Source organism: Streptomyces sp. NEAU-W12 (assembly GCF_026242095.1).
In the GTDB taxonomy this organism is placed as follows: Bacteria; Actinomycetota; Actinomycetes; order Streptomycetales; family Streptomycetaceae; genus Streptomyces.
Map to the genome: position 1 here is coordinate 1 of NZ_JAPJDM010000037.1, position 47,661 is coordinate 47,661.

The 47,661-nt window shown below is 69.4% G+C and carries 41 protein-coding genes, 1 pseudogene and 2 CRISPR repeat arrays; of the genes and pseudogenes, 24 read left to right on the forward strand and 18 right to left on the reverse strand.

Going from position 1 to position 47,661, the window contains the following annotated elements:
* Nucleotides 1-378: 378 nt before the first annotated feature.
* The 4 genes from ORI94_RS32390 to ORI94_RS32405 all read right to left on the reverse strand — a co-directional run bounded on the left by ORI94_RS32390 (nt 379) and on the right by ORI94_RS32405 (nt 2,865).
* The gene (locus ORI94_RS32390) at nt 379-1,026 is read right to left on the reverse strand and encodes a hypothetical protein (protein WP_266082257.1); all 648 of its coding nucleotides are present in this window, start codon (nt 1,024-1,026) and stop codon (nt 379-381) included.
* A 2-nt stretch (nt 1,027-1,028) separates the two neighbouring features.
* Nucleotides 1,029-2,111, reverse strand: a complete 1,083-nt coding sequence (locus ORI94_RS32395) for a hypothetical protein (protein ID WP_266082259.1) — start codon at nt 2,109-2,111, stop codon at nt 1,029-1,031.
* Nucleotides 2,112-2,236: 125 nt separating this feature from the next.
* Nucleotides 2,237-2,614, reverse strand: a complete 378-nt coding sequence (locus ORI94_RS32400) for a toxin Doc (protein ID WP_266082261.1) — start codon at nt 2,612-2,614, stop codon at nt 2,237-2,239.
* A gap of 2 nt (nt 2,615-2,616) precedes the next feature.
* Entirely contained in the window at nt 2,617-2,865 is a 249-nt protein-coding gene (locus ORI94_RS32405; RefSeq protein WP_266082263.1) for an antitoxin MazE7, read from the reverse strand.
* Nucleotides 2,866-4,497: 1,632 nt separating this feature from the next.
* Between ORI94_RS32405 and ORI94_RS32410 the strand changes: the two genes are divergently transcribed.
* Together ORI94_RS32410 and ORI94_RS32415 are read left to right on the forward strand one after the other, a co-directional pair.
* A complete protein-coding gene (locus ORI94_RS32410) occupies nt 4,498-4,650 on the forward strand; it encodes a hypothetical protein (protein WP_266082265.1) in 153 nt (50 codons plus the stop codon).
* 13 nt (nt 4,651-4,663) lie between these two features.
* Nucleotides 4,664-5,623 carry a hypothetical protein gene (locus ORI94_RS32415; protein WP_266082267.1) on the forward strand — a complete coding sequence of 320 codons (960 nt, stop codon included), beginning with the start codon at nt 4,664-4,666 and terminating at the stop codon, nt 5,621-5,623.
* 350 nt (nt 5,624-5,973) lie between these two features.
* Here ORI94_RS32415 and ORI94_RS32420 read toward each other — a convergent pair whose 3' ends face one another.
* Together ORI94_RS32420 and ORI94_RS32425 are read right to left on the reverse strand one after the other, a co-directional pair.
* Nucleotides 5,974-7,020 carry a hypothetical protein gene (locus ORI94_RS32420; protein ID WP_266082269.1) on the reverse strand — a complete coding sequence of 349 codons (1,047 nt, stop codon included), beginning with the start codon at nt 7,018-7,020 and terminating at the stop codon, nt 5,974-5,976.
* Nucleotides 7,017-7,187 carry a hypothetical protein gene (locus tag ORI94_RS32425; protein WP_266082271.1) on the reverse strand — a complete coding sequence of 57 codons (171 nt, stop codon included), beginning with the start codon at nt 7,185-7,187 and terminating at the stop codon, nt 7,017-7,019. The genes ORI94_RS32420 and ORI94_RS32425 overlap by 4 nt, the downstream gene beginning before the upstream one ends.
* 789 nt (nt 7,188-7,976) lie before the next feature.
* Between ORI94_RS32425 and ORI94_RS32430 the strand changes: the two genes are divergently transcribed.
* The 5 genes from ORI94_RS32430 (at nt 7,977) to ORI94_RS32450 (ending at nt 15,470) form a co-directional block, all read left to right on the forward strand.
* Nucleotides 7,977-10,115: a hypothetical protein gene (locus tag ORI94_RS32430; protein WP_266082272.1), complete on the forward strand. Its 2,139-nt coding sequence runs from the start codon at nt 7,977-7,979 to the stop codon at nt 10,113-10,115.
* Nucleotides 10,112-10,597, forward strand: a complete 486-nt coding sequence (locus tag ORI94_RS32435; protein WP_266082274.1) for a hypothetical protein — start codon at nt 10,112-10,114, stop codon at nt 10,595-10,597. The genes ORI94_RS32430 and ORI94_RS32435 overlap by 4 nt, the downstream gene beginning before the upstream one ends.
* Nucleotides 10,598-10,819: 222 nt before the next feature.
* Nucleotides 10,820-13,378, forward strand: a complete 2,559-nt coding sequence (locus tag ORI94_RS32440) for a DEAD/DEAH box helicase family protein (protein ID WP_266082276.1) — start codon at nt 10,820-10,822, stop codon at nt 13,376-13,378.
* Nucleotides 13,379-13,593: 215 nt separating this feature from the next.
* Nucleotides 13,594-14,730: a hypothetical protein gene (locus tag ORI94_RS32445; protein WP_266082278.1), complete on the forward strand. Its 1,137-nt coding sequence runs from the start codon at nt 13,594-13,596 to the stop codon at nt 14,728-14,730.
* A 437-nt stretch (nt 14,731-15,167) separates the two neighbouring features.
* Nucleotides 15,168-15,470: a hypothetical protein gene (locus ORI94_RS32450; protein ID WP_266082280.1), complete on the forward strand. Its 303-nt coding sequence runs from the start codon at nt 15,168-15,170 to the stop codon at nt 15,468-15,470.
* A 34-nt stretch (nt 15,471-15,504) separates the two neighbouring features.
* On the opposite strand, the gene ORI94_RS32455 is transcribed toward ORI94_RS32450, so the two are convergent.
* Both ORI94_RS32455 and ORI94_RS32460 read right to left on the reverse strand, forming a co-directional pair.
* Nucleotides 15,505-15,666, reverse strand: a complete 162-nt coding sequence (locus ORI94_RS32455; RefSeq protein WP_266082282.1) for a hypothetical protein — start codon at nt 15,664-15,666, stop codon at nt 15,505-15,507.
* Between the two features lie 89 nt (nt 15,667-15,755).
* Nucleotides 15,756-16,787 carry a hypothetical protein gene (locus ORI94_RS32460; RefSeq protein ID WP_266082284.1) on the reverse strand — a complete coding sequence of 344 codons (1,032 nt, stop codon included), beginning with the start codon at nt 16,785-16,787 and terminating at the stop codon, nt 15,756-15,758.
* Nucleotides 16,788-17,163: 376 nt separating this feature from the next.
* On the opposite strand from ORI94_RS32460, the gene ORI94_RS32465 reads away from it, so the two are divergent.
* Nucleotides 17,164-17,814, forward strand: coding sequence for a DUF3223 domain-containing protein (locus tag ORI94_RS32465; protein ID WP_266082286.1), 651 nt, complete (start codon nt 17,164-17,166; stop codon nt 17,812-17,814).
* Nucleotides 17,815-17,915: 101 nt separating this feature from the next.
* On the opposite strand, the gene ORI94_RS32470 is transcribed toward ORI94_RS32465, so the two are convergent.
* The 3 genes from ORI94_RS32470 to ORI94_RS32480 form a co-directional block, all read right to left on the reverse strand.
* Nucleotides 17,916-18,527, reverse strand: coding sequence for a hypothetical protein (locus tag ORI94_RS32470; protein ID WP_266082288.1), 612 nt, complete (start codon nt 18,525-18,527; stop codon nt 17,916-17,918).
* Nucleotides 18,524-19,762 (reverse strand): three-Cys-motif partner protein TcmP, encoded by a 1,239-nt coding sequence (gene tcmP, locus ORI94_RS32475; protein WP_266082289.1) that lies wholly within the window; start codon nt 19,760-19,762, stop codon nt 18,524-18,526. The genes ORI94_RS32470 and tcmP overlap by 4 nt, the downstream gene beginning before the upstream one ends.
* Nucleotides 19,763-20,028: 266 nt before the next feature.
* Entirely contained in the window at nt 20,029-20,787 is a 759-nt protein-coding gene (locus ORI94_RS32480; RefSeq protein ID WP_266082290.1) for a DUF5131 family protein, read from the reverse strand.
* A 339-nt stretch (nt 20,788-21,126) separates the two neighbouring features.
* Here ORI94_RS32480 and ORI94_RS32485 point away from each other — a divergent pair, with 339 nt between their 5' ends.
* Nucleotides 21,127-22,860, forward strand: a complete 1,734-nt coding sequence (locus ORI94_RS32485) for a hypothetical protein (RefSeq protein ID WP_266082291.1) — start codon at nt 21,127-21,129, stop codon at nt 22,858-22,860.
* Here ORI94_RS32485 and ORI94_RS32490 read toward each other — a convergent pair.
* The gene (locus tag ORI94_RS32490) at nt 22,844-23,464 is read right to left on the reverse strand and encodes a hypothetical protein (protein ID WP_266082292.1); all 621 of its coding nucleotides are present in this window, start codon (nt 23,462-23,464) and stop codon (nt 22,844-22,846) included. The genes ORI94_RS32485 and ORI94_RS32490 overlap by 17 nt on opposite strands.
* A 303-nt stretch (nt 23,465-23,767) precedes the next feature.
* Nucleotides 23,768-24,664 carry a hypothetical protein gene (locus ORI94_RS32495; protein ID WP_266082293.1) on the reverse strand — a complete coding sequence of 299 codons (897 nt, stop codon included), beginning with the start codon at nt 24,662-24,664 and terminating at the stop codon, nt 23,768-23,770.
* A 414-nt stretch (nt 24,665-25,078) separates the two neighbouring features.
* Here ORI94_RS32495 and ORI94_RS32500 point away from each other — a divergent pair, with 414 nt between their 5' ends.
* Together ORI94_RS32500 and ORI94_RS32505 are read left to right on the forward strand one after the other, a co-directional pair.
* A complete protein-coding gene (locus tag ORI94_RS32500) occupies nt 25,079-25,354 on the forward strand; it encodes a hypothetical protein (protein WP_266082294.1) in 276 nt (91 codons plus the stop codon).
* Nucleotides 25,354-25,752 (forward strand): hypothetical protein, encoded by a 399-nt coding sequence (locus ORI94_RS32505; protein WP_266082295.1) that lies wholly within the window; start codon nt 25,354-25,356, stop codon nt 25,750-25,752. Before ORI94_RS32500 ends, ORI94_RS32505 begins: the two co-directional genes overlap by 1 nt.
* A 454-nt stretch (nt 25,753-26,206) precedes the next feature.
* On the opposite strand, the gene ORI94_RS32510 is transcribed toward ORI94_RS32505, so the two are convergent.
* Both ORI94_RS32510 and ORI94_RS32515 read right to left on the reverse strand, forming a co-directional pair.
* On the reverse strand, nt 26,207-27,649 hold the full coding sequence (locus tag ORI94_RS32510; protein WP_266082296.1) for a hypothetical protein: 1,443 nt from the start codon (nt 27,647-27,649) through the stop codon (nt 26,207-26,209).
* Between the two features lie 121 nt (nt 27,650-27,770).
* A complete protein-coding gene (locus ORI94_RS32515; RefSeq protein WP_266082297.1) occupies nt 27,771-28,523 on the reverse strand; it encodes a hypothetical protein in 753 nt (250 codons plus the stop codon).
* Nucleotides 28,524-28,773: 250 nt separating this feature from the next.
* On the opposite strand from ORI94_RS32515, the gene ORI94_RS32520 reads away from it, so the two are divergent.
* Both ORI94_RS32520 and ORI94_RS32525 read left to right on the forward strand, forming a co-directional pair.
* Nucleotides 28,774-29,055, forward strand: coding sequence for a hypothetical protein (locus ORI94_RS32520; RefSeq protein ID WP_266082298.1), 282 nt, complete (start codon nt 28,774-28,776; stop codon nt 29,053-29,055).
* A 279-nt stretch (nt 29,056-29,334) separates the two neighbouring features.
* Nucleotides 29,335-30,129, forward strand: a pseudogene (locus ORI94_RS32525) (IS5 family transposase).
* Here ORI94_RS32525 and ORI94_RS32530 read toward each other — a convergent pair.
* Nucleotides 30,077-30,628: a hypothetical protein gene (locus tag ORI94_RS32530; protein ID WP_266082299.1), complete on the reverse strand. Its 552-nt coding sequence runs from the start codon at nt 30,626-30,628 to the stop codon at nt 30,077-30,079. The pseudogene ORI94_RS32525 and the gene ORI94_RS32530 overlap by 53 nt on opposite strands.
* Before the next feature lie 329 nt (nt 30,629-30,957).
* On the opposite strand from ORI94_RS32530, the gene ORI94_RS32535 reads away from it, so the two are divergent.
* The 9 genes from ORI94_RS32535 (at nt 30,958) to cas2e (ending at nt 42,453) form a co-directional block, all read left to right on the forward strand.
* Nucleotides 30,958-31,242 (forward strand): hypothetical protein, encoded by a 285-nt coding sequence (locus ORI94_RS32535; protein ID WP_266082300.1) that lies wholly within the window; start codon nt 30,958-30,960, stop codon nt 31,240-31,242.
* A gap of 72 nt (nt 31,243-31,314) precedes the next feature.
* A CRISPR array of direct repeats spans nt 31,315-32,869; the repeat unit is 29 nt; unit sequence CGGAACACCCCCACGTCGGCGGGGAGGAC.
* A 191-nt stretch (nt 32,870-33,060) separates the two neighbouring features.
* Nucleotides 33,061-35,901 (forward strand): CRISPR-associated helicase Cas3', encoded by a 2,841-nt coding sequence (cas3, locus tag ORI94_RS32540; protein ID WP_266082301.1) that lies wholly within the window; start codon nt 33,061-33,063, stop codon nt 35,899-35,901.
* 357 nt (nt 35,902-36,258) lie between these two features.
* The gene (gene casA / locus ORI94_RS32545) at nt 36,259-37,854 is read left to right on the forward strand and encodes a type I-E CRISPR-associated protein Cse1/CasA (RefSeq protein WP_266082303.1); all 1,596 of its coding nucleotides are present in this window, start codon (nt 36,259-36,261) and stop codon (nt 37,852-37,854) included.
* A 74-nt stretch (nt 37,855-37,928) separates the two neighbouring features.
* Nucleotides 37,929-38,561: a type I-E CRISPR-associated protein Cse2/CasB gene (gene casB / locus ORI94_RS32550; RefSeq protein ID WP_266082305.1), complete on the forward strand. Its 633-nt coding sequence runs from the start codon at nt 37,929-37,931 to the stop codon at nt 38,559-38,561.
* Nucleotides 38,558-39,685, forward strand: coding sequence for a type I-E CRISPR-associated protein Cas7/Cse4/CasC (gene cas7e / locus ORI94_RS32555; RefSeq protein ID WP_266082307.1), 1,128 nt, complete (start codon nt 38,558-38,560; stop codon nt 39,683-39,685). The genes casB and cas7e overlap by 4 nt, the downstream gene beginning before the upstream one ends.
* Nucleotides 39,682-40,476 (forward strand): type I-E CRISPR-associated protein Cas5/CasD, encoded by a 795-nt coding sequence (cas5e, locus tag ORI94_RS32560; RefSeq protein ID WP_266082309.1) that lies wholly within the window; start codon nt 39,682-39,684, stop codon nt 40,474-40,476. The genes cas7e and cas5e overlap by 4 nt, the downstream gene beginning before the upstream one ends.
* The gene (cas6e, locus tag ORI94_RS32565) at nt 40,473-41,126 is read left to right on the forward strand and encodes a type I-E CRISPR-associated protein Cas6/Cse3/CasE (protein ID WP_266082312.1); all 654 of its coding nucleotides are present in this window, start codon (nt 40,473-40,475) and stop codon (nt 41,124-41,126) included. Before cas5e ends, cas6e begins: the two co-directional genes overlap by 4 nt.
* A 56-nt stretch (nt 41,127-41,182) precedes the next feature.
* Complete coding sequence (cas1e, locus tag ORI94_RS32570; RefSeq protein ID WP_266082322.1) at nt 41,183-42,136, forward strand: type I-E CRISPR-associated endonuclease Cas1e; 954 nt, start codon at nt 41,183-41,185, stop codon at nt 42,134-42,136.
* Nucleotides 42,136-42,453, forward strand: coding sequence for a type I-E CRISPR-associated endoribonuclease Cas2e (cas2e, locus tag ORI94_RS32575; RefSeq protein WP_266082314.1), 318 nt, complete (start codon nt 42,136-42,138; stop codon nt 42,451-42,453). The genes cas1e and cas2e overlap by 1 nt, the downstream gene beginning before the upstream one ends.
* Nucleotides 42,454-42,470: 17 nt before the next feature.
* Nucleotides 42,471-43,415: direct repeats of the CRISPR family, unit length 29 nt; unit sequence GTCCTCCCCGCCGACGCGGGGGTGTTCCG.
* A 96-nt stretch (nt 43,416-43,511) separates the two neighbouring features.
* Here cas2e and ORI94_RS32580 read toward each other — a convergent pair.
* Nucleotides 43,512-44,171, reverse strand: a complete 660-nt coding sequence (locus ORI94_RS32580; RefSeq protein ID WP_266082316.1) for an IS6 family transposase — start codon at nt 44,169-44,171, stop codon at nt 43,512-43,514.
* Nucleotides 44,172-44,476: 305 nt separating this feature from the next.
* On the opposite strand from ORI94_RS32580, the gene ORI94_RS32585 reads away from it, so the two are divergent.
* Both ORI94_RS32585 and ORI94_RS32590 read left to right on the forward strand, forming a co-directional pair.
* On the forward strand, nt 44,477-45,517 hold the full coding sequence (locus ORI94_RS32585; RefSeq protein WP_266082318.1) for a vWA domain-containing protein: 1,041 nt from the start codon (nt 44,477-44,479) through the stop codon (nt 45,515-45,517).
* A 274-nt stretch (nt 45,518-45,791) separates the two neighbouring features.
* Entirely contained in the window at nt 45,792-46,463 is a 672-nt protein-coding gene (locus tag ORI94_RS32590) for an HNH endonuclease family protein (protein WP_266082320.1), read from the forward strand.
* 97 nt (nt 46,464-46,560) lie between these two features.
* Here the strand turns inward: ORI94_RS32590 and ORI94_RS32595 are convergent, their stop codons facing one another.
* Nucleotides 46,561-47,481: an IS3 family transposase gene (locus tag ORI94_RS32595; RefSeq protein ID WP_323056110.1), complete on the reverse strand. Its 921-nt coding sequence runs from the start codon at nt 47,479-47,481 to the stop codon at nt 46,561-46,563.
* Nucleotides 47,482-47,661 lie beyond the last annotated feature (180 nt).

Sequence of the window (47,661 nt, forward strand, 5' to 3'; positions counted from 1 at the left end):
ACCGGCCCGGCTGTGCCGGGCCGGTGACGCTCCGTCCGCTGCGCTCCCGGAGCTGCGGGGACTGCGGCCCCGCAATGGTGGCTTACGCTGCGCTCCAGCCACCAGGGCCGCTACGCGGCCAACAGGCCGGCCCCGCTGCGCGGTGCGGCCAACGGGCCTTCGGCCCGAGCAGCGAGGAGAGGGGGCGGTCGGGGCGGATGACCCTGCATCAGGAGATATGCGCCATGTATCTTTGGCAAAACTGTTCCACCTCTTCTGCTTCAAAGTGAGTATTAGATAGAGACTGGAAGCCGATCCCACAACCTCTGGAAAGGGTGTTTCCTTCGAGAGAATTTTCTGGGAATCCGGACATAGGCGTGGTGCCTCTCCGGGTGGAGGCTACGGGGTGGGGCGGGTTCCGGGAATGGCGTAGACGCGCCATCGTGCCCAGTCTCGTCGGGTGTGTGCGGCCAGTTCATTGGCGGCCAGAGCGGTGGCCTTCGCCGTTGTAAGGCGCTGTGCCCACGGGCCGGTCCGGGGGCCGGTGAGGAGAGCTTCCAGCAGCGGGCCGGCGAGCACGTGGTGGTCGAAGGGGACCTGGTGGTGTGAGGCGAGCAGCGCCAGCGGGGGCAGGTGTGCGGGGCGCAGGGCGGCGAGGGTTCGGCGTATGGCGGGGGCGGCGCCCCAACAGGTGTCGAGGATGAGGGCTTTGGCGGTGAGCGGGCTGCTGAGGGTTGTGAGGTCGGTGTCGAGGAAGCCCTCGGGTTGGGGTCCGGGGTAGGAGTGGGCGCAGAGGTAGAGGACGTCTGCGTCGGCTCCGAGTGCCAGGTCTGCGGCTCCGGGAGGCACGGTCAGGACTGGCTGGGTCATGGGTGGCAGGGGTGTCACGCGGGGCAGGTAGGTCAGGCGGGCGGCGACCCGGTGTGCGTCCGCTTGGCAGCGCGGGGAGCGGGCGGGCGCGGCCACCAGGACCCGCAGGTTGCGCACGATGCGGATGCGCGGGCGGTCAGAATGTCCGGGGCCAGGCACTGCGGTGACCTGGGGCATCGTCAGGTCCTTTCGCGCAGCCGGGTCATGCAGGCGGGACAGATGTCGAAGTCGTTCGTATCCGGGTCGATCAGGGAGCCGCAGCCGTTGTTGCACCAGATGAGGGTGTCGAAGACAGCAGCGCAGCCCAGGCAGAGATAAAACGACCAGTCGCGTTCAACATCGATGATGGTCGGGGTGTCACATCTGGGACACCAGTGGGTAAGTGCTTCTTCGTTGTCTCGGGGGTCCAGTGCCGCTCGGCGCACCATATCGGCGTAAATGTAGTCGGCGGTGGCCGATTCGGCGTCGGTCCACGTGCGGTAGCAGAACCGGCAAGCAACAGGGGTCCCGGCAACTAGCGCTGGCATACCGCAGTCCGGGCAGTCGACCGTTACGTTCGCGTACGGCTCCAGTGCTTCCTTGATCCCGTTCATCCGGGTGTGGATCAGCTGGGTGATCGTGCCCAGTCGATGCCGGATGTCCTCCATGGTCGTCTCCACCTGGGCTTGTTCGGCCGCGTTCAGGTGTGGCAGGAGGTGTTCGTGCAGGAAAGCGAGCAGGAAATTCAGCACGGTGGCGGCCTGGGCCTCCACCGCGGGCGCGGACTGTGTCAGCCCGTAGTGCTGCAGGGCATTGCGGGTCTGCCCCAGCTTCGCGACGGCGGCAAGATGTTCGCTGTTCAGGTCCAGTCCCAGCACCTCACGCAGCCGCTTGAGGGTTTCGTCGATTCCGCAGCTGACGAAGTTCCCGCTGGCGAACCGCTCGCTCATCGGGGTCTTCCTGCTTTTGCGGAGTTCAGCGGACAGGTCCTGGAGGACCAGTGTCCAGTGTGCCTGCTGGAGGCGAGCCTTGAGCAAGACCTCAGTGCCGGCCTGGAGGTGTAGCACGGCGTACTTCAGGTCACGCGGCGTTGCATCGTCGGACAGGTGCTCCACCACGCTGACGAGGTAGTCCAGTCCGTTGAAGACGGGCGGGAAGTCGACCTGTGGCTCCGAACGGGATACAGGCGCCCCGGGGCGCTGTCCGGGCACCTCGACGCCGGGCGAGGAGAGCTGGTTGCCCTTGATTGCTCGGTCTGTGTTCTGCGGGATCTCCCCCGTCATTCTGCTCCCCTGTGTTTCCGGACCGTCCTGGTGAAGTTGTTGCATACGCCGGGCTTTGCGTGGCCTTCTCACTCAAGACCTGTTGCGCTGCGCGGTCAGTCCTTTCGTCGAAGGGGACTGACCGGTCAGACGGGGCGTAATGAGCGGAGCCGGTCGGCGATGTCGTACACCGTCAGGCGCAGTGCGCGGATGTCGGTGATCAGGTCGCGCCAGGGTTCGTAGGAGGCGTCCACGCTCTCGCCGGAGGCTCGGATGTAGGCCACGGCGACGCCGTAGGCGAAGTACTCGTTGCGGGCGGGCAGCGGCCGCAGCAGGACGAGTTGTTCCAGCAGTGCGGCCGCGCGCCAGTGGGCGTCGGGCTGGCCGACCTCGAGGTGCGGGGTGTTCACGCGGTGTCGGGCCACGGCGGCGACGAGGCCGGAGTAGTCCCGTACGGCCAGCTCCTTGCCGAGCAGTTCTTCCTGCCGGTCAAGGAGCCAGCGGACGTCGATGTGCAGGTCCAAGGTCAGGCCGCCCGGTGCATACGGCCGGCGCTTTGGGGGAGGCCGCCGAAGTCGCGGTCGAAGGCCTCGGCGATCCCGGGCTGGGAGACGGCCTGCCGGAAGGCGGCGGTGGCTTGGCCCAGCTTCAGCTGGTTCTCCTCCTGGACGGCGAGGTCCGCCACCAGCGCGCGCACGCTCGTGCCCCGGGCAGCGGCGATGGCGGCCAGCCGGTCTCGTGTCTCGGTATCGATCTTCACGGTCGTGTCTGCCATACCTCTAAGTATGCCATCGTGAATACCTTCATGAATACCTCGCGGGCCGATGCGAACGGGCACAGGCCCGCCCCTGCCGTCCGGCTCCAATATGCGCCCTGAGGCTGTGCACGGCCTCGGTGACACTGATCGCGCCACCGAGGCTCAGAGCGCTGTTGAGCTCCCCTCCCGCGTCAGGCGAGAGGTCACTCCAGCCAGGAGCCCAGCCTGATCGACCAGTAGACGGCACGCGCCCCTTCGGCGATTGCCCTCAGGACGGTGCCCGCCGCCTCCCACTTACCCCGCTGCATACCGATGCCTCCTTTGCATTCCCGCCCCCCGGACCGGGGGCCCCACGGCCCGTACTTGGAGCGGGAGTTGGCATGAAGAGCATCTGACTGCACAACTGACGGTACACGAGAAACAGCCGCTTGACTACTCTGCGTTACAATCGCAGGTTTCTGCGATTTTTTCGCAGGCTTCTGGGCCACCCAATCGATCGACCTGTCCAGGCCGTTGGCGACGGGAGCGACGACTGCGTGATCCGGGCGGTGCGGTGCGGGCCGCACGCGCAGACCGGTGCCGGGGGTGCCGGTTTCAAGGTCTTGTGTGTGAAGGTGTACGACCGCGGCCACTGCACCCGCTGGAATCTTTCGTGCGCTCCGGCAGCGGGCTTCCTTCCTCTCCCCTGAGGGGGCGCTTGAGGCCTGGCGCGGGGTGTACGGCACTACCCCCGCCCTCGTTCGCTGAGCGGCTGCGGACCGCTGCGGGCGGGTGGTCGTCAGTGCTGTCCGTCGTAGCGGGCCTGCCCGGGTGAGTGTTGCGGACGGTGAGCAGCGTCAGGCGTGGGACGGGAATGTCGGTGGGCTGTACCTTCGCGCGTGGGGCGGGGAGTTGCCTGCCCGGGTGGAGCGGCGTCGGCTGGTCTGTACGCATCGTTGCAGGGGGGTGCAGGTGTGCCTGGGGTGGCGGTGAGACGTGGAAGGGGCCGCCCGTGACGGTGGGCGGCCCCTTCGCGAGCGCCGGGCACGCATCACCGTGCCGGGCGGAGGGTTCCCTGTTCGCGTCGGTTTGCGGCCAGTAGCGGTTCAGGGGGCTCGGGGCCGAGGCTGCGGCGGGGCCCCCAAGGACTTGGGGGCCCCGCCGCGGCGTCGGCGTCCGAGTTGGAGGGCAGCATCTTTCCTGACGGGGCGGTGCGGCAAGTCCGGCTGAAACACCAGCGGACCGGTCGGCGGGGGTTGGTGTACGGAAGGGGCCGGTCACGGGCGCCTGGGCGGGCTGCAGGGAGATCCGCTGTCCGGAACACCCACGGACCAAGAAACCGGCATAAAAGACTTTCGTGCTTCTTCGGGTGAGCGGGAGTGCTCCTGGGCGTGCCATCCTCTTCGGCACCGGAGGACGGCAGCCATCAACTGCCGTCCGCAGGTCCGGTTTTGCGGCCAGTAGCACGTTCAGCGCGGGCTGCCGGATCCCGTATGCGGGGGCGGCGGTCGCGCACCCCACCCGGAGGTTCCCGTCATCGTGTCCCCGTACCATCCCCGAGTCGTTCCCCCGTCTAGTCCGGACCGTCCCGCCGGCCGGTCGGCGGGCGCCGCACAGGTGTGCGGGATCATCGTCTTCCCCGTCGTGGGGGCCGCCCTGTGCGTGCACGGCATGCCTGTGAGCGACGTGCTCGGCCTTCTCACGGGCTGCGGTGTGATCGGCGCCGTCACCACCGCGGTCGCCGGAGGCGGCAGGGCCCTGCTGTCTGCGGTAGCCGGCGCCGCGGTCCGCGCGGCCGCTGACACCGAGCACGGCGCCCGGTAGAAAGGGGCATGGCGTGAACCCGACCCCCGGCCGGGGCAGCACCCCGGCTCCCGGCCGCAACCACCTGCGCCTCGCCGGCCACCTGGTGGGCCTCAAGGAGCGCAGCGGCTGCAGTTACGCCCGGCTGGCGTCCAACTCCCGCACCACGGGCGGTACTGACGGCACCGGCTCCGTCTCGGCGACCACGCTCAAGCGCGTGGTGGACCTCACCAAGGGTGTGCCGGTCGAGCGGGCCGTCACCGCGTACGTCCGCGCCTGCGGGGTCGGCGGAGAGGAGGAGGCCCTCAGACTCTGGCGGGCCGCGCGTGCCGAGAGCCGCGGCCGTCTCGCCGGTCTGCGGGCGCCGCACGTGGACGGCATCCGTACCCGGGCCGACTTGGCCGCGGCCCTGGCCGCCGCCTACGAACGCGCCGGCGCCCCTGCCCTGCGTGTCCTCCAGGCGCGCGCCGCCGACGCGGGGATTGCCGGGCACGTGCTTCTGCCGCTGTCCACGGTCTGGCGTGCCGCCGGGCGCAGAGGTCTGCCCTCCACCTGGAAACAGTGCGCGGCGTTCCTGCGCGGCTGCGGTGTCCCCGCCCGGCACATGGGTCGCTGGGAGGAGGCGTGGGAGCGCGCTGCTGCCGGCCGCACGGCGGTGCGGGGCCGTTCTCTGTCCCGTCCAGCACGTGGGGCCCTGGTTCGCCGCGGCCGGACGCCTTCCCCCGTCATCAACTGGACGCCCGAGCTGGAGCAGTCGTTGATGACGCTCGCGAAGGCGTTGGCCATCTGCGCCGAGGACGTGAAGCCCAAGACGGACAGCATGGCGAGGACGGCCATGATGCTTGGGAAGACCGTGGGCTCCCTGCAACTGGAAAGATCGGGCATGGCCGCGGTCAATGCGCTGTCGGCCCTGCTGCGCTCGCTGGAGGCCACCGCCCGTCTCAACGGCATCGGTCCATCTTCCCTGGACAACGGGCGGCTTCCCCCGGTGTAAAGGCGTCGGGTCTTGGCCCCGGGGGCGGGGTGACGGGTCCCGTGCCGCCGGCCGGCGTGCCGTGCAGGGCGCCGCGAGCCGGGTACCTGGAACGCCGGACAGCGGCGCCGCCTGCCGCGCTCCCGGTCCTGGTCCTGGTCATCGCCAGCCGTGGCCCCGGCCACGCCGTCCCGGCCCTGCACGGGCTTCCCGCGTGGATGTCGCCTGTACGTGACACTTCTGTCAGCCCAGCACGACATTTTTGTCAGCTCAGCACGACATTTCTCGGTGTTGTGTCCCCCTTGAGGGGACACAACACGCCCCTGCAGCCGCGTCCATGATTCTCCTGGGTACCGCCGGCGCACGGCGGCCTACCTCACACGGTTGTCCGGTGCCGACGTGGTGGGCGCGGCCATCAGGCGGTCCATGCGGTCCTGGTAGCGGTGGAGGTCTTCGGCCCAGCCGGGGACGAGGAGGTACTGCACGGTGCTCAGGGTGATCGCGGCCTCCCCCAGCCGGCCGGCGGGAGCGAGGCCTCCGGCGCGCACCCACTGGTCCCACATCACGTCATCCGTCAGCACGGTCAGCATCCCAGCGTCGGCCCGTTCCAGGAGCAGTTTCATCAGCGTGGAGGAGGCCTTGGTGCATGCGCGGACCGCCTCGCACAGCAGGTGCGCGTCTACTTGCTCGAGGGCGTGGACCAGGTCGGGCAGTCCGTGAGCCAGAGGGGAGATGGCGTGCAGGTCGGCTCCGGTGTGGTCGGCAGCGAGGTGGGCCGCGGTGATGCGGTCGAGCTGTTCGGGCGGGCCGGTCCACACGCTGCGCCAGGCCTCGGTGAGTTCTTCGGAGCTGACGTCGGCCGTGCCGCCGGTCAGCAGCCGGGCGCCGATGCGGATCAGGGCGGCGTCGAAGGGGTTAGACACCGTGCGGGGTTCGGGCAGGGCGATGCCCGCGGTGCCGGCGTGGGTGCGCAGGAGGCCGTCCAGGTCCCGTCCGATGGCGCGCCGCCCCTGCAGCAGCCGCTCGGCGAGGTCCTGGCGGGCTTCGAAGGCGGCGTCGCTGTCGCCCTGCGGGATCTGGGCGAGGGTGATGCCCGCCCGGTGAAGGGGCAGTTGGATGGTCCGGATCAGGGCCTGGCGCAGTAGTGCGGCGGTCGGTTCGGTGGCGTCGATCGCCCAGAACGTCCAGCCGATCCAGCTGATGCCGCGGCCTGGCCTGGAGAGGGCGGCGAGCCATGCGGCCCGGTGGACGATGTCGGGGCGCAGTGCGCTGGTTGCGGGCTCGGTCCACTGGTCGGTGGGGGCCAGCCAGCGCTTGGCGCGCCAGCGTTCGAGCTGGTGGGGGGTGACGGAGAGTCCGCAGCAGCTGACCTCGGCGGCCAGGGCGAGTTCCGTGGCGGTGGGTGGAGTGCGGGTCACAGATGCCTCCCACGGTCCGGGCCGGCGGCGGCGTAGACGGCGGTCGCTGTGGTGATGGCGCTGGTCCACTGCTGGCTCCGGGCAGCAAGCACGGCGGCGGCGGTCACCAGCAGCCACAGCAGGACCCGGCGGGCGGCATCCGGCCCGGGCTGTCGCGTTCTGTTCACGGTCGGGCTCCTTTCCTGCCGGCCCCCGGGTGGGGGCGGCGCTTCTATCTGGTCACACCGGTCGACCCTGGACGGGAAGAACCTCGCGGGGCGTCCGTGGGTGTCGGCCGGGGGCTGCGGCCGGAGTTCGCAGCGCTGCGATAGCGGATCCTCGCGCTGGAGGAGCCGGTCGCGCAGCGGCTGGTCGACAACCTCACGGTGGTGTCGGGAGCTCGGAGTGTGGGACGCGTGGGCGGAAGCCGAACAGTGTGAGCGCGCCCGGCCTCCGGATGTGCCCCGTGGCTGCCGCCGGGAGCGGGGCGCTTGCCGAACTCACGTTGGGCCTGCCCTGTCTAATGATCGGCACCGCGTGGCCTAGACCATGAACGGCGTTGGAGTCGTGCTTGCCGAATTGACCTGGCATTTTCGGTGGTTGTGAGGTGCATTTTTGAAGTGCGCGTAGTTCAGGGGGAGATGGGCGTACGCTTGGGTGGAGCCGGCGGAGTTCGTTGTCGTCGGCTGCGCACCGCTCTGGCTACATGGAACTGCATGCCGCAGGGTTCGAACTGTGGTACGAAGAGCGGCTGGCACCCGTCGTCGACGGGAGTTCGGTCCCCTGGGGATCCGACTGACCAGCAGCTCGCCTAGGACCGTGGAACGCCGGTCGGCACGGGACATCGCGGAGACATGAGCCGCTGGTGGAGCGTGACGGCGCTCGCCGCCCCCTGTGGTGGCGCGCAGTGGAGGTAGTGGCTCACGCCCTGCCCGCGGGTATTTCCTGCTGCGCGCGATGCCCAGGAAGGGCAGATCGTGACTTCTTCGTTCGACGATTTCGACGGCCCGGACGGGCAGGAGCCCGACGAGGGCCTGCCTCCCCTGCTGCGCCGCCCCGAGCCGGTCGCGGACCCGCTGCCGGTGCCCCAGCTCCGCGGCACCCGTAAGGAGCTGCTCGCGAACTCCGAGGTCTCCCTGGACGAGGCCGCGGCGAACGCCGTGACCTCGGGTGCGGTGGACCCGAAGCGGCTGCAGGCGCTCGTGGCCCGTGAGCCGATCAACCTGCTGACGGCCAAGCCGGTCGTCGGCGGGATGCTGTACGTGACCCCGCCGCACTACCGCTACCTCGACCTCGATGTCTTGCCGGACTTCATCAACCAGCGGTGGGCGGACCAGCTGCACACGGCCATGGACGTGGCGCCGTCCACGTCGGTGGTGCCGGCGTACGAGACCGTGGTCGATCCGGAGACCGGCAAGCCGCTCGCGGTCTTCACGGTACCCATGCGGGACCGTAAGGCGCTGGCCAAGGCGGTGGACGAGAGCATGCGGAAGACGTTCAGGGCCCAGAAGGGCAAGAACGTCTACACGTCGAGTGTGCTGCAGCAGGGCGTGAAGGAGCCGCTGACGCTGTTTGTGATGCGGGTGGTGTTCGACGACGGCACCGAGGACACGTTCCTGGTCGCGGGCGACGGCAACAGCCGGATGGTGAGCATGTGGCTGGCGCGCACCGGCGGCGACATCGATGCGGCGATCTCGGCCTGCATCGCCTCCGTCATCGGTTCCACCGAGCGGTCCGGTGGGCGCAGCCGTGCGGAGCAGGCGGCCGCGCGGCGGCGGGTGAAGGACCTGACGGAGCGGACTCGTAAGAACCTGGCGGCGCCCACGCTGACCGAGGCGACCCGTCGCGATGGCCACACGCTGGCCTTCCCCGCCATCGTCGTGGTCGGTGCGCAGGCGGACGGGGGTGGGCCGTTGGCGGACCTGGTGGCGGCGCGGGACGACCTGCTGGCCACCCTGCACGTCCGTGTCACCCCCTGGACGGACGGGGCGCAGAACACGCAGGGCATGCAGCGGGTCTACCGGCACGCCCTGCGCGAGGGCCTGATCACCCCGGAGGTGTACCGGGTGCTGTCGGGCACGGTGGGTACGCAGGCCATGCACGAGCTGCTCGGGGTGCCGGCGCACCGGCTGTGGTCGGCTGCGGTCCACCAGCACGCGGTGCTTGCCGGAGCGCAGGCGGACGCCATGAACCTGCTGATCAAGCAGGAGTTCGGGATGCGCAGGGCCTTCCGTCAGCAGATCAGCGAGCGGTTGGCGCCCATGGCGCTGTCGGCCTACCGCAGCAAGGAGGGCATCGAGCAGCCGCTGCGGGCCTTCGGCAACGGCGGCACGATCACCGACCGGGTGTGGAAGCAGCCGTGGGAGCTGACCGAGGGCGACGACGCCTTCGGGGTTCTCGACGACATCCTCAAGCGTGCCCTGGCCGGCGGGGAGGATGCCGTCGCGGAGCTGACCGTGCTGGGCGGAACGGCGGCGATCCTCGACGGGTACATCACGCGGGACCGCGGCTCGAAGGAGGGCACTGACCGCGACAGCTACAAGGCGCCCTTCCGGGCGACGCCGGTCAAGCTCTTGACGCTGCTGTCGAAAACCTTCGGCGGGCTGCGGATGCTGCACTCCATCGCCGTCGCCCATGTCGCCGCCGATCCGGCCGTGCTGCCGAAGCTGTTCCACACCCAGGAGCGCGAGGTCGAGGGTGTGGTGGTCCGCGACGGCGAGCCCATGCGGGACAAGTCCGGTGTGCAGGAGATCCTCGACTACGAGTGGGACCTCGTCTACGCCGCCGACCCGGCCCACGCCCTGGCCACCGTCGCCAAGAACCGCGCGGAGGCCAAGGCCAAGACCGGCGGCACGTCGGAGGTGGCGGAGGCCGAGGACGCGAAGCAGCGCCGGCTTCTCGAGCAGGGCGTCAGGGGCGCGGACAAGGCCGGGCGGGCTCTGGCCCGCATGAGCCGGAAGCGCGGCAACCAGGTCTTCGGCGCCTTCGAGGCCGTCGAGGCGCTGCGGGTGCAGCTGGGCCAGCTCGAGGGGATCCTCGCGAAGTTCGGGCCGGCCGATCCCTCGATCTTCGTGGTCGACGAGGACCTCGACGGGGACGAGGAGGATGCCGAGTGAGCACGGCTCTGACTGTGCCGGCGGCGATCTGCCAGGCGCTGCGGCCGGTCCTGCGGCTGCTGGGCCCGGTGCTCGACGTCCCCGCGGACGCAGAGGGCCGCGGGGGCTCGCCGGTGGTGGTGTGCCGGGCCAGTCCGGCCGTGGTGCGCCGCCGGGTGGCGGCGAGCTGCGCGGTGTACGTCGCGTGGGACAACCGCCGTGGGTGCCGGTACGTGGGCAGCGTGTGCCGCCAGGGCCCGGGCGCGGTCGGCGACCGGCTGGCCGAGCACTACGCCCACGGCACGGCCGGCGCGTCCCGGCGGACGTCCTGGTGCCTGTTGACCGTGCTCCCGCTGTCGGAGGGGACCGGCCTGGAGGCGGTCCGCGTCGCCGAGGGGTGGACGGCCCGGCTGCTGAATCCGGCGGACGGCTCGGCCCACCCGCGGGTGGATCTCACGCAGACGCCCGCGACGTTGATCTCCTTGCCCGTCCGGGTGCGGTAGGAGACAACCGCTGTCCTGCGGTGCCGGCTTGAAGGGTCAGGCGCCGTCAGTGAACGGGTTTCTCCCGGCCCGCTGCTTCCAGGCGGGCTGGGAGGCATCCCGTCGGTGGGCGTGGGTTCGGGATCCGCCGCAGGACCGTGCCGGGGCCTTGAGGACGTCGCTGCGGCGAGGGCCGTCGCCGGGCGGGCGACGGCCCTGAAAAGACGAGGAAGTGCAGGCGGCGTGACGCCGCCGGAACAGGTGAGGGAGGACGGCGTAGTGGCGCTGGATTGGGATCGGATCGGTACGGGGGACAGTGAGGCGCTGCTGCGGCCCCGGGATATCTACGCGGGGCTGGCGAGCCGGCCGTGGCCGTATCTGCGGCATGAGCAGGGCGAGGTGCTGGACAAGTGGTTCGAGCGGCGCGGTGACCGGGATGTGGTGATCAAGCAGAACACCGGCGGGGGTAAGACGGCCGTCGGCCTGCTGATCGCGCAGAGCACCCTGAACGAGGGCATCGGCAAGGCGGTCTACCTGACCCCGGACAACTACCTCGTCAAGCAGGTCCGCGAGGAGGCCGACCGGCTCGGTGTGGCCACCACGGACGATCCGTACGACCCGGCGTTCCGGGCGACTCAGGCCGTGCTGGTGACGAACTACCAGAAACTGCTCAACGGCAAGTCTGCCTTCGGTGTCGTCGGGGACGGCAGGGAGCCGATCGATCTGGGCATCGTCGTCGTCGACGACGCGCACGCCGCGCTGGCGCGGACCGAGGACCAGTTCCGGCTGCGGGTACCCGCAGCCCATGAGGCGTACGGGAAGCTGCTGGAGCTGTTCGCGCAGGATCTGCGGCACCAGTCGGTGAACGCCTGGGCGGAACTGCAGGACAAGGACCCCACCGCGCTGGCGCCGATCCCGTTCTGGGCGTGGGTCGACAAGCGCGAGGAGGTGCTGAAGATCCTTCGCCCGCACCGGGAGGAGACCGCCTTCAAGTTCGTGTGGCCGCTGCTCGCCGAGGTGCTGCACCTGTGCGCCGCGACGGCGACGTCGTCGGCGATCGAGATCAGGCCCTCGTGCCCGCCCATCGACCGCATCCCGTCGTTCGTGCGCGCCCGCCGCCGGGTCTACCTGACCGCGACGCTCGCCGACGACAGCGCCCTGGTCACCGACTTCGGTGCCGACCCGGCTCTCGTCGCCAAGCCCGTCACGCCGGGCAGCGCCGCCGACCTCGGGGAGCGGATGATCCTGGCCCCGGTGGCACTCAACCCGGACCTGGACGAGGAGGCCGTGCGCGTGCTGGCCCGCCAGTTCGCCGACGGGGACCAAGACGGCGACGGCATCGCCGAGACCGAACCGGTCAACGTCGTCGTCCTGGTGCCCAGCGACCGGGCCGCGGCGGCGTGGGAGCGCTACGCCGACCGCACCTGGCGGGTCGGCGATCTCGAGACGGGCGTGAAGGAACTCCAGGCCGGCCACGTGGGCCTGGTGGTGCTGGTCAACAAGTACGACGGCGTCAATCTCCCTGCCGGTGCCTGCCGTCTGCTGATCCTCGACGGGGTCCCGCGGCCCCTGGACGGGGTGGAGCGGCGCGAGGCTGTGGCCCTGGCCGACAGCACCGTCCGGCTGGCGAGGGAGGTCCAGCGGATCGAGCAGGGCATGGGCCGCGGCGTGCGCGACGGCGAGGACTACTGCGCGGTCCTGCTGCTGGGCGCCAAGCTCGCCACGGCCATCCACGAGGCCCGTCACCTGGCCCTGTTCTCTCCCGCGACGCAGGCGCAGCTGAAGCTGAGCCGGGACATCGCCGGGCAGATCAGGGGCGAAGGGCTGGACGCGGTGAGGCAGGCGCTGCGGGCCTGCCTGGGAAGGGTGCCGCAGTGGACGCAGCGCAGCCGGCGGGCGCTGGCGGAGGTGCGCTACGCCGAGCAGGGGACGGTGCGGGGCGAGGCCGTCGCGCTGCGGGAGGCGTTCAACCTCGCGGCCACCGGCCGCACTCCGGCCGCGGCCGAGCGGGTGCAGAAGGCGGTGAACGACCTCGGCGGGAGCGACAGGCCACTGCGGGGCTGGCTGCGGGAGCAGAAGGCCGCCTACCTGCACCTGACCGACCGCGCGGCCGCCGAGCGTGCCCTGGCCGGGGCTCTGGACGACAACCCGTTCGTGCTGCGGCCCGTCAACGGCGGCGCCCCCGTCCAGCTCAAGGCGGCCGCGGTGCAGTCACGCGCCGCCGCCGAGTTCCTGGCCGGCCGGTACCGCGACGGCGTCAGCCTCAGGCTCGGCGTGCAGGCGCTGTTCGAGGACGTCGTATGGGGCGAGGAGGAGCGCTCCGACGACGCCGAGCGGGCCTGGCAGCAGCTCGGACTGCACCTCGGATTCGCCAGCACGCGGCCGGAGAAGCTGTACGGCACGGGCCCGGACAACCTGTGGGCGCTCTCGGCCGCGCGGCAGGCGGTCACCGAGCTGAAAACGGGCTGCACCACCACGACGATCGCGAAGAAGGACATGGACCAGCTCGGCGGCAGCGTCCGCTGGCTCAACGACCACAACCCTGAGGTGGAAGCTGTGCCGGTCATGCTCCACCCCAGCCGGGCCGCCGACGCCAAGGCCATCGCGGTGCCGGGCATGCGCGTCATCACGCCCGGGCTGTTCGGGAAGCTGAAGGAGGCCGTGACGGCCTACGCGGCCGCGCTCGCCTCCAGTCCGGACCGGTGGGCGGACGAGCAGGCCGTCGGGGAACAGCTCACGCACCACAAGCTCACCGGCGACCGGCTCTTCACCACCTACGCCGAACCGGTAGACACTGCCTGAGCTGCTGCCGGGACCACGCTGCGGCGGCGGTCGGCTCCTGGGCCGGCTGCTGCCGGACCCTCCCAGCGCGCTCCGTCGCCGCGCGGGAGCCCGTATCCCGTCGCCCGCGGGCCCCTTCCGGCGGGGGTCCGGGAGACGGGGTGTGTCAGCGGCATCTGGTGAACTGAGTGCGGCGGAGCCAAGGATGCTCTTGGCCGGGCCAAAGGGGTGGGGTCGTGGACAGCGAGATGTTTTTCAGCCGCGGGGACGGCTGGGGTGAACCGTGGGTGCTCGATGTCGAGACGGTCGAGTCGCTGCGGTTCGGCCCTCCGGCCGGCCGAACAAATCTGGAGGTCGCCATCGCGCTGACCCGGCTGCTGTACAACGACTTCGTCGCTCATGGGACCAACGGCCAGGGCCGGCACCTGGACGACGAAAACGTACCCGTCGTCATGAAAGCTCACCGCGCAGTCCTCGAACGCCTCGCCCTGGAGCCGCCCGACTGGCCGTTCCGGACGTTCGACGGGCCGCGCGGCTTCGGAACCTACTGGCGCGCCAACGGCATGAGTGGCAGCTGGCAGGCGAGACGGGACTGCATCGAGCAGATCCTCGGTCCCACGCGGGACGCTCTGGAGGACCTGCAGGAGCTGGAGTACGAACGGCGTTTCACCAAGGGGCCGTCGGGCAGCTTCAAGAACCTGATCTTCGCCGCCGACGGGGTGAAGCCCGAGATCGTGCTGCGGGATGCGGTGAACAACGAGGTCGAGATCGTCCGTCACGCCGACACGTGCCTGGTGTTCACCGACCCACTGCCCCTTCACGGACTCACCTGGCGGCAGATGGTCGCCTGGTGGCAGAAGAATCACCAGCCGGACACCGACGGGAGGACTGCCGCCAACGGCCTGTACCGGCGTCTGTACCGGTCATTGGACTCCGTACCGGAGCAGTTGGTGATGCGTACCTACTGCGCCCGTTACGCCGAGGAAGGCGGCTTCGACCTGCCCGCGCTGATCCCCCAGGTCTACCTCCACTACGACCCCTACACGCGCAAGAGCGGCAAGCAGTCCGGCGCGCTGTACCGGCAGCGGATGGACTTCCTGCTCCTGGCCCCGGACCGCTCCCGCATCGTCATCGAGGTCGACGGGGTACAGCACTACAGCCGGCCCAACCCGCCCGACGAGCAGGGGCGCATCACGCATACCGCGGTGCCGCGGCTGTATGCGGAGATGGTCGCCGAGGACCGTCGGCTCAGGCTCGCCGGATACGAGATCTACCGCTTCGGCGGCTGGGAACTGAAGGAACCGGGCGGCAGGCGGCTCTTGGAGGACTTCTTCACCAGCCTCCTTGCACGGCATCAGAAGCCGACGCTGTGAAGTGATGGCCTCACCCAGCCGAGCGGGTGGCAGCGCTACATGGATGGTTTCCCGACTCCTGTGCACAAGGGACGGCGAATGCCGATCAGGCAGTCGTTCGCGCGGGGCGTGCAGCACTGTCCGTGGGAGTGGGTCTTGTGGTGTTGTGCATGCTGAGCAGGGTTCATGAACCGGCTCGTTGATGAGCGGCCTGGTCGGCCAGCCTGAAACGTAGGGGTGTAGAAGTGCAATTTCTCCAGCGAATAGCGAACGTCAGAATAACCCGGGAGCCTGTAATGAAGCGCGTTATAGCCGCAATAGCCGTCGCAGCTAGCCTGCTTGCAGCGAGCGGCTGCTCAGGATCGTCCGAGACTGCTGAGCCTCAGTCGACTACGGTCTCTCAGGAGGCAGAGGCACCAGTTCGAGACGACGAGCCGGCGCAAGACGACACGTCGGACGTGAGCGATGGGCTGGGCCAGTACGAAACTGAAGTCGATGCTGATGTAAACATCGTGGACGTCATGCGCTCCGACTCGGACCCGGCTTACGCAATGGCAGTCGTCAAGGTCAAGAACCGAGGGGAAGGGTGTCCTGTCGGTGCCGTGACGGTCCTTTTTTACGACGCGCAGGGAACCTTCTACTCAGAAGGGGTTAACCATTTCATGGAGCTCGGCAAGGGAGATACCGTCACTGTCAATGTGGAAGCCATCAGTGAGGGGAAAGCAAAAAGAGCAGAAGTGGTCGAGGTGAGCTGCCAGTAGGCCAGTTCAGGTCAACGCGGTAGTCGGCAGGCGTCTACGCCAGGAAGGCGGGGATGGCGGCCTCGGTCGCCTGGTTGCCGTCGAAGAGCGCGGCAACCAGGCGGACATCGTTCTCGGGGATCGCTCCCGCATCCGGGCCGTCGTCACGCCGCGGGACCCGGTCGCTCCCGCATCCGGCTCTGGTAGGCGTGAGCATCGGCGCACAGTTCGCGTAGATAGTGCAACAGGGCTGTCGGGTCGGGATTCACCAGCGCGATTCGGGCGAGCGTGCTGACGGCCGTCGTGTCATCCAGGGAGGTCACCCATGCCTTGATCGTTTCTTTGTCGGCGCCTACTGGCGGCATGGAGGATTTCGGGAAGATTACGGCGAGCGATTGTGGCCTGCATGCTCAGGGCGCCCCGTTCTGCTGCAGGCGCGGTGCCTGCCGACTGAAGGGCTTGCCGGAGATCGCTGTGTCCGATCGTGATGTCGAGCTGGGGCGGGATCGCGGTGCTCTGGCGGGATCCGGTGATGAGGACCGGGATGGCCGTGGTCCGAACCCACTCTTCGAGGTAGCCCAGTTCCTTCACCGCGATGTTCCAGACCCCAGTGTGCGGGCGCTGCAGGCAGACGGGCGGGACGATCGAGAGCGCAATGCTGGTATCGCGGGGGCCGCTGGCCAGGATGTCTCCGGGCTGGAGAGGGAGGGCGTGTCCGGGCTGCGGGTTGTGCTCCAGAGGGAGTGCGACGGTGAGATCGGGGTGGGGGCGGTCGGGATAGACGGCGCCGAGGCGGGTCGCAGCGACGGCCGGGGTGCGGTGCTTGGCCAGGTTGGTGTGCTCGGCCAGCAGCCGGAGCGGGTGGTCCTCGACGTCGCGGCGCTGGAAGGGCTGCAGTGCTCGGATGCGCTCGGCGAGCACAGTACCGGCGGCTAGTGGGGCCAGTCGGCTCCGTCGCCCGTGGGCGAGCCAGGTATCGAAGCGGGCCGGCTCGGTGCACGCCGGCATCTCGATACATCGTGCTTCCTGGTCAGTCAGTGGGCGCTGCAGAAGGTGCTCGACTTCGGCGTACAGGGTATGTTCCAGGGCGGCGCGGAGCTGAGTGAGGGCATCCGCGACCAGGCGGGGCAGTACCTCGGGTATCGGTGCGACAGCGGTCACCTTGAGGTGAAACCGATCGCCGTGCACGACCTCCGTGAGGGCCAACGGGCCCTGGTCGGTGTAGTCGTGGACGATTCGCGTGATGTGCGCGATCAGCTGGTCCACATGGGCCAGGGTGGGCGCCACATGCAGTTGGTGGTCCGGTAGCCAGTCGCAGTGGGCGGCGGAAGTGCTCATGCCCGGGAGCGTAGCCAGAGCGCGTACCTGCTGGTTTTGGACCTGGTGTCCTCCGTCTCCTGTGAGATGCCCGGCAGCGTGTGCCGGTGTGGGCGGGCCTGCCTGGGCCCGGGTGGGCGCTGGCGAGGGTCGCTGCTGGCCGGCCTACGGGCGCGCGACTCCGCGGGTGGACGGCCGCGCGGTGAGCGTCGCGTCCGGGCGCGTGGTCAGGCCCGGGTGGGTGGAGTTCGTTCAGCTCACCGCACTGCTCTGTTCGAATGTGGCGGCCCCTTCCGTCTCTTCCTGTGCCGGGCAGCCTCTCGGGACAGTTCGTAGAGACCGAATAGACCAGACTGCGGGCGGGCAGCACTGCCGTACACAGAAGAGGAGAGGGTCATTGCCCAAGTTCTGGATCGGATCCCGGGAGTACCCGTCGAAGAAGGCGGCGCAGGAAGCAGTCCGTGACGTGCTGTACGGGTACAGCGTGGGCAGCCTCGTGGACAAGGAGGCGGATCACCTGCTCCTGTTGGACCTTCTCGACATGCACGAAGAGGCCGATGTCAAGATCGGCGTGGGCGTGAAGTCTTTTGCGATCGCGCCACCGCTCCAGGGGCCGTACCCGGGATTCGAAGTGATCCGCATCGACGGCACCCGTATCGACTTCTCCTACCTGGCCTGTCTACGGCCCCCGAGCTACCGGCAGCAGGTGTCCAGCGCGATGCGCGTCGAGGTCAAGGATGATGTGAGCGCCTACTTCACCTCACGGGTGGCGGCCAACACCCTGGTATCGGACGAATCCGGGAGGGTGCTGGACATCACCGACACCCACGTCAGCTACTATCGCGGCCCGTCGTTTGCGGAACTCGCCGCGGCGTTCGCCCAGGCCAGTGGCGGATGGGACACGATTGAGCTGACTACGTCGAGCGATCCAGGGCGAGGGCAGTTCACCGACCGTGCACTGGCTGAACGATGGCGCGAGTATCACCAGGAGCACGCGGTCCTCGGGCTGCTGTCCTCACAGGAGAACCTGCGCCGCCCGCGCCGGTGACTACCTGGGCGGGGTGCTTGTCATCCGGACCCAGGTTGACCTGCCAGTCCTGCACGGTGGTGCTCTGATCAAGAAGAAGGTCCAGCGCGGTGTAGACCTGCTTAGTGGGCCTGCGCCTTGAAGCGCCAGACGGTGTGCTCCATTCCTGCCCGGTCGTGTCCGAGCTGGGCGGCGGCGGCCTCGTACGCTGCGCGCAGCTGGCGGTAGCTCAGGGCGGGGAGGCCGGCGTCGGCGGCGAAGGCGCGCAGATGGACGTCGACGGCGATCTGGGAGCGGCCGACGAGGTTGCCGATGTAGTCCACCGTCTTGGGGCCGACGCCGTGGATGGTCCGCAGGGCCGCGCGGTTGGTTGTGTGGTCGAGCCAGGCGTTGAGGTCGTCGCGGGTGTCGACGTGGTGGGCGGTCAGCAGGTCGGTGATGCGGTGGGCGATGGTGACCCTGCGGAGGTCGTGGAAGTTCATGGCGGTGGCGAGGTCGCAGGTGGTCAGGCGTGCTTGGAAGCCCTGCACAGTGCGGGCGTCCGGCCATGCCTTCTGCAGGGCGAGGACCCGCGGGCGGATCGTCGTCTCGTAGTTGCGGCGTGCCTGGAAGCTGGCGTCGCAGATGACGGCGCCCATGTGCGTCCAGCCGCCGGGCGCGGAGAACGGTCCGTCGCCGAGGCTGGAGCGCAGGTGGTCGGTGAGCCGTTGAACGTCGCGGGGGCTTGCGATCATGGTTGCCGCCGTTGTGGGGGCGGGGTGACGCGCAGTTTGCGTACGTCGCCGACTCCGTTGCAGCTGGTCTTGCCGTCTTTGTGGAGTTGCTTCACTGCGGCTCTGATGTGTTTGTTGCGGGCCTGGCCGAGGACGCCGGCGAGGACGTCTCCTTGATGGTCGTCGATGGTGAAGGTGCCGAGCTGCTGCTGGAGGTGTTCGAGGTTCTTGCGGATCCTTGCCACCCATGCGCGGGCGCGCTGTTCTTCTTCGTCGTCGAAGGTGTCGCCGGCGTTGAAGAGGGTGCCTTCCTCGGGCGGGGGGAGGCAGGCGCGGCGCCATTCGACCTGGGCGAGGCTGGCGGCTTCACCGAACAGCCACATGCCTTCCTTGTGGCGGCTGAAGTGGACCAGGCAGTAGGCGACCTGGTGGTGGGCGCGGTTGCGGACGTCGATGGTCCAGTAGCCGCCGCGGACGGTGCGGGCGACGCGGTCGGCGAAGCCGGTGGTGATGCGTCTGACGGCTTCGGTGTTGTTCTGGGAGGCCAGGAACTCTTCGCGCCACCAGGAGCCGCCGCAGGCGGCGTCCATGGCGCGCAGCGTGGCGGGTTTGCCGGGGGTGTCCTTGGGGCTGGTGAGCAGTCCTCCGATGCGGCGTACGGCGTTGGCGTTGAAGTTGAGCAGTACTTCCGTGGCGTGGCGTCCGGTGGTGCCGTGGGCGCTGCGGGAGCCGAAGATTTTCTGGGTGAGGGTCTCGAAGCTAAGTCCGAGGCCGAAGGGGTCCAGGAAGGCGAACAGGGGTGCTCCGGCGGCGCGTTCGAGGATCTGGCCGAGGTGCTTTTCGACGTGGCCCTTCAGGGCGTGTGCGGCCAGTCCGTGGGCGCTGGCTTCGTCGGCGAGGGCGGCCAGGGACTGGTAGTTCTTGGGTGCGCGTTCGACGAAGTAGCAGTCGAGCTGGCGGAAGCCTGCGATGCGGGCTGCGGAGTCCAGGATCAGGGCGGGTGAGCCGGGGGTGCCGTCCTCGTAGCGGCCGGGTCCGGCGTAGCCGTCCAGGTAGACCACGCGGCCGTCTGGGGCGTACCGGCCGACCTTGCTGGCGAAGGGCACGACGTAGCTGTCGAGGATGGCGTGCTTGAGGACTGCGGCGGCCTTCTTGCTGACGAAGAACGGACTGCTGCTGTCGAGCCCCCTCTCGCCTGCGCTTTCACCGCTGAGATCAAGAACTTCGTCGTCGAGCACTGCCTCGGATGCGCCCAAGATCCCGCCTTGTCAGCTCGAAGGACACGGTTGGGATGATTTTGCGACAGATACCGCGGTTGTGTACCGGTGTTGCGGACAAAAGGCTTGTCCAGCCCGGCCAACTCCGCTCTTACAGACGTGGAATGCCTGCTTCCGGCCAGGTGGCGTCCGGGGCCCTCGCCCTTGGGCCTGCCTGCCGCGGGAGGGAGCCGGTTTCCGGGCGGACTGTGGCGCACGGCCGCTGCGGATCCCGGGGCAGGGCGGTGGGGTCGGTGGTTTCAGCCTCAGTGCGCGGGCAGGGTCAGGACTCGTTGTGGCATGGCGTCCCAGGTGCAGCCCTCCAGTTCGCGGCCGCCGGCCTTCGGTGTGCGTCCGCCCCACTGCTTGAAGAAGAAGGCCACTTCGGCCTGCTGGCAGGTGTCGCGAATGTGTGTGACCCAGGCTTCCTCGAGCGGCCGGTGGCCGGGGCCTGATTCGCCTCCTGCGATGACCCAGTCGATGCCGGACAGCTCCAGGCCGTGCAGCGGGCCCAGCAGGGGCTCGCACGAGAGGAACTTCACCGCTGCGGGGGTCTGCCGCAGGTCGTCGACGCGGGGCAGTTCCTTCGCGCTCTCCACCGACACGCCCATCCACAGGTTTTCCGGCCACTCGAGGCGGTCGGCGACCTGCCGCAGGCGCCGGGCGCGCTTGGTGAGGACCTGGTAGGTGTGCTGGGGGGTGTCGGCGATCACCTCGAAGACGCGGCGTACGTAGTCCAGCGGCACCCGGGCGTGGAACAGGTCGCTCATGGAGTTCACGAACACGGTGCGCGGGCTTTTCCACCCGTAGGGGACGTTCAGTGCCCCCGGGTGCAGCGTCAGCCCGAACCCCGGGCCCGAGGTGCGCGGATTCCCATCGGCCTGATACTTCGCCGATCCCATCGCCTTGAGCCGTCTGGCCAGCGCGAGCGCATAGCAGTTGTCGCAGCCCGTCGAGACACGGTCGCATCCCGTGGTCGGGTTCCACGTCGCCTCGGTCCACTCGATCGCGCTGCGATCACTCACCGGCCGGCCCTCCATCCTTTTGAACCGAGCCCGTTAGCCGTGGTGCAGGCGTGGCCCGTTCATCCTGCCAACGAAGTGCCGCACCACCGGATACCGGCATCCAATCATCCGGCACCGGAGATGCTCCCGGAAACACTAAAATCGAACAATCATTCCCATGGCGAATGCCGTCGGCCTGCCCTGCGTCCGTCCAAGGCTCCTGCGGGGTGACGTGCAGCGTGCCAAGGAGGCTTCGTACAGTCCTGGCAGGGGAGGGTGATGCCGTTGGACGACCGAGCACGCCGGTCTGAGCGGTTCGGCCCGGCATCGGTGCGTGGCGCCGCGCCGGCGGGGGTGTCAGTGCCGGGTGGGATCATCGCCTGGGGTGTCTGCGAGGGCAGGGGGCCGGTTGTGGCGGTGGAGTGGGACCGGGTCGGGCAGCCGGGGTTCGACCGGATCGTCGAAGCGCTGGTGCACCGCGTGTACGACGCGACAGCGCGTGTGGAGGCGGTGAACGGGCGCGGCGGGGACGACGGCATCGACATCAAGGTCACCCACAGATCGAGGGTGCGGATCTTCCAGTTGAAGTACTACCCGGACGGTTTCCCGACCACAGCGCACAAAGGGCGCCGCAAGTCGATCAGGCAGTCATTTGCGCGGGCTCTGCAGCACCAGCCATGGGAGTGGATCTTGGTGGTGCCGTGCACCTTGACCACGGCGGAGCGGGAGTTCGTCACCTCGCTGGCGGCCGGGCAGGCGGTACGGGTCGGGGTGTGGGACCGGGCCAAGCTGGACGGGCTGCTGGCCACACACGCCGATCTGGAAGCCTCCTTCACCCGGGATCAGCTGTTCGAGGCGGCGAAGGTCTACGGGCAGGAGCGGGCGCTGCTCATGGACGGGGTGCGGGATGTGAGCGCCCGGGTGACGGCGCTGGGGCAGCAGGCCGACGGGCTGGACGACCACTGGACGGTGGACTTCGCCCGCCAGGGCAAGACGGTGGTGCACACGCTGCGGGCCAAGCACCCGCGGGCACACGAGGTCTCCCCCGTGGAAATCACCCTGACGGGCAACGGCCCTCTGACGCCCAATCTGGCCCAGGCCGTGCGGCGCAGCCTGGGTTTCGGGCTGCCGGAGGAAGTGGTGCTGCCGCGCGGGGCGGTGGAGAGCCTGACGGTCAGCGGGCCGGATTGGCTGTCCGGGGAGCACCGGGACGTCGAGGTGCGGTGGCAGCCGGCGGACAAGGTTCCCCTGGCCGAGACGGCGGTGGAGGTGGCCTTCCTCGACGGCGAGCACGTCACCGCCTGCTACCCGGGGATGCTGGCGCATGTGGGGCGGGGCAGTGTAGGCCGGTCCGTCAGGGTGGATCTGGCGGGTGGCAGCCTGGAACTGATGATCCCTGCGGCGTCCGGTGCTTCGGCCTCGGTGCGGTTCACGTTTTCGCTGGAGAAGCTGGAGCCCGCGGCCGGGCTGCGTCTGCTGCGGATCTATGAGCGCATCGCGGCCGGCGGTGCCTTCGAGGTCCGGGCGAGCGCCGGGGCCATCGGCAGCGGCGAACTGCCGCCGCGCCCCGAGGCCGCGCGCCAGGAGGCGGCCCAGCTGCGCAGCTACATCGAGGACCTGGAGGCGGTGCAGCGCCACTGTGAGCAGTACTTTCCCATTCCGGACGAACTCACCCCCAGCGACCGGATCGCCCTGCGCATGGCGCGCCTGCTCATCCAGGGACACTGCGTGGCCTCCCCGTTCCTGACCCGAGCCCGCTTCACCCTGAACGGGCAGGACTCCCCCACGCTGCGGTCCCTGCTCAGCGGCGAGCCCCACGCCGTGCGGGGCAGTATCGCCGCGTTCGCTCTCACCCTCGGCGGAAGGCACCTGGAGCTGGGCCCGGTGCGCTTCTACCATCCTCACGTCACCGTCGACGAGGAAGACGGCCGGCGGGCGCTGGCTGCGCTGGAGGCCGGGCGCGGCGAAGGCTGTGAGGTCACCGTACGGCCCGTCGGCGGCGAGTGCTTCCGGCACCTGCTACGCGATGCCGCACCCGGCGGCGGGTGGACTCCCGTGCCGCTGGAGCTGCCCGGTTTCACCGAACCCCGCTGAGGCCGTGCGCAAGAAAGCCCTCCGCTGTTGCATGCCGACGGGAGTCGTCCCGTGCGGCCGTGTGGCCTGGGAGCGGGTCGTCAGTCGCCGTCGCGGCGATCCGTCTGCCGATGGCGGTCCAGACCGGCTCGGCCGCTTCCTCAGGCACGGCGCCGGTGAGGCCGTCGAGGTGCTGGACTGCTTCGCGGGTGATGTAGCGGTCGGGGTCGGGGGATTGCAGGTAGCGGCGCAGCAGGTCGGCGTCGAGGTCCTGGCGCTGGAGGTAGGCGGCGAGGGTGCCGACCAGGAGGTGGTTGTGGGCGAGGCCGTCGGTCAGGGCGTACAGGACCAGGCGCTGCCACTGCCTCATGTCATCGCCGTGCAGGGTCTGCAGGTGCTGGGCGCGGACGAGGTAGGCGTTGATGCGGCGGCAGTGGTGGGCCACCAGGGCCGGCAGCTCCGGTGGCACGCTCTCGCCCGCCGGGCGCGGGGCGGGCTCGACCGTACGGGGTTCGGGTGCGTGCGGCAGGGTGTCGCGGATCTGTTGCAGGCCCGTGGTCTGCTGCGGGCCGTGGGGGATTTCGCTGCGCCGCTGGGGTCGTTTACGGGGGTAGGTGGGGGTCATGGCCGTGCCGTCCCTTGCGGCCGGTCCCACGATCCGGCGCCTGCTGGGCGGCCGGTGCCGCCACGGCGGGGCGCTGTGAGTGACGCGGCGCGTCTGGGGCCTACCTGTCCGCGTCGGTCGTGGGCTGACGCGGCGCTCGGCCGGGCACCGTCACCAGCGCGGGCAAAGAGGCGGCACCAGCCAGGACAACGACAGTCGTCCCGCCGGGGTCACGGTGCTGCGGCACCGGTCTGCCGGGTCCCGGTTCGGGTGCGGTGTGAGGGCTGGCAGCCGAAGGGACGCGGCTCGGCGTGCTTGAGGGCATCATTCGTCGTCCATCGACCGGAGATGTTCGGTGAAGGCCTCGTCCTCTGCGGCGCCCGGGGTGCGGATGTAGGTGCACACCAGGCACTGTCCGTACCCCACCCGGCCGAAGATTGGGTCGAGGCCCTCGACGCAGAACGTCTCGTGCCCGCAGACGGGGCAGGTGTCGAGGTCGTGTCCGCCGGGGTTGTGCTTCGGGTGGTAGGCGTTGGGGTTGGTCACGTTCTCGGCGCGCCGGGTGGCTTCTTCCCCGCCGATGTGTTCGAGGTATTCGGCAGCTCGTTTCTGGGAAGCCGTGTCCTCTTCCTGCGCGATCTGCTGGATCCGGTCCTGCTGTTCCTCTCCCATCACGCCGAGGCTCCGGTGACCGTCGAGGGCCAGCAGGGCCTCGATGTGGCGGCGCTGCAAACCTCCGGCACCGCGGCCGTGGCGGGCTGCCTGACTGGCTTCGATGCCGTTCTGGAGCGTGCGCACATCGATCCGGGTGTGCGACGAAAGTCGCGGCGCCTGGAAGAGCGAGTCCGTGTCGCCCTGGGGGATCTCCGGCAACGGGTGCTTGTCAGGAACGAGGACGATGCCGCCCGTGGCGGGCACGTGTTCCTCGATCAGCTTGAGCAGCGCGCTGGCCGACCGGACACGTCCCTTGCGGTCCGCTTCCTCGCCCGGCCACTCCGAAGTGACGATCGCAGCCAGGGCGTTGGACAGTGCCTGATCGAAGACGCCCTCCCGGCCGGCCATCGACGGAGCGAAGGGATCATCACCTGTCGGGGCGGGAGCGGCGAAAGGATCCGCTTCCTCGGGGTCGGCGGCCGCCGCGCCGTCGTGTCGTGTCTCGCGCAACTCCGCGGCCAGCACGACGGCGCACCGCGCGAATTCTTCAGCTCGCTGGTCCCTCATGGAGAGCATGGTGCCGTGTGCCACCGGACTCAGGTAGGCCACCTGCGGCTGGAGGCTCCCGTCCCGGCTCGGGGGTTACACGGGACGGGAGCCCTCTGTCCATCTTCCTCGCGGTACGGGCCGGACACACGGCCAGCACGCTGGTCCGACGTCCGGTGTGGCGCGAGCCCGACCATTTACTGCCGAGAGCGCAGGCCGAGCGGACCCGGGCCTCCTCCTTTCCGTGCCAGCAGCGCCGGGACCAGGCGGCCCATTGAGGCAGCACCACCGAGCCCTGAGCCCGCACCTCAAGCGCACATTTCGCGTACCGGGTGTGTGCAGACGGCGTGCCCCGACCCCGCATAGTGCGTGCGCGCAGGGGCGCCTACGGGCATTCCTCTACCAGCAGTAGAGGGAAGCGGTAGAGTGAGGAACATGGCAGCAGACGAGACGAGCATCAAGGTGAGCACGGCCGCGCGGGACCGGCTCGCCCAGCTGGCGGCCGAGCACGGCACCACCATCCGCAGCCTGGTGGAGGACCTCGCGCAGAGCACGCCCACGCAGGCCGAGTACGCCGAGCGTGCCGAGCTGGCCCGCGCCGAGCTCGCCTCCGCCCTCGGCAGCGCGCCGAGCCCGGAGGCCGAGGCGAAGGCCCGGGCGCTGCTGGAGCGCCTGGGCGGCGTCGCGCACGGTCCGCGGGCGGCCGCGTAGTGGCGGGAATCGCGGTCGTCCTGGACCACACGACCGCTGCAGCGCTGTACGACCCGAAGGATCCGTTCAACGAGGCCGTCGCCGCGTTCTACGTGCAGGCCTCCGGAGGACTCGGTGACCTGTATGCGCCGGTGCTGTCGCTGACGGCCGGTGACGCCGAGCGGCCGGGCCTGCTCGGCTACATCAAAGGGCTGCGGTTCATCCGGATCGAGGCGTTCGACACCGACGCCGCGGTCACCGCCACTGAACTGCTGCGGTTCGGGCACTCCTGGGCCGCCGTCCACGCCATCCACGCCGCCCGCCCCTCCGCCACTCATCCCGCCGGACGGTACCTGCTCACTTTGACGCCGAAGGCTTACGCGGGCACCGGCGTTCAAGCGGTCCACCCCGACCAGTAGCCGTCCGCCACGCTAGCGGCACAAGACGGTCGCCCACCTGGGGCGCGGCTCAGATGCCTTGCCGTCGCGACCGCCGCACTGCCCCGGGTGTGGCCCGCCGTCTGCCCTGCGGTGGGCCCGATGCTGCTCCGCCGGGAGCAGATCGCTCGCGGCCGTAGACCGCCGCGGACGCGTGCGCTCGTCTGATGTTTGGTCGGCCCCTACCTGCACCAGCTGTCGTATGAGCTCCCCGAGGAGTGGCGCCTACCCGATCATGAGGCTGCGCAGTGTCGTGGGCAGGTGTTGTCGTTGCCCACCGCAAATGGCAACGGCGCCTCTAGCTGGCCGTGTGGCTCCGGTTGTCCGACACCTGCACGTGCTGGCGGGCGGCTACACCTGGGTCGACCCCGCGACGGTCATCCTCAACGCCGAAGAGGTCTGACGTGGCGGCCCGTCGTGCTCGGGCGTCTGCTGGCTACCGGCGCAGGCGCGAGAGCAGGCCGGGCCGCCCGGGCGCCTTCGGATCGGCATCCGGCACGGCGATCTCGGGAGGCTGCGCGAGGCCGGTGTCACCGGTGTCTCCGAAGACGGCGTGTCGCACGGCATCCCAGTCTTCGTGGCGCCACCAGTCGAACAGACGGTCGCTGCCGATCACCGGTACGGTCAGCGCGTCGGCGAACGCGCGGTCGGTGTAGACCTCGGCGTCCCGCTGCGCGGGTGGGAGCTTGATCTGGTGGTTGACCACCAGGACGCCGCCGTCAACAGGCTCGGTCCCGGTCAGACCGGGCCAGGTGCTCAGGTGCTTGAGCAGTTTGTCGGGCAGGGTGTGCGGTGACCGGTTCTTCGCCGACTTCACCTCGACCAGGACTCGGCGGCCGCCATACTCGGCCAGCAGGTCCGCCGAATTGGTGCCGTACACGTCGTCGAGACGGGTCACCGTGGCGCCGGCCGCCACGAGGACGTCGTGCACCGCGTCCTCCAGCGGGCGGCCGGTGCCGAACAGCAGGTTGTCGCGCAGCGGATCGGCCACGGCACGCAGCGCGGCGAGTTGCTGCTGCAGCTCGGTGTGCCGCCGCTCGTGGGCGCGCCGCTCCTCGGCGATCGTCTCGACCAGCCGGGCTTCGGCGTCGGTGGCGAGGGCCGGGTCGCGCACCAGGGGCGAGCGGGCGCGGGTCAGCGCGCCGGGCACGTACGCGGGCAGCGCGTGCTGGACCAGCCACTTCACCAGCAGCCGGTGGTCGGTGCCGTGGGGAACCACGAACCACCGGGCACTGCCGTCCGCCGGCGTCCACACCCCCGCCACCGGGGCGCCGAGGCCGTCGACCAGGATCGGGCGCAGCTCCCCCTCCCCCGGCGGCGGCCACACCCTGGCCACTCCGGGGCGCGAGGATTTGGATTCCCTGAGGTAGGTCAGGCGGAACCAGGTGTCCGGGGGACAGTTGAGCAGCTGGGTACCGAGGTCGTGTTCGGCGTGGTCCAGGCCGTCGGCGAGTTCGGGACTCACGCCGACGGGGAGCGGGTTGGCGGAGATCGAACCGTAGTAGTGGGGCAGGTGGATGCCGGGAGCGACGGTGCCGGTGAAGACGTTGTGGCTGCGTGTGCCCGCGCCGGTGCAGGCGACGACGAGGGCGGTCTCACCTCGCTGCCGGGTTCCCGCGACGTAGCGCTTGTAGGGCTCGAGGCCGGTGGCGGGTCCGAGGAAGGGGGACAGAATGGCCGCGCAGTCGCCCGTCTCCTGATTCCTCCACCGCGGCTCCACCCCAAGCGCCGCCCAGTCCACCACTCCCGGCCGCACCGCAGGGTCGGGCCGACGGCCCGCCCCGGCGGACGTGCCGATCACGTCGGGGGCCGGGGGCGCCGGCGGTTCGCCAGCGATGTGCAGCGGGATCGGGGCGGCGCTCGGGCCGGACGTGCTCATGGCGGACACGGTAACCGCCCCCCGGGCGTGGGCCCGCGCGGTTTTCGAAAGCTAGGGTCCGGCGGGCACTATCCGATCCGGGCTCGTCGTGTCCTGTTCACGGTCGCGGCTACTGTCCGCCCTACAGGCCGGGTGCAGGGCCGGTGGGCCCCTGGTTGTGTTGTTCGCCTGGCTGCTGTGCCGGCGGTCCAGGAAGGTCGTTGTTCCTGCGGTCGGGCGCTTCGGGGAGATCTTGCCGCTCTTGCAAAGCAGCCTCCGCTTCTGCCAGTCGGCTCTGCGACTGCCGTGCAATTTCGGCGAACTGCTGCGCCCACTCATCGAACTGGATTTCTCCGAGGGCACCCGCGGGGTTGGGCTGCAGTGACTGCGGGAGTGGGGCCATTCCCCGGCCGAGCAGCCGGTGGTGTTCGGCGAGTCGGCTGGCAGCTCGAGTCAGAGAGCCGACCCCGTCGTCGTGGGCTGCTGCTTTCTGGGGCGGCGCAGGGACGATGAGGGGCGAGGAGGTGCTGTTCAGCTCGTGGGCGAGTCTGAGCCAGTACACCGGTGACTGCCACGCAGCAACTCGGTCGTCGGGGGCACGGCCGACGAAGAGGTGCGCGGTGTGGTCCTCTTCGCGGTTGATGGCCAGCACGCTCTGAGGGCCGAGTTGGGGCAGCCATCGGACAGCTTGGGCGGGTGTGAGGAAGTGGGCCGCATTCTCGTTGAGCCCAAGGACGGTCAGGAAGTCGGCCGTGTCCTCGCGCAGGACTTCGTCATCGATGACGACCAGAGGCCGGTGGGTGGCCGCTGCGACGCGAGCGCCTGCGGCGAGCAGCACTTCACGGGCGGCTGTTCCGGGGCTGTAGAGGAGTTTCCCGCCCAGAGTTGAGGCCAATGCCTCCGCACACGCATGCGCGTGCGGCTCCTGCAGAGCGTCCGGATTCACGTTCCACCCCAAGACCTCCGGAGCCCGGCTTTACGCCGACGCCTTGGAACGTGGACTGAAGTAGCCTGCCAAGCCGCACTTGTGCGGGGCCCCCGGTCCGTCCGGGGGCCCCGTCGCTGATACCGAGAATTACGGAGCACAGGGGTACATGACCAAGGAAGCCGATGGGAAGCCCCAGTCCGTCGGGACTGAGACTGCGATGACCCTCGTTCTGCTCGTCCTCGACACCCTCGCGTTCTTCGTGCTGTGGGTTGGAATCGTCGGGCTCATGGGGTGGGACCCGGACGCGGAAGCCCCGGCCGACTTCAGCCGCTCCTACCTCACAGCCGCAGCTGTCGCCGCAGTCATCGGGGCCGGGTCCACTTGGTTCCTGCACGCTCTGCGCTTCAGAACCGCCACCCTCGTCCACGCCCTGCTCTTCGCCGTCATGGTGTTTGTTTTCGCCACTGGCCCTCAGCTCCTGGACAAAGCCGTCAACTGAGTGGCTTGAGAAGCTGTATCTCAACCGATCTTGGAACGTGTGGATCGAACGAAGTTCCTGGTCGGGTGATCTTCCGGCGGTACGCGCATGAAGGCAGGGCCTCCTGGTAGCTCGGGGGTGCGACCCCATCCGAGCGGTTCCACGGAGGCCCTGTTGTCGTTGTTGTACGCGCCCCAGCCCGCCCGCTTCAACTCACCCGCCGTGGCGTGCGATTGCCTCGCGCATGTGTACGGCAACGCGGCCGATCATCCCGATCGGGTGCGCCGGTATCCGTCGGACATGACGGACGCGGAGTGGGCGGCCATCCGGCCGTTGTTGCCGGTGCCGGCCTGGCTTCAGGGGCGGGGCGGACGGCCCGAGGGCTACTGCTACCGCCAGCTGCTGGATGCGATCCGCTACCTGGTCGCGGGCGGGATCTCCTGGCGGGCGATGCCCGCGGACTTCCCCGCCTGGGGCCGGGTTTACGCCTTCTTCCGCCGCTGGCGCGAGCACGGGCTGATCGCCGAGTTCCACGACCGGCTGCGCGGGAAGGTCCGTGAGCGCGAGGGCCGCGAGGCCGACCCCACGGCGGGGATCATCGACGCGCAGTCGGTGCGGGCAGCCGCGACGGTGCCGGCCGCCTCACGCGGCTACGACGGCGGGAAGAAGGTGCCGGGCCGCAAGCGGCACATCGTGACCGATACCCTCGGTCTGCTCCTGGCCGTCGCGGTCACGGCCGCGAACATCGGCGACCGGGACGCTGCGGCGGGCCTGCTGAGGCGGCTGCGCCGCCTGCACCGCGACATCACCCTTGTCTGGGCCGACGGCGGCTACACCGGCGGCCTCGTCGGCTGGTGCCGGGACAAGCTCGCTCTGACCTTGGAGATCGTCAAGCGCACCGACGACATGACAGGGTTCGTGGTGCTGCCGAGGCGGTGAGTGGCCGAGCGCACGTTCGCGTGGCTGATGAACTCCCGCCGTCTGGCCCGGGACTACGAGACCCTGCCCGCCACCAGCGAGGCGATGATCCGGTGGTCGATGGTCACGCGGATGAGCCGGCGTCTGGCCCGGCCACGGGCCGCCGGCCGGCACTGAATGCCCCCGATGCCTCCAGGAGGAGCCACCCGCGCTCCGCCAGGCGGCGGGCTTTCGACCGCAGCCCCTCGACCTTCGCCGGCGTCACTCCGAGGCCCAGCTCCACCGCGATCTCCTTGGCCCGAAGCGGCCCGTGGCCCATGGACCGCTGCTGTTCCAGCACGCCCACAATCCGCTGATAGTCCGGCGCCAAAAACGTCACCGGCAGCCCTTCCCGCCAGGGCGGCACCATCGAGCCCGGCACCGGCGCGAGCGACGGCACCGCTTCCTCCTCCGCCCCGGTCGTGGTCACGGCAGTGGACTCGGCCGCAGAGACTGCCAGGGCCTCAACCAGTTCCTCCCGCGCGATCACCCGCCGGTCCAGCTCGATCTCCGCGGCCTCCAACACCTCAGCCAACCGCGCGACTTCCTCCCGCAAGCCCTCCACCCGCACGCGGGCAGCCGCCTCTCGCTCCTCCAGCATTCCCAACACCGACGCCACCGCGCACCCCTCGACCATGAAGCGGATACAAGACGTCGCGATGCCTCCCTCAACCCGAGGGAAACCATGCCTGACCAGCAGGAATCAAGGGATCACGTTCGGTTGAGATACGGCTTCTAACGCCTGGGGCTGTCACTCCGTCCATATGGCATCGAGGCGTTGGCGCTGGGGGCCACTGAAATATCGGGAGAACGATCAGGTGACAACAGTGGTGGTACGCGACCAACTGGAATTGAAGCTCTTCTCGAACCTCTTCGATGAGCCGCTGAATCCACCCCCGCCGGCCGCCCCCGTGCCGCCCTCGATCGACACCCGCGCACACGTGTGGATCGTAGGTCGAGGATCGGGTGGCGAAGCAGGACGAATTCCGCGGCTCGTTCACCACCCCCGGCGACACCCGCGCGGACGCGCTTGAGGTGTACTGCCGGGCCTGCCACCGCCCCTACGAGAACGTCGTCGGCCGGGACTGCGAGGCCCTCATCGACAACCGGCACCTCATCGGCGGCCAGACGGTACGCGCGAAGAGGAAGGTCCCTGCGCTGCCCCCGAACGCGAAGCTCGTTCCCGGCGGCCACACCCAGCGGCGCGGTATCGGCGCCTACGTCTCCGGCGTCTCCCGCCCTGCCCGATAGGAGCAGCCCGGTGCATATCTTCCTGGTCGGCGGGGAGGACCAGATCAGCCGCCCGCGCGGCCGCGCACGTACCGGAACACCCCCGCGCCGACGGGGAGGACGGGGCCGACGATGCTGCCGGTAGGCGAGAGCGCGGAACACCCCCACGTCGGCGGGGAGGACGCCGCGATGAGCGCGAACCGCTCGATCCGATCCGGAACACCCCCACGTCGGCGGGGAGGACGCGATGCACCTGCAGGTCGAGGTGCGCTGACACGGAACACCCCCACGTCGGCGGGGAGGACGTTGGCCGGTCCTCATCTATGAGGGCCTGCACCGGAACACCCCCACGTCGGCGGGGAGGACCCGGCGGCCAGGGCGTACCGGCCCCGCCCGACCGGAACACCCCCACGTCGGCGGGGAGGACGACATCTCATCCGACCAGTCGCTGAAGTTCGTCGGAACACCCCCACGTCGGCGGGGAGGACCTCTACGCCACCAGCCTTCGCCTCATCCGACGCGGAACACCCCCACGTCGGCGGGGAGGACGTGAGCCACAGCGACGCCCCTCCCCAGCTCGCCGGAACACCCCCACGTCGGCGGGGAGGACTCGCCGGCCCGAAGGTGCACCGTGCGGCGCGTCGGAACACCCCCACGTCGGCGGGGAGGACATGGTCGGCTACGGCGCGCAGGCGGTGTGCATCGGAACACCCCCACGTCGGCGGGGAGGACGCGTGGGGGAGTTCGTCCTCCTTCCCGGCCCTCGGAACACCCCCACGTCGGCGGGGAGGACCCAGTTGGACGGTTGAGCCATCCATTGGGCCGCGGAACACCCCCACGTCGGCGGGGAGGACCCCGAGACCACTCCCGCCGAGATCCAGGTGGCCGGAACACCCCCACGTCGGCGGGGAGGACGCCAGTTCATGGAGGCGCGGGCGGCGAGTTCGCGGAACACCCCCACGTCGGCGGGGAGGACCTCCACCACCACGGCCCGGCGGAGGCGCTCGGCGGAACACCCCCACGTCGGCGGGGAGGACCGCTCCTCCTCGGCGTCGATGACGTCCATCGCCGGAACACCCCCACGTCGGCGGGGAGGACCTCTCCGTGCAGCCGCTCGAGGAAGCTCCGCGCGGAACACCCCCACGTCGGCGGGGAGGACAGGTCAGGCGGTGGCCGGGGTCTGAGCAAGGGCGGAACACCCCCACGTCGGCGGGGAGGACGTCCACGTTGACGCCGACGCCGATCACTCCATCGGAACACCCCCACGTCGGCGGGGAGGACTCACCCCAACCGCCCTGGACACGATCCGGGACAGGAACACCCCCACGTCGGCGGGGAGGACGCCCAGCTCCGGGCCGGGCACGTCCCGGCCGACTGGAACACCCCCACGTCGGCGGGGAGGACGCGATCTCAGCCAGCACCGCGATACGGGCCAGCGGAACACCCCCACGTCGGCGGGGAGGACCTCCCCAGTGACCACCGCGAACATCACCGCGCCGGAACACCCCCACGTCGGCGGGGAGGACGCGGTCGCGGAGATCAGCGGCCAAGGTCTCGGCGGAACACCCCCACGTCGGCGGGGAGGACTCCGCCGCGTACGGGATCTTGCTGCCCATCTCCGGAACACCCCCACGTCGGCGGGGAGGACCCTTTCTGACCTGCGGCTTAAGAAGGGCTTTGCTCTTCCTTTACATCGAAGAGGGCTCTGTGTCGCGACGGGTGAGGCTGCACGTTGTCACCTTATCGGGGCCGGACGGCTGCAATGCTGCCGGTGGGGAGTGGTTGAATGCCGGCTCCAGCAGTGGGGCGTGGTCCGCTGGCTGGAGTGAGGGGGCGAGGATGCCGGGGAAGTGGGAAGCGCCGGATGAGTCGGTGTGGGGGAAGTCGAGAGGTTTGGATCCGGGGCTGCCGCCGTATTCGCTGATCCGCCACCTCCTGGACGCTGCTGCGATGGCGCTGCACCTCTGGGATGCCTACCTGTCCGAGAATCAGCGTCTGCGGATTGCCGACGGGATGGGGCTAGCAGGCGAGTTGGAACGTGCGAGGGCGGTCGTGGGGCTGTGTGCCGGTCTGCATGACATCGGCAAGCTCTCAGGGTTTCAGTTCTGCTCCTGGCACGGTAGCCAGTACCTCAGCGCGGAGCTGGGTGGCGACCGTATGAAGATGAGCGCGGAGCGGTTCGGGCATGACGTAGCCGGCCTGCAGGGTGCGAAGGAAGTGCTGGCGGATCTGGGCTTTGCCGCTGATGGAGAACTGAGGGTCGCAGAGCGGCTGGCCGAGGTCATCGGCGGTCATCATGGACGCTTTCACCGCGTCGAGGACGGCATCGCTCCGGCGTTTCTCGGTGGGGTCGCCTGGGCGCGGCAGAGGACTGCGCACGCGGCCACGGTGTTCGAGTCGCTGGGAGCGCCGCAGGCGCCGGGGGTGTTCAAGGCGTCGGCCGCGGTGCTGGTGACGGGGGTGGTCATTCTTGCGGACTGGCTGGTTAGTCAGGAGGACTATCTTCGGGAACGCCAGCGGGGGCTCGAGCCGGTGCTGGCGGATCATTTCATGCGTTCCCAGGAGGACGCTCCCCGTCTGCTGGCCGAGGCCGGGTTGACCCGGGTGTGGTTGCAGCGCAAGGGGTTCGCGGAGGCGTACGGCATTCAGGGCGAGCCGAATCCGTTGCAGCGGTCCGTGATGGACGAGTTGCGGGAGGCGATGGGAGAGGGGCGTCGTGGCGGCATCTTCCTCGTCACTGCGGCTCCGGGTGACGGTAAGAGCGAGACGGCTCTGGAGGCCGAGCGGGTTCTGTCCGAGGTCTTCGGCACGCAGGGGTACGCGTTTTTGCTGCCGACGATGGCTACCAGCGATCAGATGCACGAACGGGTCGCGAAAGCGTTGCTGCGTCAGTCCGGCGAGGGCGCCGGGTTGACGCTGGTCCACAGTATGGCCTGGCTGAACAGTGCTTACGCCGACGAGGACCTGGACACGCAGAGTGTGCTGACCTGTGACGGTGACGAGGTCGGGGTGGGGAGCCGGCGGGCGGAGGCGGACATGCGGCCGCAGCGGTGGCTGCGCGGGCCCAAGCGGCCGTTGCTCGCGCAGTTCGCGGTTGGCACGATCGACCAGGCCCTGATGGCGGTGCTGCCGGTGCGGCACAACGCGCTGCGGTTGCTGGGCCTGTCGGGGAAGACGTTCATCGTCGACGAGGCCCACGCCTATGACCCGTACATGCAGGTGTTGCTGGGCCGGTTGCTGAATTGGCTCGGGGCGTACGGCGTGCCGGTTGTTCTGTTGTCGGCGACGTTACCGGCGTCGGTCAGCGACCGGCTGATCAAGGAGTACTTGCAGGGCGCCGGCCACAAGATGCGGGCCCTGAGCAGACAGACGTTCCCGGCGCCCTACCCCGGGTGGTTGTATGTGGACGGGGAGAGCGGTCGGGCGACCCAGATTTCGCCTGCTCGCCAGCATGAGCAGGCGCATGCGCGGGGCATGGAGCTCGATGTCGTGGTGGAGTCGGTCGTCCACGGTTCCGGTGGTGGCGCCCGGGACCGACTGGCGGTGATCGAACGGCTCCTGAAGCCGGTGGGCGAGGGGGAGGGCGGCACCGCCCTGGTGGTGTGCAACACCGTAGGGGACGCGCAGGACACCTATCTGAGACTCCGTGAACGATTCGGCAAGCGTTCCCACGAGCAAGGCGGAAGCGTACAACTGCTGCATGCCCGTTTCCCTGGGGACGTACGAGAGGCACGTACGCGGGAGATCACCGAATGGCTGGGCCGCGGAGGTCCGCGTCCGTTGTGCCGGATCGTCGTCGCCACCCAGGTCGTCGAGCAGTCACTTGATCTTGATGTCGATATCGTCATCAGCGACCTTGCTCCGCTGTCCCTGCTGCTGCAGCGGGCCGGACGGTGCTGGCGGCACGAGAACCACTGGGCCCGGCACGGCTACCCCGAGGGGCGCGGCCGTCCGGCCTGGGCGAGCGGGCCGCGTCTTGTGGTGCTCGACCCGATGGCGGGCGGCGGAAAGACGCCACAGCAGTGGGGCGAGGTGTATTCCGAGCACCTCCTCATCACCACCTCCCACGCTCTTGCCGGAATCGGGGGCGGGACCATCTCCATCCCGGGCGACGTGCAGGACCTGGTCGAAGCCGTCCACGGGGACAACGAGGACTTTGACTGGAACAGTCCGGGCGGCAGCGAGGTGAAAGCCTGGACGGCTCACAAGGGCAGGGAAATGGCGGAACGCAGCATGGCCGGCCTTCTTGCCGTCCCGCGGGCGCGGGGTGTTTCCGCGCTGTATGACCTGCACGATCTGCCCGGTGAAGAGGATGAGTGGGAGGTGTCCACCAGGCTCGGCGCCGACTCGGTGCGACTGCTGTGCGCCTATGTCCAGGAGGACGGCCGGGCGACTCTGGACCCGGAGGGTGAGCAACTGCTTCCCCAGGCCGCGTCGGACGGCAAGATGCCGGTCTCGTCCGTGCGGGAGGTGATGCGCCGCACCATTCCGGTCCGTGCCGACTGGCTCAAGGAAGCGGATCCCGACACTGTCGCCCCGCCGAAGTCGTGGACGGAGCACCCGATGCTCGGAGAACTGCGTGTTCTTCGCCAGCCCGTGCAGGGCGGGAGTGTGCAAGCCGTGACGGTCGGCGGCACGACACTGCGGTTGGATGAGGACCTCGGGCTTGTCCGTAAGTGACCGAGTCCAGGCGGGTACCGCCACGTCGGCGGGTCCGGACGCTTGCCGAACACGATGATAATGACGGCTACCACAAGCCCCAAGGTGCTGCGGCAGTCCACGGGACAGGGAAGGGCCGGCTGCATGAGTTCTTCTCATGGCTGGGCCAGTCAATTCCTCGACTGAGGCGGTGCGTTGAGGAGGCTCATAGCCCATTCGGGACAGCGTGGGCAAGTCGATCGTCCCTCTGGTGCTGCGTCCGACGGAAAACGGCTCCGCTGTCAGTGGCGGCTGTTTCAATGTCGAGACGCTGGGAGCAGGACTGCTGAGGCGCTTTGCGGTGCCTGTGCGTCATGGGGAGCAAGGGCGTTGGAGGGGATGGCCGTGAGTGGGGGATTCGACCTGCGGGTCGAGCCGTGGGTTCCGGTGCGTCTGCTGACCGGGGGGTCGGCGTGCGTGGGTTTATGCGAGTTGTTCAAGCGGGCGCACGAGATCGAGGACCTGGAGATCCCGGTGCCGCCGGCAGCGGCGGGCTTGATGCGGGTTCTGGCGCCGATCGCGGCGAGGATCGCTGCCGATGGTGGTGACCGGCTCGACGATCCGGATATTGCGGAGGACATCGACGACTGGTTCGATCTGCGGGAGCGTGTCCTGAAGGCCGGCCGGTTCGATCCGCGGGCGGTGGACGCGTACTTCGGCCGGGCGGACCTGGTGGGCCGGTTCGACCTGTTCCATCCCGAGCGGCCGTTCCTCCAGGATCCGCGGCTGCGCGCGGAGTGCGTGGACGCGAAGGGGGCGCCGAACCCGTCCGGAGTGAACAAGCTCGTGATGGGCCGCCCCACGGGCGTCAACGGGGCGGTGTTGTTCGGGCATTTCACCGACACAGCGCCCGTGCCGGTACCGGCCGCCGAGGCCGCCTGGCATCTGATCGCGCAGTTGTACTACGGGCCGTCCGGGCAGTGCACGCCCCGCCGGATCACCGGTGAGCGGGCGGGCAGCGGTGACGCGGCCCCGCTGCGCAAGTCCGTCTCCTACTTTCCCTGGGGGCCCGACCTGTTCAGCACGCTGGTGCTGGCCGTGCCGAGCCCTCAGGCCGAGGTCGACTGGGAGGCGCAGGACGCCTACCCGTGGGAGGAGGACCTCAACACCCCCCTGGAGTCTTTGCCGCCGGTCACGTGGCCGGGCCGGGTGCTGACCGGCCGGTTCCGTCATGCCGCGCTGCTCGTGCCGTCCCAGGACGGCCGGACGGTGACCGACGCCTACATCACCTGGTCGACGCACGAGCCGCCGCAGAAGGCGCGTGACCCGTACCAGATCCTCGACCGGCGCAAGGACGGGGACTTCCAGCCGCGGGAGGCCGACGGGGCGAGGGCCCTGTGGCGGGATCTCGACTCGCTGCTGCTGAAGGACAGCCGTCAGGATGCCCGGCGCCCTCCGGCTCTCGAGCATTTGCCCAAGCTTCTGCTGTCACGGCTGCGGGTGCGCGCCTACGGCTTCGACCAGGACGGTCAGCAAAAGGACAGTGTCTGGTTCCGGGCGACGAGTCCGCAGGTCCTGCAGTGGCAGGAGGAGAACGACGCGGAGATGGCCTATCACGTCAAGCGCTGCCACGCTGCTGCGGAGAAGGCAGGTGACCGGCTGGACTTCGCCGCGAGGATCGCCTGGAAGATCGCCACCGACGCGGGTGTCGACCTGTCGCCCAAGGCCAAGATCAAGCTGGATACCCGCAAGCCCGGTCCGTGGGCTTCTGCCGCGCTGACTCGTTACTGGCCGGCTGCGGAGAAGAAGTTCTGGCAGCTCACCGAGCCCGGCCGCATCACAGACCGGGCCGACAAACCGTTCGTCGACGCGGCTCTTGCGGCTCTCGACGAGGCCATCGGCCAGGCCAACCGTGCGGACATCCGGGTGGCGCGCGCCCGTCACCGCGCCCGCGGCCTCCTTCTCACACTGCTGCAGCCGTCCGCATCCGACTGAACCCGCCCGGCTGCGCCCACGCCGACGCCGTCGGCGCTTCGTCACCTCACCCTTCCCCGCATCAGGGATGTCTCATGACCGATTCCGTGCCGGCGGTGCCCGCTCCGCCGACCTCCTCGACCGTCCGCATCTCGGACCGGTTCGTCGCCTACGTGCACCAGGTGTGCGAGTCCACGCAGGCCCGTGCCGCCCTGCGGCGCGGGCTCGGGCTGCCGGTGGAGCGGTGCAACTACATGCACCGTTACCTGGTGCCGTGGATGCGCGACCACGACGACCAGCACCATGCCGATGTTCGGCGGGCGTACTACGCGGTGGCCTCGCTGATCGCCGCACGTCCCCGCTCGGCCCGCGACACCACGCCCGACCAGAGCGCGTCCGTCTCCTGGTACGAGCGTTCCAACCTGGGCGCCTCGCTCGGCCAGGCCGTCTCCCAGGGCGTCCTGAAGGAGAACTCTGCTGAAAGCGCTCTTCACCTGATGGCCCGCCAGAGCAGTGATGCCGTCCATCCGGGCCTGCCCGCCCTCGTCCGCCAGCTCCTGGTCGGCGGCATCGCGGTCGACTGGGCGGTCCTCCTGGAGGACCTCGCCCGGTGGAACCGCAGCCGCGACCGTATCGCCACCCGCTGGCTCGAGAGCTACTTCCGCACCGCCAGCAGCGGCACGACCGAGCCCGCCCACTTTGATTCTGCCGAGGAGAACGACCGATGACTCTCTACCTGGACCTGAGCGCCCTGCAGTCGGTGCCCGCCGCCAACCTCAACCGTGACGACCTCGGCTCTCCCAAGCAGGTGCGCTACGGCAACGCTCCCCGCATCCGGGTCTCCAGCCAGTCCTGGAAGCGGGTCATCCGGCTCGGCGTCGAGCAGGATCTCGGGGAGAGGGCCGCCCGTACCCGCCTGGTGCCGGTGAAGGTGCAGCGCGCCCTTGAGAGCGCCGGCTGGCCGACCGAGCTGGCCGCGTTCGCCGGAGCGCAGGTCGCCGCGAGCGCAGGGAAGAAGGGCATCGGCACGGAATCGGCCGGCCACACCTCGGTGTTGCTGTTCCTGCCGGAGGCGGCCATCGACGAACTGGCCGCCGTGTGCGCCGAGCACCGTCAGGCCCTGGAGGCGGCCCAGGACAAGAAGAAGCCCGGCCAGGTACTGCCGCCCCAGACGATCGAGGCGATCCTCAAGCGGCGCACCGCCTCCATCAGTCTGCTGGGCCGCATGCTCGCCGAGCTCCCGGACGCCAACGTGGACGGGGCGGCCCAGGTCGCCCACGCGTTCACCACGCACGCTGCCGAGCCGCAGCGTGACTACTTCACCGCCGTCGACGACTGGCTGGGCGAGGCCGAGACCGGCAGCGGTCACCTCGACACCGCCGAGTTCAGTGCCGGCGTCTTCTACCGGTACGCGACCGTCAACGTCGCCGACCTGCTGAAGAACCTGGAAGGCGATGTCAAGGCCGTCCGGACCGTACTCAGCTCCTTCGCCGAGCACTTCCTGCTCTCCCTCCCGCAGGCCAAGAAGAACAGCACTGCCCCGCACACCGTCCCGGACCTGGCCTACCTCGCCGTGCGGGAACACCGACCGCTCTCCCTGGCCGCGGCCTTCGAAACTCCCGTCACCGGCGACCAGCAGGGTGGCTTCTCCCAGCCCTCCCGTCAGGCCCTCGACGCCTACGCCGGCAACATCAACCGCCTCACCGGTAACCGCAACCGCCGCTTCCACGGCCACGCCGTCATCAACCCCAAGGAGGAGTACACCGGGCTCGGCACCGCTCACGAATCCTTCGACCAGCTGATCGACGCCGCCGTCGAGGCCGCCGTGCCCGCCGTGCAGGACCAGCAGTGAGCGGGCTCCTGCTGCGCTTGGCCGGCCCTCTGCAGTCCTGGGGTGAACGATCCGCGTTCACTCCGGTGCGGGACACTGCGCCCTTCCCGACCCGCTCCGCACTGATCGGAATGTTCGCTGCGGCCGAGGGAATCGGCCGCGACGAGGCGGGCCTGGACCGCTACCAGGACCTGCGGTTCACCGTGCGCGTGGACCGGCCGGGCGTCCGGCTCGTCGACTACCACACCGTCGGCGGCGGATTTCCCAAGGGCCGCACCGCCGCCACCAGCGGAGGCAGCAACAAGGGTGCAGCCGTCATCACCCGCCGCCACTACCTGTCCGACGCGGTGTTCGTCGTCGCCGTCACCACAGCCGACGAGACCGTCGAGCGCCTCGCGGATGCCCTGAACCGCCCGCACTGGGCGCCCTATCTGGGCCGCCGTTCCTGCGTCCCCGACGAGCCGTTCCTCCTGCGCCGCCACGTCGACGACCCCGAGGAAGAACTCCGCACCCGGGTGCCGCTCAGCCGCACCGCACCGCGAGCGAAGGACGGCGACAGCCAGGAAGCCGGGACGGTCGCCGTGGAATTCCTCCTGGAACAGCCACCGTCCACCAGTACTTCCGGAGAGCCTGTACCGGTCGACGTCATCGACGTGAACGACGTGCCGGTGAGCTTCGCCCAGCACGGCCGCAGCCACACAGGCCGCCGTCTCCACCGCACCCGGGTACTGGTGCCCCGCTCCCTCGCAGGCCCCCCAGAATCCCTGGTGCAGCGCCTGATCGACTACGCCCACCTCGAGGAAAGCGCATGAACGACCATCCGGTGATCGCACGCATCCGCCTCAACCCGCACAGCCGCGACGTGCAGCGGGACCTGCGCGACGCCACCCAGATGCACCGCACCGTCATGCGGATGGTCCCCGACGGCCTCGGCGACGCCCCCCGTCACCAGGCCGGGCTGCTGTACCGCCTGGACGAAACCGACACCTCCAGCACCCTCCTCGTCCAGGCCGCCGCCATGCTCGACCCGGCACGCCTGCCCACCGGATACGGCCAGGCCGACGTCAAGAGCCTCGCCCCGATGTTCACCGCACTGCGCAAGGGACTCGGCGTCCGCTACCGCATCGTCCTCAACCCCGCCAAGCGGGAGCGGCTCTCCCTGGAGGAGAAGGGCAAGCGGGGACAGATCGTGCCGCTCTCCGGCGCCGACGCCGACCAGTGGTGGCTCCGCCGAGCCGCCGAAGCCGGCCTCGACCTTCACGTCCTGACCCCTACCAGCATGGAGCCGGCCCGCCCCCGCGGCCGAGACACCCCCCGTATGCGGCACAGCCTGCTCCGTTACGACGGCACCGCCACTGTCACCAACCCCGACGCCCTCCGAGACGCCGTCATCCACGGCATCGGACGTGGCAAACCGTACGGCGCGGGACTGCTCAGCCTCGCACCCGCGAGAACCACGTGAGCACGCCACGACGGGGCGGCGACGCGCGCAGACGCCTCGCCGCCCCCACCCTGGCCATGCTCCCCCGCGTCGCGGACTCACTGTCCTTCCTCTACCTGGACATGGTCCGCGTGGTGCAGGACGACACCGGAGTGTGCGCGCAGATCCAGATCGACGAACACCGCACCGACCTCGTCTACATCCCCACCGCCGCCCTGTCCTGCCTGCTCCTTGGCCCGGGTGTCTCCATCACCACCCCGGCCCTGACCACCCTCGCCCGGCACGGCACCAGCGTCGTCTGCGTCGGAGCCGGCGGCGTCCGTGCCTACGCGGGCATCCTCCCGGACTCCCTCACCACCCACTGGCTCGAACAACAGGTCGCGACGTGGGCCGACCCGACGCGGCGCCTCGAGGTCGCCGTTCGCATGTACCGGATGCGCTTCAAGGACGCCGACGTACCGGAATCCGTCACCCTGGACCAGCTCCGCGGTATGGAAGGCCAGCGTATGAAGGCGTTCTACAAGATCCTCGCGCAGCAGCACGGCATCGGACGCTTCCGCCGCAACTACCGGCCCGACCAATGGGACACCCAGGACCCCGTCAACCTGGCCCTGTCCGCCGCCAACACCTGCCTGTACGGCGTCGTCCACGCCGCTCTGCTCGCCCTCGGACTCTCCCCGGCCCTCGGCTACGTCCACGCCGGCACCCAGCACGCCTTCGTCTACGACATCGCCGACCTCTACAAAGCCGACATCACCCTCCCCCTCGCCTTCGCCCTCCACAGCTCCGACAACCCCGAACAGGAAGCCCGCCGCCGCTTCCGCGAAGACCTCCGACTCCTGCGCCTCCTGCCCCGCATCGTCCAGGACGTCCAGTCCCTGCTGACCCCGCCCCACACCCACACGACCACAGCCGACGATGACATTGACGAGGAACGCTCCGAACGGCGTGACGTGCGGATGGTCCACCTCTGGGACCCCAAAGCCGGAGTCCTCCCGGCAGGCGTCAACTACGCCGAAGGAGGCGGCTGATGCCCTCCATGGTCGTCATCGCCACCACCGCGGTCCCCGACCACCTGCGCGGCGCCCTCAGCCGATGGACCAGCGAAGTAGTGCCCGGCATCTTCGTCGGCAGCGTCTCGGCCCGCGTCCGTGATGAACTCTGGCACGCCGTCACCGAAGTCGTGGGCAACGGCGCCGCCGTTCTTGTCCACCCCGCCACCACGGAACAGGGCTACGCCATCCGCACTGCAGGAACCCGCCGCCGGGTCCCCATCGACTTCGACGGCCTTACCCTGATCCGCATGACCGCCGCACCAAAGGTAAAGGAAATGCAATCCCCCTCTTAAGGCGCAGGTCAGGAAGGGTCCTCCCCGCCGACGCGGGGGTGTTCCGTTCGAGGTAGCGGGCGTGGTCGGTCTGCATCAGTCCTCCCCGCCGACGCGGGGGTGTTCCGTACTCGCGCACGGTCGGGTCCCACTTCTCGCCGTCCTCCCCGCCGACGCGGGGGTGTTCCGCGCTGATCCCGCAGATCCAAGCGGCAGCCCTCGTCCTCCCCGCCGACGCGGGGGTGTTCCGGATCACGCGGATCTCGGCGCCCGCGTCGACCGGTCCTCCCCGCCGACGCGGGGGTGTTCCGATTTCTTGTTCGCGTACATCCAACGCCACTGCGTCCTCCCCGCCGACGCGGGGGTGTTCCGGAAATCCCCGCCGACTGAGGCGGCGAGCGGCCGTCCTCCCCGCCGACGCGGGGGTGTTCCGATCTCGACGGTGCCGATGCCGGGGAGGTCGACGTCCTCCCCGCCGACGCGGGGGTGTTCCGGCCTACCGGTCCAGGTTGCCCGCCAACTCCTTGTCCTCCCCGCCGACGCGGGGGTGTTCCGTTGGCTCGCTGCACGTTCTCCGAGAGCACCGCGTCCTCCCCGCCGACGCGGGGGTGTTCCGTTGGCTCGCTGCACGTTCTCCGAGAGCACCGCGTCCTCCCCGCCGACGCGGGGGTGTTCCGCTGCTGGGGGTCGCCGAGGTCGACGGCGACCCGTCCTCCCCGCCGACGCGGGGGTGTTCCGCCCCGCCGGATCCACCGGCGGGGCTTCCTTCGGTCCTCCCCGCCGACGCGGGGGTGTTCCAGCGGGTCACGCCCGGGGTGAAGACGACGTCTGTGTCCTCCCCGCCGACGCGGGGGTGTTCCGCGGATGATCCCGCCGCGGGTGGCGTACATGCCGTCCTCCCCGCCGACGCGGGGGTGTTCCACTCCTCGGTCACGGACCGTAAGGGGAGCGATCGTCCTCCCCGCCGACGCGGGGGTGTTCCGTCGATCTGAACGTCTTCGCTGGGCGTTGTCACGTTGTTGGATGTGCGTGGGCCTGATGGCGTGCCGGGGCGTGGTCGGCTCGAGTGTCAGTCTGGGTCAGGTCGTTGCGGCTGTGCCGGCGACTCCGGTGACGTGGTCCCAGATGGCGAAGCGGATGGCCATTTCGGCTCGGTGGTCGGGGGCGGTGAGCAGGTGGCGGTGGGGTCGGCAGTGGGGTGAGATGCCGCTGAACGCGGACAGGGACCGCTGGGCTCCGCCCACGCTGCGGAAGCCCTTCATAGCCCGTTCGCGTTGCCTGGTGGGCTGCTGGCTGTTCTCCGCCTGGTTGTTGAGGTACTTCGACTGGCGGTGCTCGACGGAGGGCATGACCTCGCGGTGGGCCGCTCCGTGGGGGCGGAGCTTGTCCGTGACGACCGCCCGCGGCACCTCGCGCGTCTTCTGGAAGAAGCGCCTGGCGACGGCCTTGTCCCGTCGGCTCTGCACGAGGATGTCGAGCACGTTGCCGTCCTGGTCGACGGCTCGGCACAAGTACTTCAGTCCACCGTCGATCTTGATGAAGACCTCGTCCAGGTGCCACTTGTCGCCGGTCCGGGGCCAGTGACGGCGTAGTCCGTTCGCGTAGGCCTGGCCGAACTTGGCGCACCAGCGGCGGATGGTCTCGTAGGAGACGATGACGCCGCGCTGGAGCACGAACTCCTCGACCTCACGGAAGCTGAGCGGAAATCGGTGGTACAGCCACACGCACTGGGAGATCACCTCGGCCGGGTACCGGTGCCCCCCTGTACGACGGCGACGTGCCCTCCACGGACGACCCCTCCCAGCATGATCAACCCGAAGAACATCCCACCCGGTCGGCCAACGTGACAGCGCCATCCTCCATGATCGGGGATTGCACCGAGCGTCTTACCATCCGTCCGGGCTGTGACAGTGCCCGGGGTCTCGTACCGCGTCCCGGCTGCGCCCCTGGCCGACGGGCTCTTCATCCAGCCCGGGAGCCAAGATCGATTGTCAGTGGTGGGTGAGACGGTAGGAGCATCGAGTCGGAAAGAGGGGGAGCTGTCATGTCCGGAAACCAGAACTACATCAATCACGTTGCTCTTGTGCTGGATGCAAGTTCGTCCATGTCCCGCCTGAGCCACAAGGTCGTCGAGGTCGCCGACCAGCAGATTGCCTATCTGGCCCGCCGATCGCAGGAACTGGACCAGGAAACCCGCGTCACGGTGTACGTCTTCGCCGACAAGGTGGAGTGCGTCATCTACGACAAGGACGTGCTGCGGATGCCGTCGCTGAAGCAGCTGTACCGGGTTGGTGGAATGACGGCGCTGCTGGCGGCCACGCTCAAATCGCAGCGGGAGCTGGCGCAGACAGCTCAACTGTACGGAGACCACAGCTTCCTGACGTTCGTACTCACCGACGGGCAGGAGAATGCAAGTCATCGCTGCCCGGATGCCCCTACCAAGGACCCGCGTGAACTGGTTGAGGCCGTGGCCGAGATGATCGAAACACAGCAGGACAACTGGACGCTGGCTGTCCTTGTGCCGGACCAGATGGGCAAGCGTGAGGCCATGCAGTACGGGTTCCCGAAGGACAACATCGCCATCTGGGACGCCACGAGCACACAGGGCCTGCAGGAGGCCGGGCAGGTCATCCAGGAAGCCACCGAGAAGTTCATGGTGGGCCGCACTCAGGGCATCCGGGGATCGCGGGCCGTGTTCTCCACGGGTGCGGAGGCGGTCAACAAGGACACCATCAAGGCGGTCGGCCTCGCCCCGGTGGATCCGTCGAAGTACCAGCTGATCTCGGTGGCTCGTGACGCGGCGATCCGGGACTGGGTCATCGAATGCGGGCACACCTACCGTACCGGTGGTGCGTTCTACCAGCTGAGCAAGTCGGAGAAGATTCAGGCGCAGAAGCAGATTTCGGTGCTGGAGAAGAAGACGGACCGGGTGTACACGGGGCCTGAGGCCCGAGCCCTGCTCGGGCTGCCGGACGTGGAAGTTCGCATCAAACCGGACCACAACGACGACTTCACGATCTTCGTGCAGAGCACCAGCGTGAACCGGAAGCTCGTACCGAACACACGGCTACTGCTTATGCTCTGACGCCTTGGAAACCCCATCGGGTCCCGGAGGCTTCGTCCTCCCGGCACCCCACCAGCAGCAGAGTCGGCGGCTGCGGGCGCGGCGTAGAAGTGCCTGTTGCCGAGACCGCTGCCGCCTTCACGTCGGCCACCTCCCGACGAGGCCGTCGGGCCGACTTGGTGCGAGGAGAGCCGGCGGGGTGGAGCGCGGTGCTCGGGTGAATGCCTTCACTCCTGCGGCTGACGTAGCCGCCGAACCGGCCTGACAGCATGGGGCGGGCGCTATCACAGGGCCCGTGATCATCAAGCTCGCGCGCGGTCTGGCCGCGCTCTCCCTCGCCCTCACCTCGCTCGCCGCCTCCGGTTCGGCCCACGCCGCCGCGGCCGAGCCGACCGTGCTGCCACTCACCGATGCGATCGCCGCCCTGCCACTGGCTGTCGAGGCCCGCGACGGCTACAACCGTGATGCCTTCCGGCACTGGAACACCGGCGTGAACCCCACTGACGGCTGCAACACCCGCGCCGAGGTCCTCCTCGCCGAAGCCGTCACCGCCCCCGCCGTCGGCGCCCGCTGCGCACTGACCGGTGGCAGCTGGTTCTCGTACTACGACGAGACCACCGTCACCACGGCGTCCGGCCTGGACATCGACCACATGGTCCCCCTCGCCGAAGCCTGGGACTCCGGCGCCTCCGCCTGGACAGCCGAACGGCGCGAGGCCTACGCCAACGACCTCGGCCAGGACTCCAGCCTCGTCGCCGTCACTGCACGCTCCAACCGCTCCAAGAGCGACCAGGACCCGGCCCAATGGCTCCCACCCGCCACGAGCGCCCTGTGCCGGTACGTCTCCGAGTGGACCGCCACCAAACTCCGCTGGAACCTCACCACCGACCAGAGCGAAAACGACCGGCTCACCGAACTCGCGGGCGGCTGCGGCGACACCGCCGTCACCTACACCCCGGCCCCATAGGCCCCTGCGCAGCTGAAGCAGCAAAACCCCACCCACGCCTCCACCTTCGGTTGCCAGCCACCCGACAAGCTGAACCGCTCCGGGTTCGGTAGAGACTTCAGATTGTGGTTGTGACCTGGGGTTTCGGGGTTGCGTGGTAGTAGTTGGTCTCGTATTCGACGGGTGGGATGTGCCCGATTTCACCGTGGAGCCGACGGTGGCAGTACCAGTCGATCCACTCGGCGGTGGCGAGTTCGACCTGGGAAAGCGTTCGCCAGGGCCGTCCGGGCTTGATCAGCTCGGTCTTGAACAGGCCGATCGTGGACTCCATGAGGGCGTTGTCGTAGGCGTCGCCGACGGAGCCGATCGAGGCCGCGATGCCGGCGGCGTCCAGGTGCTCGGCGAGCCGGAAACTCGTGTATTGCGACCCGGCATCGGAGTGATGTATCAACTCACCTGCTTGGTGCGGGTGTTCGTCTCGGTCGCGTTGCCACAGGGCCATGTCCAGGGCGTCCAGTACGAGCCTGGTCTCCTTCGACAGGGCGGCGGACCAGCCGACGATCCGGCGGGAGAAGGTGTCCACGACGAAGGCGACGTAGACCACTCCCGACCAGGTACTGATGTGGGTGAAGTCGGCGACCCAGCAGCGGTTGGGGGCCGGCGCGACGAAGTTGCGGTCCAGGAGGTCCGGTGCCCGCTCGACGGAACTGTCCGGGATTGTGGTGATGATCTTCTTTCCGCGGACGGCACCGGTGACGCCGAGTTCGCGCATGAGGCGTTCGACCGTGCACCGGGCCACGATGTGGCCTTGGCGGTGCAGCTCGCGCCAGACCTTCCTGGCCCCGTAGACACGGTAGTTGACCTCGAAGATCTGCTGGATGAGCGGCTTCAGCTCGGCGTCGCGGACGGTGCGGGCGGGCGGGGCCTGGAGTCGCTTGCGGTGGGCGTAATAGGTGGAGGGGGCGATCTTGCAGTCGTGGTCGGTGAGGACCCGGCAGATCGGCTCGACACCGCCGAAGCGGTTCCGGTGCTCGTCGATGAAGGCTACGAGCGAGTGTGTGGCCGGTCGAGCTCGGCCGCGAAGAAAGACGCGGTGAGGTCAATGGGTCGGTGCAACATCCCAGGTAGAACTGCTGCTGGAGGTGTTGCTGGGTGGCGAGAATCGGGCGTCCGGGGCTGTCGGACGAGCAAAAGCGTGAAGTGTGGCGACGGTGGCGGG

Excerpts from the sequence above, each read along its gene's own strand:
- ORI94_RS32390 (WP_266082257.1), bottom strand. The coding sequence starts at position 1,026 with ATGCCCCAGGTCACCGCAGTGCCTGGCCCCGGACATTCTGACCGCCCG.
- ORI94_RS32395 (WP_266082259.1), bottom strand. The coding sequence starts at position 2,111 with ATGACGGGGGAGATCCCGCAGAACACAGACCGAGCAATCAAGGGCAAC.
- ORI94_RS32405 (WP_266082263.1), bottom strand. The coding sequence starts at position 2,865 with ATGGCAGACACGACCGTGAAGATCGATACCGAGACACGAGACCGGCTG.
- ORI94_RS32410 (WP_266082265.1), top strand. The coding sequence starts at position 4,498 with ATGCCTGTGAGCGACGTGCTCGGCCTTCTCACGGGCTGCGGTGTGATC.
- ORI94_RS32455 (WP_266082282.1), bottom strand. The coding sequence starts at position 15,666 with ATGCTCACGCCTACCAGAGCCGGATGCGGGAGCGACCGGGTCCCGCGG.
- ORI94_RS32460 (WP_266082284.1), bottom strand. The coding sequence starts at position 16,787 with ATGAGCACTTCCGCCGCCCACTGCGACTGGCTACCGGACCACCAACTG.
- ORI94_RS32470 (WP_266082288.1), bottom strand. The coding sequence starts at position 18,527 with ATGATCGCAAGCCCCCGCGACGTTCAACGGCTCACCGACCACCTGCGC.
- ORI94_RS32490 (WP_266082292.1), bottom strand. The coding sequence starts at position 23,464 with ATGACCCCCACCTACCCCCGTAAACGACCCCAGCGGCGCAGCGAAATC.
- ORI94_RS32495 (WP_266082293.1), bottom strand. The coding sequence starts at position 24,664 with ATGAGGGACCAGCGAGCTGAAGAATTCGCGCGGTGCGCCGTCGTGCTG.
- ORI94_RS32500 (WP_266082294.1), top strand. The coding sequence starts at position 25,079 with ATGGCAGCAGACGAGACGAGCATCAAGGTGAGCACGGCCGCGCGGGAC.
- ORI94_RS32510 (WP_266082296.1), bottom strand. The coding sequence starts at position 27,649 with ATGAGCACGTCCGGCCCGAGCGCCGCCCCGATCCCGCTGCACATCGCT.
- ORI94_RS32520 (WP_266082298.1), top strand. The coding sequence starts at position 28,774 with ATGACCCTCGTTCTGCTCGTCCTCGACACCCTCGCGTTCTTCGTGCTG.
- ORI94_RS32530 (WP_266082299.1), bottom strand. The coding sequence starts at position 30,628 with ATGGTCGAGGGGTGCGCGGTGGCGTCGGTGTTGGGAATGCTGGAGGAG.
- cas3 (WP_266082301.1), top strand. The coding sequence starts at position 33,061 with ATGCCGGGGAAGTGGGAAGCGCCGGATGAGTCGGTGTGGGGGAAGTCG.
- casA (WP_266082303.1), top strand. The coding sequence starts at position 36,259 with ATGGCCGTGAGTGGGGGATTCGACCTGCGGGTCGAGCCGTGGGTTCCG.
- casB (WP_266082305.1), top strand. The coding sequence starts at position 37,929 with ATGACCGATTCCGTGCCGGCGGTGCCCGCTCCGCCGACCTCCTCGACC.
- cas7e (WP_266082307.1), top strand. The coding sequence starts at position 38,558 with ATGACTCTCTACCTGGACCTGAGCGCCCTGCAGTCGGTGCCCGCCGCC.
- cas6e (WP_266082312.1), top strand. The coding sequence starts at position 40,473 with ATGAACGACCATCCGGTGATCGCACGCATCCGCCTCAACCCGCACAGC.
- cas1e (WP_266082322.1), top strand. The coding sequence starts at position 41,183 with ATGCTCCCCCGCGTCGCGGACTCACTGTCCTTCCTCTACCTGGACATG.
- cas2e (WP_266082314.1), top strand. The coding sequence starts at position 42,136 with ATGCCCTCCATGGTCGTCATCGCCACCACCGCGGTCCCCGACCACCTG.
- ORI94_RS32585 (WP_266082318.1), top strand. The coding sequence starts at position 44,477 with ATGTCCGGAAACCAGAACTACATCAATCACGTTGCTCTTGTGCTGGAT.